The sequence below is a fragment of the Streptomyces sp. ADI96-02 genome (assembly GCF_003846185.1).
Classification (GTDB): Bacteria; Actinomycetota; Actinomycetes; order Streptomycetales; family Streptomycetaceae; genus Streptomyces.
This window is the reverse complement of the sequence record NZ_ML123034.1, coordinates 2,955,471-3,005,054: the sequence shown is the minus strand read 5'-3', so window position 1 is coordinate 3,005,054 and position 49,584 is coordinate 2,955,471. Positions and strand designations below refer to the sequence as shown.

General features: G+C 71.9%; 45 protein-coding genes and 1 tRNA gene. 22 read left to right on the top strand and 24 right to left on the bottom strand.

Annotated features, from left to right (window positions below; all coding sequences use genetic code 11):
- From EES43_RS31300 to EES43_RS13010, 5 genes are all read right to left on the bottom strand, one after another.
- Positions 1–374, bottom strand: a 374-nt coding sequence (locus tag EES43_RS31300) for a TetR/AcrR family transcriptional regulator (RefSeq protein ID WP_241192405.1), incomplete at its 3' end; no start/stop codon positions are given.
- A gap of 64 nt (positions 375–438) precedes the next feature.
- Positions 439–1,113 (bottom strand): MFS transporter, encoded by a 675-nt coding sequence (locus EES43_RS13025; protein WP_124268880.1) that lies wholly within the window; start codon positions 1,111–1,113, stop codon positions 439–441.
- Positions 1,114–1,190: 77 nt separating this feature from the next.
- Positions 1,191–2,930: a serine/threonine-protein kinase gene (locus EES43_RS13020; protein WP_124268879.1), complete on the bottom strand. Its 1,740-nt coding sequence runs from the start codon at positions 2,928–2,930 to the stop codon at positions 1,191–1,193.
- A gap of 271 nt (positions 2,931–3,201) precedes the next feature.
- The gene (locus EES43_RS13015; RefSeq protein WP_124268878.1) at positions 3,202–3,699 is read right to left on the bottom strand and encodes a MarR family winged helix-turn-helix transcriptional regulator; all 498 of its coding nucleotides are present in this window, start codon (positions 3,697–3,699) and stop codon (positions 3,202–3,204) included.
- Positions 3,696–4,334: a type 1 glutamine amidotransferase family protein gene (locus EES43_RS13010; RefSeq protein WP_124268877.1), complete on the bottom strand. Its 639-nt coding sequence runs from the start codon at positions 4,332–4,334 to the stop codon at positions 3,696–3,698. The genes EES43_RS13015 and EES43_RS13010 overlap by 4 nt, the downstream gene beginning before the upstream one ends.
- A 189-nt stretch (positions 4,335–4,523) precedes the next feature.
- On the opposite strand from EES43_RS13010, the gene EES43_RS13005 reads away from it, so the two are divergent.
- From EES43_RS13005 to EES43_RS12995, 3 genes are all read left to right on the top strand, one after another.
- Complete coding sequence (locus EES43_RS13005; RefSeq protein ID WP_124268876.1) at positions 4,524–5,897, top strand: aspartate aminotransferase family protein; 1,374 nt, start codon at positions 4,524–4,526, stop codon at positions 5,895–5,897.
- 115 nt (positions 5,898–6,012) lie between these two features.
- Positions 6,013–6,756, top strand: coding sequence for a GntR family transcriptional regulator (locus EES43_RS13000; RefSeq protein WP_124268875.1), 744 nt, complete (start codon positions 6,013–6,015; stop codon positions 6,754–6,756).
- 116 nt (positions 6,757–6,872) lie between these two features.
- A complete protein-coding gene (locus EES43_RS12995; RefSeq protein ID WP_124268874.1) occupies positions 6,873–7,523 on the top strand; it encodes a hypothetical protein in 651 nt (216 codons plus the stop codon).
- Positions 7,524–7,579: 56 nt separating this feature from the next.
- Here the strand turns inward: EES43_RS12995 and EES43_RS12990 are convergent, their stop codons facing one another.
- Positions 7,580–8,368 (bottom strand): SLATT domain-containing protein, encoded by a 789-nt coding sequence (locus tag EES43_RS12990; protein ID WP_124268873.1) that lies wholly within the window; start codon positions 8,366–8,368, stop codon positions 7,580–7,582.
- 368 nt (positions 8,369–8,736) lie between these two features.
- On the opposite strand from EES43_RS12990, the gene EES43_RS12985 reads away from it, so the two are divergent.
- The 8 genes from EES43_RS12985 (at position 8,737) to EES43_RS12950 (ending at position 17,217) form a co-directional block, all read left to right on the top strand.
- Positions 8,737–9,081, top strand: coding sequence for a YbaB/EbfC family nucleoid-associated protein (locus EES43_RS12985; RefSeq protein ID WP_124268872.1), 345 nt, complete (start codon positions 8,737–8,739; stop codon positions 9,079–9,081).
- Between the two features lie 131 nt (positions 9,082–9,212).
- Positions 9,213–9,812: a recombination mediator RecR gene (gene recR, locus EES43_RS12980; RefSeq protein ID WP_124268871.1), complete on the top strand. Its 600-nt coding sequence runs from the start codon at positions 9,213–9,215 to the stop codon at positions 9,810–9,812.
- A gap of 140 nt (positions 9,813–9,952) precedes the next feature.
- Positions 9,953–10,612, top strand: coding sequence for a DUF5063 domain-containing protein (locus tag EES43_RS12975; RefSeq protein ID WP_124268870.1), 660 nt, complete (start codon positions 9,953–9,955; stop codon positions 10,610–10,612).
- Between the two features lie 396 nt (positions 10,613–11,008).
- Positions 11,009–12,106 carry a hypothetical protein gene (locus EES43_RS12970; RefSeq protein WP_241192404.1) on the top strand — a complete coding sequence of 366 codons (1,098 nt, stop codon included), beginning with the start codon at positions 11,009–11,011 and terminating at the stop codon, positions 12,104–12,106.
- Between the two features lie 341 nt (positions 12,107–12,447).
- The gene (locus EES43_RS12965; RefSeq protein WP_124268869.1) at positions 12,448–13,719 is read left to right on the top strand and encodes an aspartate kinase; all 1,272 of its coding nucleotides are present in this window, start codon (positions 12,448–12,450) and stop codon (positions 13,717–13,719) included.
- Positions 13,716–14,885: an aspartate-semialdehyde dehydrogenase gene (locus EES43_RS12960; protein WP_124268868.1), complete on the top strand. Its 1,170-nt coding sequence runs from the start codon at positions 13,716–13,718 to the stop codon at positions 14,883–14,885. Before EES43_RS12965 ends, EES43_RS12960 begins: the two co-directional genes overlap by 4 nt.
- A 359-nt stretch (positions 14,886–15,244) precedes the next feature.
- A complete protein-coding gene (locus EES43_RS12955) occupies positions 15,245–15,820 on the top strand; it encodes a SigE family RNA polymerase sigma factor (protein WP_124271955.1) in 576 nt (191 codons plus the stop codon).
- Between the two features lie 113 nt (positions 15,821–15,933).
- Positions 15,934–17,217 (top strand): hypothetical protein, encoded by a 1,284-nt coding sequence (locus tag EES43_RS12950; protein WP_124268867.1) that lies wholly within the window; start codon positions 15,934–15,936, stop codon positions 17,215–17,217.
- 258 nt (positions 17,218–17,475) lie between these two features.
- Here EES43_RS12950 and EES43_RS12945 read toward each other — a convergent pair whose 3' ends face one another.
- Positions 17,476–18,333, bottom strand: coding sequence for an SURF1 family protein (locus tag EES43_RS12945; protein WP_124268866.1), 858 nt, complete (start codon positions 18,331–18,333; stop codon positions 17,476–17,478).
- 61 nt (positions 18,334–18,394) lie between these two features.
- Positions 18,395–20,335, bottom strand: coding sequence for a prolyl oligopeptidase family serine peptidase (locus tag EES43_RS12940; protein ID WP_124268865.1), 1,941 nt, complete (start codon positions 20,333–20,335; stop codon positions 18,395–18,397).
- Between the two features lie 124 nt (positions 20,336–20,459).
- Here EES43_RS12940 and EES43_RS12935 point away from each other — a divergent pair, with 124 nt between their 5' ends.
- The gene (locus tag EES43_RS12935) at positions 20,460–21,296 is read left to right on the top strand and encodes a class I SAM-dependent methyltransferase (RefSeq protein WP_124268864.1); all 837 of its coding nucleotides are present in this window, start codon (positions 20,460–20,462) and stop codon (positions 21,294–21,296) included.
- A gap of 180 nt (positions 21,297–21,476) precedes the next feature.
- Here the strand turns inward: EES43_RS12935 and EES43_RS12930 are convergent, their stop codons facing one another.
- From EES43_RS12930 to EES43_RS12915, 3 genes are all read right to left on the bottom strand, one after another.
- Positions 21,477–22,283, bottom strand: a complete 807-nt coding sequence (locus EES43_RS12930) for an SGNH/GDSL hydrolase family protein (protein ID WP_124268863.1) — start codon at positions 22,281–22,283, stop codon at positions 21,477–21,479.
- Positions 22,284–22,735: 452 nt separating this feature from the next.
- Positions 22,736–23,233 carry a molybdopterin-dependent oxidoreductase gene (locus EES43_RS12920; RefSeq protein ID WP_124271954.1) on the bottom strand — a complete coding sequence of 166 codons (498 nt, stop codon included), beginning with the start codon at positions 23,231–23,233 and terminating at the stop codon, positions 22,736–22,738.
- A gap of 366 nt (positions 23,234–23,599) precedes the next feature.
- Positions 23,600–24,619, bottom strand: coding sequence for a zinc-binding dehydrogenase (locus tag EES43_RS12915; protein ID WP_124268862.1), 1,020 nt, complete (start codon positions 24,617–24,619; stop codon positions 23,600–23,602).
- Positions 24,620–24,680: 61 nt separating this feature from the next.
- Between EES43_RS12915 and EES43_RS12910 the strand changes: the two genes are divergently transcribed.
- Entirely contained in the window at positions 24,681–24,989 is a 309-nt protein-coding gene (locus EES43_RS12910; protein ID WP_124268861.1) for an ArsR/SmtB family transcription factor, read from the top strand.
- Positions 24,990–25,285: 296 nt separating this feature from the next.
- Here the strand turns inward: EES43_RS12910 and EES43_RS12905 are convergent.
- From EES43_RS12905 to EES43_RS12895, 3 genes are all read right to left on the bottom strand, one after another.
- A tRNA-Pro gene (locus tag EES43_RS12905) sits at positions 25,286–25,359 on the bottom strand.
- Positions 25,360–25,387: 28 nt separating this feature from the next.
- A complete protein-coding gene (locus tag EES43_RS12900) occupies positions 25,388–26,158 on the bottom strand; it encodes a Pr6Pr family membrane protein (protein WP_124268860.1) in 771 nt (256 codons plus the stop codon).
- A 202-nt stretch (positions 26,159–26,360) separates the two neighbouring features.
- Positions 26,361–27,299 carry a metallophosphoesterase gene (locus EES43_RS12895; protein ID WP_124268859.1) on the bottom strand — a complete coding sequence of 313 codons (939 nt, stop codon included), beginning with the start codon at positions 27,297–27,299 and terminating at the stop codon, positions 26,361–26,363.
- Between the two features lie 79 nt (positions 27,300–27,378).
- On the opposite strand from EES43_RS12895, the gene EES43_RS12890 reads away from it, so the two are divergent.
- Positions 27,379–27,843, top strand: coding sequence for a GatB/YqeY domain-containing protein (locus EES43_RS12890; RefSeq protein ID WP_124268858.1), 465 nt, complete (start codon positions 27,379–27,381; stop codon positions 27,841–27,843).
- A 226-nt stretch (positions 27,844–28,069) separates the two neighbouring features.
- Here the strand turns inward: EES43_RS12890 and EES43_RS12885 are convergent, their stop codons facing one another.
- Positions 28,070–30,277 carry a transglycosylase domain-containing protein gene (locus EES43_RS12885; protein WP_124268857.1) on the bottom strand — a complete coding sequence of 736 codons (2,208 nt, stop codon included), beginning with the start codon at positions 30,275–30,277 and terminating at the stop codon, positions 28,070–28,072.
- 439 nt (positions 30,278–30,716) lie between these two features.
- On the opposite strand from EES43_RS12885, the gene EES43_RS12875 reads away from it, so the two are divergent.
- Positions 30,717–31,067, top strand: coding sequence for a WhiB family transcriptional regulator (locus EES43_RS12875; RefSeq protein WP_176727463.1), 351 nt, complete (start codon positions 30,717–30,719; stop codon positions 31,065–31,067).
- 77 nt (positions 31,068–31,144) lie between these two features.
- On the opposite strand, the gene EES43_RS12870 is transcribed toward EES43_RS12875, so the two are convergent.
- Both EES43_RS12870 and EES43_RS12865 read right to left on the bottom strand, forming a co-directional pair.
- Positions 31,145–32,677 carry an ArsA family ATPase gene (locus EES43_RS12870; RefSeq protein ID WP_241192403.1) on the bottom strand — a complete coding sequence of 511 codons (1,533 nt, stop codon included), beginning with the start codon at positions 32,675–32,677 and terminating at the stop codon, positions 31,145–31,147.
- A complete protein-coding gene (locus EES43_RS12865) occupies positions 32,674–33,648 on the bottom strand; it encodes an ArsA family ATPase (RefSeq protein WP_124268856.1) in 975 nt (324 codons plus the stop codon). Before EES43_RS12865 ends, EES43_RS12870 begins: the two co-directional genes overlap by 4 nt.
- A 72-nt stretch (positions 33,649–33,720) precedes the next feature.
- Between EES43_RS12865 and EES43_RS12860 the strand changes: the two genes are divergently transcribed.
- From EES43_RS12860 to EES43_RS12845, 4 genes are all read left to right on the top strand, one after another.
- Complete coding sequence (locus tag EES43_RS12860) at positions 33,721–33,879, top strand: DUF4177 domain-containing protein (RefSeq protein WP_003967454.1); 159 nt, start codon at positions 33,721–33,723, stop codon at positions 33,877–33,879.
- Positions 33,879–34,349 carry a RidA family protein gene (locus EES43_RS12855; protein ID WP_124268855.1) on the top strand — a complete coding sequence of 157 codons (471 nt, stop codon included), beginning with the start codon at positions 33,879–33,881 and terminating at the stop codon, positions 34,347–34,349. The genes EES43_RS12860 and EES43_RS12855 overlap by 1 nt, the downstream gene beginning before the upstream one ends.
- A gap of 250 nt (positions 34,350–34,599) precedes the next feature.
- Positions 34,600–35,592: an NUDIX hydrolase gene (locus EES43_RS12850; protein WP_241192402.1), complete on the top strand. Its 993-nt coding sequence runs from the start codon at positions 34,600–34,602 to the stop codon at positions 35,590–35,592.
- Positions 35,589–36,419: an MBL fold metallo-hydrolase gene (locus tag EES43_RS12845; protein WP_124268854.1), complete on the top strand. Its 831-nt coding sequence runs from the start codon at positions 35,589–35,591 to the stop codon at positions 36,417–36,419. The genes EES43_RS12850 and EES43_RS12845 overlap by 4 nt, the downstream gene beginning before the upstream one ends.
- Positions 36,420–36,507: 88 nt before the next feature.
- On the opposite strand, the gene EES43_RS12840 is transcribed toward EES43_RS12845, so the two are convergent.
- The gene (locus tag EES43_RS12840; RefSeq protein ID WP_003967450.1) at positions 36,508–37,182 is read right to left on the bottom strand and encodes a Crp/Fnr family transcriptional regulator; all 675 of its coding nucleotides are present in this window, start codon (positions 37,180–37,182) and stop codon (positions 36,508–36,510) included.
- 499 nt (positions 37,183–37,681) lie between these two features.
- On the opposite strand from EES43_RS12840, the gene nth reads away from it, so the two are divergent.
- The 3 genes from nth (at position 37,682) to EES43_RS12825 (ending at position 40,919) form a co-directional block, all read left to right on the top strand.
- Positions 37,682–38,563 (top strand): endonuclease III, encoded by an 882-nt coding sequence (gene nth, locus EES43_RS12835; protein WP_241192401.1) that lies wholly within the window; start codon positions 37,682–37,684, stop codon positions 38,561–38,563.
- 247 nt (positions 38,564–38,810) lie between these two features.
- A complete protein-coding gene (locus EES43_RS12830) occupies positions 38,811–39,623 on the top strand; it encodes an NUDIX hydrolase (RefSeq protein WP_241192400.1) in 813 nt (270 codons plus the stop codon).
- Between the two features lie 90 nt (positions 39,624–39,713).
- Complete coding sequence (locus EES43_RS12825; protein WP_124268853.1) at positions 39,714–40,919, top strand: MarP family serine protease; 1,206 nt, start codon at positions 39,714–39,716, stop codon at positions 40,917–40,919.
- A 165-nt stretch (positions 40,920–41,084) separates the two neighbouring features.
- On the opposite strand, the gene EES43_RS31295 is transcribed toward EES43_RS12825, so the two are convergent.
- The 6 genes from EES43_RS31295 to EES43_RS12795 all read right to left on the bottom strand — a co-directional run bounded on the left by EES43_RS31295 (position 41,085) and on the right by EES43_RS12795 (position 49,460).
- Positions 41,085–41,288: a hypothetical protein gene (locus EES43_RS31295; protein WP_124268852.1), complete on the bottom strand. Its 204-nt coding sequence runs from the start codon at positions 41,286–41,288 to the stop codon at positions 41,085–41,087.
- Positions 41,289–41,414: 126 nt separating this feature from the next.
- Positions 41,415–42,380 (bottom strand): alpha/beta fold hydrolase, encoded by a 966-nt coding sequence (locus EES43_RS12815; RefSeq protein WP_124268851.1) that lies wholly within the window; start codon positions 42,378–42,380, stop codon positions 41,415–41,417.
- The gene (locus EES43_RS12810; RefSeq protein ID WP_124268850.1) at positions 42,377–42,907 is read right to left on the bottom strand and encodes a phage holin family protein; all 531 of its coding nucleotides are present in this window, start codon (positions 42,905–42,907) and stop codon (positions 42,377–42,379) included. The genes EES43_RS12815 and EES43_RS12810 overlap by 4 nt, the downstream gene beginning before the upstream one ends.
- A gap of 39 nt (positions 42,908–42,946) precedes the next feature.
- Entirely contained in the window at positions 42,947–44,368 is a 1,422-nt protein-coding gene (gene nhaA / locus EES43_RS12805) for a Na+/H+ antiporter NhaA (RefSeq protein ID WP_124268849.1), read from the bottom strand.
- Positions 44,369–44,637: 269 nt separating this feature from the next.
- Positions 44,638–46,635: an acetate--CoA ligase gene (acs, locus tag EES43_RS12800; RefSeq protein ID WP_124268848.1), complete on the bottom strand. Its 1,998-nt coding sequence runs from the start codon at positions 46,633–46,635 to the stop codon at positions 44,638–44,640.
- Between the two features lie 203 nt (positions 46,636–46,838).
- On the bottom strand, positions 46,839–49,460 hold the full coding sequence (locus EES43_RS12795; protein ID WP_124268847.1) for a SulP family inorganic anion transporter: 2,622 nt from the start codon (positions 49,458–49,460) through the stop codon (positions 46,839–46,841).
- Positions 49,461–49,584 lie beyond the last annotated feature (124 nt).

Here is a 49,584-nt window from a genome sequence, read left to right as displayed (position 1 = left end):
CGGGTCAGTTCCCGGTAGGCCGGTTTCCGGGCGGCCAGGGTGTACAGCTCGTGGGTGAGGATCAGTTCGCGCTGGTTGCCGCCGGAGAGGTGGTGGACGAGGTCGGCCACCGCCGTGCGGGCCTCGTCGGGCGTGGTGGCCGCGCCGAGGCGATCCTCGAAGACGGCGATGATCGTGTTGGAGAACCGGGTGAACGCCTCCTGGAGCAGGTCGTCCATGCCGGCGAAGTGGTACGTCATGGAGCCGAGCGGGACTCCCGCGCGGGCCGCGACCTTCCGGTGAGACATGCCCGCGACGCCTTCGTCGACGATGAGGTCGAGTGCCGCGTCGATGATCCGGTCCCGCCGCTCGGGATCGGTGCGCCCTGTCGCCACCCGGAGCCTCCTCGGTCGGTCCGCTCGTCTCTTCCTCCGCAGCATAGGGCGGGCGCGGCCGGGGTCAGCCGACAAGGTCGCCGAGGCTGACGTAGAGCTGCACCCTTTTGCCGGTGGCCATGACTCCGGTGCACAGCGGGCGCCGGTCGAGCAGCCAGCCGTTCGGACGGCAGGTCTCGCGCGGGCGGTCCAGCCTGCGGACGATCTCGGCCTGCGAGAGGCCGTCCCGGCTGCCGACCGTCACGATGCGCGAGCAGATCGACGATCCGCAACCGCTCCCCTCGGAGAGCACCGTGAGGCCCGGTGGCAGGTCGGGCACCGCCCCGGCGGGAGGCACGGACGCGCCGGAGCCGGCCAGGAAGTAGAGGAAGGAGCCGGCCAGGGTCAGCGCGAACTGCGTCCCGAGCACGCCGACGGCCGTACCGCGGCGCGCGCTCCACTCCTCGGACGCCGGTCCCTCCTGCCCCTTCTCCAGCAGGACGCCGAACGTGACGAGGAGCGGGGCGGCGAGAGTGAACAGGAGATGGGCGTCGGCCCGTGGCACGGCGTCGACGCCCCCGTGCTGGACGGCGACGAGCAGGCCGCCCGCGCCCAGCAGGGCCGCGCCGACCGCGAGCCCCACGCCCTCGGTCCGGGCGACGCGGCTCCAGACGATGAGCGGCACGGCGGCGAAGAGCAGTCCCAGCAGGCTCCAGACGATGAAGCCGACGGGCGGTTCGGGCGACAGTACGGACCACATGGCGGGCTCCTCCGGGCCGGGGGCGCGGCGACAGCACCGGGGCGCTGCGACGGTACGCAGCCGGCATTGCCGTCCGCTCAGTCGGACTTGGTGTAGATCAGGCTCTGGCCCGCTCCCGTCGGCGACCGGCGCAGGGTGCCGTCCTGGAGGAGGGTCAGTTCCGTGGCCGTGCCGGGGGAGCAGGAGGAGGCGGGCTCGCCGGAGGACACCGTGGACGGGCCGATGCGGACCGTGCCGGCGGCGGTGGGGCGGGAGGCCAGCCGAGCGGTGAACTCGCAGCGGAACGTGTCGCCGGAGGCGAGCGGGCCCTTCACGGTGAGCGAGAGGACCTGGTCGCCGACACCGCCCTGGCGGATGGTCAGTTTCCGGGTGGGCGCTCCCGGGTCGGACCGTGTACCGGTCCAGGTGCCCAGGTAGTCGCCGGGTATGGCGTCCGGCTCGTTCGTGCCGCCGCCGTTCCCGCCGTTCCCGCCGTTCCCGCCCGCTGTCGCGCCGGAGGAACTGCTCGTGGTCCGGTCGCCGTTCATGAACGCGTACACGGAACCGCCCGCTCCGATCGCGACGGCCACGGCGACCGCGACGAGCGCGATCGTCCCCCCGGTGGAGCGGCGCTCGCGGTCGGGTACGGGGACGGGTGCGAAGTACGGCTGCTGCGGGTCCGGGCCGCTGAGCGGCGGGCCGTACGCCTCGTGAGGTGCGGGTGCGGGTGCGGGTGCGGGTGCGGGTGCGGCATCCGGTGCCGGAGCGGCGGCAGCGGCGGCAGCGGCGGCAGGGGTGGCAGGGGTGGCGGAGAAGGGAGGGGGAGTGGAGAAGGAGGGCGGGGTGGAGAAGGGAGGCGGGGCGGCCGTGTCGGGCCCGGCGTGGGCGTCCGGCGCTGCCGGTTCGGGGTCCTCCGCGTCAAGCAACTCGACGGCGTGGCGGCCCAGTTGGGCTATGAGGGTGGCGGGCAGCCACGGCTCGTCGGCCAGTGCCTCGCCCAGCCGCTCCAGGATCGCGCCCGTGCCGGGCCGGGCCGCCGGGTCCTTGGCCAGACAGTCGCGTACGACGTCGGCCAGCTCGGCCGGAACGCCGGTCAGGTCGGGATCGTCCTGAGCGATCCGGAACATCAGCGCGTGCACCCCGCCGCTCTCCGCCGAGCCGAAGGGCAGGCGGCCGGACGCCGCGTACGCGAGGACGGAGCCCAGGCAGAACACGTCACAGGCGGTCGTCACGCGCTCGCCGCGCACCTGCTCCGGCGCCATGAACCCGGGCGAGCCGATGAGCGCTCCGGTGCGGGTGAGATCGCCGTCGGACACGGACTCCAGAGCGCGGGCGATCCCGAAGTCGATCACCCGGGGCCCGTCTATCGTCATCAGCACGTTGGACGGCTTCAGGTCCCGGTGGATCAGCCCGGCCCCGTGGATGTGCTGGAGGGCGTGGGCGAGGCCGGAGCCGAGGAGCTGGACGGAACGTATCGGCAACGGTCCGTACGCGCCCGAAGCCGCGACGGGCAGCCCGGGGCGGCCGGAGACGATGCGCTGGAGGGAGGGCCCGGCGACGTAACCGGTGGCGACCCACGGGACGGGGGCCTCGGTGTCGGAGTCGAGGACCGGAGCGGTCCAGGCGCCGCCGACCCGGTGCGCGGCGCGGACCTCCTGGCGGAAGCGGGCGCGGAACTCCGGCCGTTCGGCCAGTTCGCGGCGGGCGAGCTTGAGGGCGACGGTGCGGCCCCGGTCGGAGCGGGCGAGGAAGACCTGGCCCATGCCGCCCTCGCCGAGGCGGCCCAGCAGGCGGTAGGCACCGATGCGGTGCGGGTCGTCGGCCCCGAGCTTTTCCATGGCAGTCCCTCCCGCGAGCAGCCCGCACGAGGATAGCGCCGTCGCCTGAGGAGTTCGCGGGCTCCCCGGGCGCTACACCGCTTTCGGGCACGCGAGTTACGCCGTCGACTGCCGGGCTGGCGGGGGCGCACTGGTTGTCCACTCAGGCGCCGGACGGGCCGTCAGGTCTGCCCGGACCGGTCAGGGGCTCCGCGCCCGTCAGACGGCCCCGCTCGCGCCGACCGGCTCTGCGCCCGCCAGGTCTCCCGCCTGCCAGGTCTCCCCGCGCCCGTCAGGCGTCCCCGGCTCCGTCAGGCGGCCCCACGTCCGCCAGCTTCTCCATCGCGGCCGACAGCCGTTCCAGCGCCCGCACCGTCTCCGCGAACTCCTCCGGGCCCAGCTCCGCCGACAGCCGGGCGGCGAACGCGGCGTGGACCGGGTCGATCCGGCTCACCGCCGCCCGTCCGGCGTCCGTCGGCCGGAGCAGCTTGGCGCGGCGGTGGGCCGGGTTCTCCGCGTACTCCGCGAGCCCCTTCGCCACCAGCAGGTCCGCGATCCGCTGCACGCTCTGCCGGGTGATCCCCATGGCCCGCGCGATCCCGGCCACCGGCAACGGCTCGGGCAGCACCGCGCCCAGGACCTGCCACCACGCCGCCGTCAGCCCGCCGGGCCGGGCCAACTCGTCGGCCACACCGAGGAACTGGCCGTTCAGCCGGAACACGGTGAGCGCCGTACGGCTGAGCGCGTCCCGCTCCGCCCGCCCGGCCGCGCCCCGGTCCACCGCGCTCATCCCTCCAGCACCGCGAACGCGCTCGCGTCCGAGTCGTGGAACAGCCGGAACCAGGCGTCCAGCTTCTCCGGCCCGTACACGCCGAGCAGCGTGAACACCTCCCGGGCGAACGCGACCGGCTCGGTGGGCCCGGCCGTCACCAGCCCGCCGTCCGAGACCGCGTCGGCCTCCACGTACCGCTCACCGCCCGCGTATCCGCTCGCCGCGAGGTAGAACGGGGCCGCGCTGGTGTGCGCCCGGTCGTCCAGCAGGCCCTCCCGGGCCAGCCCCGCCGTCGCCCCGCAGATCGCCGCGACCGGCACACCCGCGTCGAGGAACGCGCGGGCCGCGCGGCCGAAGGGGGCCAGATCGTCACCGGCGTCCCAGAGGGAGGCGCCCGGGAGGACGAGCAGCGCGCTGTCCTCGGGGCGCAGCTCCGCCAGTGCGAGGTCCGGCAGCACCCGCATGCCGCCCATGCTCGTCACGGCCTCCCGGGTCGGCCCGACCGTCCGCACGGTGAGGCCGTTCTGCGCGAGATGGGCGGTGGTGTGCCCGGTCTCCCAGTCGGCGAAGGTGTCGTACACGGCGAGATGAACGGTCCTGCCGGTCGCCGTGCTCGTCGCGCTGGTCGTGCTCGTCGCGTTCACCGTGCTCATCGCGATCTCCTCAACTCTTGACGCCTCGCGAAATCCCTTGATGACAGAAGGCTGTCATAACGACAGCATGCTGTCAAATGGCGGGATCTCGGGGACCGTCTCAGGGACCCGACACCTTGCCGATCCGCGCGCCCCATGCCGTACAACGTGGCCATGGAGTCGCCCTCCACCAGCACCTACGCTCGCCGCATGACCCCTCATGCCCCTCATGCCCCGTACGCCGACCCCGCGGCCGGTGCGGCCGTGAAGGCCGCGGACCGCGCGCACGTGTTCCACTCCTGGTCCGCCCAGGGCCTCATCGACCCGCTCGCCGTCGCCGGCGCCGAGGGGTCCTGCTTCTGGGACTACGACGGCAACCGCTATCTGGACTTCACCAGCGGCCTCGTCTTCACCAACATCGGCTACCAGCACCCGACCGTGGTCGCCGCGATCCAGGAACAGGCGGGGAAGCTCGCCACCTTCGCGCCCGCGTTCGCGATCGAGGCCCGCTCGGAGGCAGCCCGCCTCATCGCCGAACACACTCCGGGCGACCTGGACAAGATCTTCTTCACCAACGGCGGCGCCGAGGCCGTCGAGAACGCCGTCCGCATGGCCCGTCTGCACACCGGCCGTACGAAGGTGCTCTCCGCCTACCGCTCGTACCACGGAGCCACCTCCACGGCGATCAACCTCACCGGCGACCCGCGCCGCTGGGCCTCCGACAACGGTTCGGCGGGCGTCGTCCGCTTCTGGGCCCCGTTCCTCTACCGCTCCCCGTTCCACGCCGCGAACGAGAGCGAGGAGTGCGCCCGCGCGCTCCAGCACCTGGAGGACACCCTCGCCTTCGAGGGACCGGCCACCATCGCCGCGATCGTCCTGGAGACCATCCCGGGCACGGCGGGCATCATGCCGCCGCCGCCCGGCTACCTGGCCGGCGTCCGCGAGATCTGCGACCGGTACGGGATCGTCTTCGTGCTCGACGAGGTGATGGCCGGCTTCGGCCGCACCGGGGCCTGGTTCGCCGCCGACCACTTCGACGTCGTACCGGACCTGCTCACCTTCGCCAAGGGCGTCAACTCCGGTTACGTGCCGCTCGGCGGCGTCGCCATCAGTGCGGAGATCGCCGCCACCTTCGACAAGCGCCCCTACCCGGGCGGTCTCACCTACTCCGGCCACCCGCTGGCCTGCGCCGCCGCCGTCGCCACCATCGGCGTGATGGAGGACGAGAAGGTCGTCGAGCACGCCGCCCGCATCGGTGAGACGGTCCTCGGCCCCGGCCTGCGGGAACTCGCCGAACGCCACCCGTGCGTCGGCGAGGTCCGCGGCCTCGGCGCGTTCTGGGCGCTGGACCTGGTCCGCGACCGGGAGACCCGCGAACCGCTCGTCCCGTACAACGCCTCGGGCGAGGCCAACGCCCCGATGGCCGCCTTCGGCGCGGCGGCGAAGAAGCAGGGTCTGTGGCCGTTCGTCAACATGAACCGCACGCACGCCGTCCCCGCCTGCAACATCACCGAGGCGGAGGCGAAGGAAGGGCTCGCCGCCCTCGACATCGCCCTCTCCGTCGCCGACGAGTACACCGTGTAGCCGACCGGCCACGCCTCCGTACGCCGCACGCCCCCGCCGTGCCCGGAAACGGGCACGGCGCCTGGCTTAAGGTGACCCGAGCCGAATTACGGCTGACGAACGGGAGGGGGCCGTCATGTGCGCGAGCGGAGGTGTGACCCGCAGTACGCTGCGCCAGCAGATCGCCGACGCGCTGCGTGACGAGGTGCTGGCAGGACGCCTGCCACCGGGCCGGGAGTTCACCGTCAAGCAGATAGCCGAGCAGTACGGGGTGTCCGCCACCCCGGTCCGCGAGGCGCTGTTCGACCTCTCCGCCCAGGGGCTGCTCACCTCGGACCAGCACCGCGGCTTCCAGGTGCGCGAGTTCACCGTCGACGACTTCCGCGCCATGGTCGAAGCCCGCTCGCTCGTCGTCGAAGGCATCTTCCGCGCCCCGGCCGACCACGCCTCCGTCAAGGACGAGGCGCTCGCCTCGATCCGTCGCAGGGCCTCCGAGGCGGTCCGCGCCGCGAAGGGCGGCGACCTCGACGTACTGATCGGGTACGACCTGCGCTTCTGGCGGGAGCTGGGGGCGTTCGTCCTCAACCCGTACATTGCCGCTTTCCTCGCCAAGCTCCGCGTCCAGGCGTGGGTCTTCGCCGTGCACCGGCTGCGCGACGGCCGCACCGACGGGGACGTGCTGTGGTTCGGCCACGAGGACCTGGTCGAGGCCATCGCCCGGGGCGACAACGCCGAGGTCCAGGCGATGATGCGCTCGTACTACGGCCACTCCCTCGCCTGGGCCGACCGGCTCGCGGAGCAGGAGGCGGCCCGCAGGACCGGCGGCCCCGCCCCGGCTCCCTCAGGGCTGTCCCGCCAGGGATCGCGGGACAGCCCTTAGCCGCCGGACGGCCCTGAGCCGCCCCACCACCGCTCCGTCCGGCGCACTGTGCGCGGGGTGCGCCCCGCATTACGCTGTCCCGACGATCGCCCGAACCCGTTGGAGAGCGAGACTTCGTGGCCTGTGACCTGTGGCTGGTCCCCCTCGTCGACGTGCTGTGCCACAGCCCCGACAACCCCTTCGCCGAAGAGATCGCCGTCTACGACGCGGCGCTGAACGGCGCGGGACTGCCGTCCGTGCCCGTCTTCGCCTACATGCCGGGTCTCACCGGGGACGTCGCCCCCGTGGCCGGCTTCGACTACGACGCGCTGCACTTCCTGCGCCGCGCCTACCTGCTCCAGCTGAGCGGCCTCGCCGTCACGCCCGTCGCGGGCCTGGACGGGGAGTACGAGCGGTTGCTGGAGATGTTCGAACAGGCCGCGCAGCAGTCGCACCTGGTCTGGCACTACGACCACGCCGGGGCGTACGTCCCGGTCGACTTTCCGGCCCCGCTCTCCACCGACGCGCTCCTGGAGGGCGGCGGCCCGCTGGGCTCCGCCCACGGGCTGCTCCGCGAGCTGGAGTTCGTCGCCCCCGCCATCGGCATCGACCCGGCCAATCCGCCGGCCACCCCGCAGGCTCCCTCGGGCCCCACCGCCCTGGAGGAGCCGGCGAGCCCCGTTCCGTACGACGACGGTCCGTTCGCCCGCGAGCGCCACGTCTGGCTCGGCCTGCACGCGGCGGCGACCCGCAGCCTGGCCCAGGGCTCGATGATCATCTTCAGCTGACGGGGCGGAGACGCCTGGTTCCGGAGACGCCGGCCCGCCCGGCGTCTCCGACCGCCTCAGCGGGGCGACTCCGGCGGGCGCTGCCTCGGCATGTTCGGCCGGGCCGCGACCGACGGCATCGAGAACCGGCCGGGCGGCGTGCCCTGCTCCGTACGCCCTCCGGCGCTGCCGGTGACCAGGGCCTGCGTGCCCATGGGCGCGGGCCCCGCCCGGAACTCCACCATCCAGTCCGCCGTCTCCGAGCGCACCAGCTCCGTCACGTCCTCCGAGAACCGCCGCAGCACGCCGAGGCACCGCTCGGCGGCCTCGCTGGCCGTGCCCTCCGTCGGCCCGAGCATCTCCCGTACGCACTCCGAGGCCCAGTCGAACTGGAGCACCTGGAGCCGCCGCTGTACGGCCTGCGCCGTGGCGAGATCCCTTATCCAGCCGGACGTGAGACCGAAGTACCGGTCGCAGGCCATGCAGGCGGCTCCCAGCAGCAGCGACAGATAGCCCCACCCGGCGGATCCGCTCAGCGCGCCGGTCAGGTCGAGCAGCGGCAGTCCGGCCCCGGCGACCACACCGGCGGCGGTGCCGATCCGCAGCGCGCGGGCGGCCCGGCGTTTGCGGACGCGGTCGTCGAGGTACCAGTCGGCCGTGCGCAGGGCGTCCGACTCCACCCAGCGGTAGAGCTCGTCGAGCCGTTCGGCGGGTTCGGCCCAGTCGCCGAGGGGGAAGGGGCGTCCGGTCAGGTCGCGGGCTCCGGAACGGAGGACATAAGCGGAACGCTCAACTCCGTTTTCACCGGATCCCGCGTCGGTCTCCTTGCGGGGCGGCCCCTCGGGCTGCATCTCCGGCTGACTCACCGGGGCACTCCTCTGCGCTGTGACGGACGGGACGGGCTCGTACTGCTTTTCCGGGGCCGGCTCGGGAGGCGGTTGGTCCGCGCGCCCGAAGCGACCCCGCGAGAAGCCCAGGGGTGTAACTCTGCGTCACCGACGATGTGCGCACGCGTACCGGTGCGCATGCCCTTCCTACCGCCGAATGGTGGGCCGTGGAGTCGCAATCGCGGGAATCCCGCCTGAGCAGGGGCCCTGGTCAGGTATAGGAGCCTTCACGCCTGCGCCCCAATCTCACCCGAAAGAGTTGGTCCCGGGCGGGTGGAGCGCGGTGACCGGGGAGCACGTAGGCTCGGCGTACCGAAACATTTGTCGTCGAAATGCCAGGAGTGACCGTGATTCCCGGTGGTGGCCAGCCCAACATGCAGCAGTTGCTCCAGCAGGCCCAGAAGATGCAGCAGGATCTCGCGGCGGCTCAGGAGGAACTCGCCAGGACCGAGGTCGAAGGGCAGGCGGGCGGAGGTCTCGTACGAGCCACCGTCACCGGCTCCGGCGAGCTCCGCGCCCTGGTGATCGATCCGAAGGCGGTGGACCCGGAGGACACCGAGACGCTGGCCGACCTGGTGGTCGCGGCCGTCCAGGCGGCCAACGAGAACGCCACGGCGCTCCAGCAGCAGAAGCTCGGCCCGCTGGCGGAGGGCCTCGGCGGTGGCGGCTCCCTTCCCGGTCTGCCGTTCTGACGCTCCGACGCTGCGGCGTTCCGACGCTGTGACGTTCTGACGTTCTCAACCGGCCGGTCGTGGACTGAGCCCTACTGGTACCGACCCGTACCCACTACGGTACGGAGCAGGAAGCGAAGAGAGGCGTTCCGTTGTACGAAGGCGTGGTTCAGGACCTCATCGACGAGCTGGGCAGACTGCCCGGCGTCGGTCCCAAGAGCGCGCAGCGGATCGCCTTTCACGTCCTCCAGGCCGAACCCACCGACGTACGCCGCCTCGCCCACGCCCTCCTGGAGGTCAAGGACAAGGTCCGGTTCTGCGCCGTGTGCGGCAACGTCGCCCAGCAGGAGCAGTGCGGGATCTGCCGTGATCCGCGCCGGGATCTGAGCGTCATCTGCGTCGTCGAGGAGCCCAAGGACGTCGTCGCGATCGAGCGGACGCGCGAGTTCCGAGGCCGGTACCACGTCCTGGGCGGGGCGATCAGCCCCATCGAGGGCGTCGGACCGGACGATCTGCGCATCCGCGAGCTGCTGGCCCGGCTGGCGGACGGCTCCATCACGGAGCTGATCCTCGCGACCGACCCCAACCTGGAGGGCGAGGCCACCGCGACGTACCTGGCGCGGATGGTCAAGCCCATGGGGCTGCGCGTGACCCGCCTGGCCAGTGGCCTGCCCGTGGGCGGCGACCTCGAATACGCGGACGAGGTCACCCTCGGCCGCGCCTTCGAAGGAAGGCGGCTGCTCGATGTCTGACGCCGCTGCCGCCGTGCCGTTCCGGCCTTTCTCACTGGCCGGGCCCCTTGTCCTGTCCGGGCCCCTTGCGCTGCCTGAGCCCCTTGCGCCGTCCGAGCCCCACGCGCCGTCCGCGACCCCGCCCACGGGAGGTCACCTCGATGTCTGACGCCACGCTGAACTCCGTCACGCAGGACCCGGACGACTTCGCCGTCCAGATCGCGGACCAGATCAAGACGTTCATCGTCGCGGTCACCGAGGTGTCCAAGGTCGAGGAGCCGGAGGAAGCGGTTCCGGTGCTCCTCCTCCAGGTCTCGCAGCTCCTGCTCGCGGGCGGCCGGCTCGGCGCGTACGAGGACGTCCTGCCGGACGAGCGGTACGAGCCCGACCTCGGCGCGGAACCGGACGCGGACGGCCTGCGCGAGCGGTTCGCGGCGCTCCTGGAGCCGATCGACGTCTACTCCGAGGTCTTCGACCCGTACGAGCCGCGCAAGGCGCCCGTCCCGCACCGCATCTCCGACGACCTCGCCGACCTGGTCACCGACCTCTCCCACGGCCTCGCCCACTACGAGGCGGACCGCGCGGCCGAGGCGCTGTGGTGGTGGCAGTTCTCGTACTTCTCCAACTGGGGCACCACCGCCTCCGCCGCGCTGCGCGCCCTCCAGTCCCTGGTGGCCCACATCCGGCTGGGTCAGCCGCTGGCGGAGCTGGACGGCCTGGACATCGACCAGGACCCGGGCGAGGAGAACCTGGCCGAGGAGGCGGGCCGCGTCATGCTCCAGGAGATCGCGGGACCGCTGGGGCTGCGCCCGGTGAAGTAGCGGGTCCCTCCGTGCCCTACGTGCCCTACGCGCATGTGCGTAGGGCACGTGTTCGCGTTCGCGCAGGTCGCCCCGAGGCTTGAGCTCCGAGTTCCGAGTTCCGAGCCTCGTGCTCCGAGCCCTTTTCTGAAGGAATGGGTGGTCGGGTTCAACCCACCCACCCTCCCTCCCCGCACGCCTCCCCGCACGCCTCTCCTGGCGTGCCAAGTCCTGCCCGGACCTGCACGGATGAGGCGTTACGTGACCGTCGGTGATCAGGTTGCACCGGAGCGTGTGCACGCTCTAAGTTCGCGGTGAGCTACCCACAATCCGAAAACGGACGACCCCGGCGGTGCCGCAAACACCAACCGGGGTCTGTCCACTCGGATCGAACGAAGTGAAGGAACTTCGATCCACATGGCTGCTGCCAACATTAGTGCCGTCCTGAGTCCGCCCGCCCACCCCATGGCCGCATCCGGCTACGGAAAGCGCCACGCGCCCGACCAGGCCCCGCCCCGGGCCGCCGACTTCGCGGGGCTGGAGCCGCGCGAGGCGGCCATCGCCGCGTACATCGACCGGCTTCCCGAGGGCGCGGCGATCGGCTACAAGGTCCTCGCCGAGGAACTGCCGGAGTACGGGCAGCAGGCGTGCCGCAGCGCGTTGGACCGGCTGACCCGCGCTGGGCACCTGCGGCGCATCCGGGTGCACGTCACGGTTCCCGCCGGCGGGAAGCGCTGGGTGACGCGCACGTACTTCTCCCGGACCGTGCGCGACGCGGACTGGTGGGCGCGGTTCGTGCGCTTCGTCCGGGGCCTGGACGCACCGGGCCAGCCGCCCGCACCTGCACCCGCGCCCGCTTCGGGTTCCCCTGCCGCTTCGGCTTCCGCGCCCGCGCCGGCCCTGGACGCGGTCCCGGCAACCGGCGGTCCTTCTCCGGACGGCACGCCGGGCGAACCGGAGCCGGAGCCCGGCGTTCCCGCCGCCCGCTCGGAGGCGTACCGCGTGCTCGCCGGTCTCGGCGCGCGCGAGCCCCGGCTCCAGCTCTCCGAGGGCGAGTGCGTGGCGCTGGAACACCTGGTCGGGGAGTGGCTGACGCGCGGCGTCGGACGCGAACGGATCACCCAGACCCTGACCGCGGGTCTGCCTCCGGCCGTGCACGCGGCCGGGCCCTTCCTCCGCACACGACTGGAGAACAAGATGCCTCCCGCCCCCGCCCCGCAGCAGCCGTACGACTCCGAGGGCGCCGGTTCCGCCGGGCCGGGGGAACAGGTGCTGGACTGCGTCATGGTGTGCCTCTTCTGCGACGAGGACGAGACGACGGCGAACCTGGAACACGGCGTCTGCCCCGCCTGCCGCGCCGACATCGACCGCGACGAGGCGAACGGCATGACCGGCGACGTACCGGACACGTTCCTGGCCCGCCCGCGCGGCGAGGTCGACGTCGCCGCCCGGATGGCCGAGCTCCGCTCCGCGACGGCACGCCCGGTCCTCCCCGCGCCCAGGCCGCGCCGATGAGCGTGCGGTCCATCCGGGCCGGGGCGCCATGGAGGCGAGGAGGCGACGCCATGGACCGGCTCCGGCAGGATCGAATCCGGGCCGGAAGGGGTTCGGCCGGGTGCCGGGGGGTTCATCCGGGTGACCCGTCCCGGCTCGCGCATTCCTCGTCGCGGGTGTGGGCTGGAACACAAACGGGAGTGCTCGCGGGCTGGACGGGCAGCAGCCCCGTACGAGCAGTTCGGGACGACACGCCGTACCGGGTGATGGGCGGGACATCTCACCATCTGGTAGGGGCGGGTCGATTCCGGGCTGCTCGTTAGACTGAGCCGACCGCAGTAATGACTGAGCGAGGAGCGCACGTGGGCCTTGTCGTGCAGAAGTACGGAGGCTCCTCCGTAGCCGATGCCGAGGGCATCAAGCGGGTCGCCAAGCGAGTCGTCGACGCCAAGAGGAACGGCAACCAGGTGGTTGTCGTGGTGTCCGCGATGGGCGACACGACGGACGAGCTGATAGATCTCGCCGAGCAGGTGTCTCCGATGCCTTCCGGCCGTGAGTTCGACATGCTGCTGACCGCGGGTGAGCGGATCTCCATGGCCCTGCTGGCGATGGCGATCAAGAACCTGGGCCACGAGGCCCAGTCGTTCACGGGCAGTCAGGCCGGTGTCATCACCGACTCGGTCCACAACAAGGCGCGCATCATCGACGTCACTCCGGGCCGCATCCGGACCTCGATCGACGAGGGCAACATCGCCATCGTCGCCGGGTTCCAGGGCGTGAGCCAGGAGGGCAAGAACATCACCACCCTCGGCCGCGGCGGGTCCGACACGACCGCCGTCGCCCTGGCCGCCGCGCTCGACGCCGAGGTCTGCGAGATCTACACCGACGTCGACGGCGTCTTCACCGCCGACCCCCGTGTGGTGAAGAAGGCGAAGAAGATCGACTGGATCTCCTTCGAGGACATGCTGGAGCTGGCCGCGTCCGGCTCCAAGGTGCTGCTGCACCGCTGCGTCGAGTACGCACGCCGTTACAACATTCCGATCCACGTCCGCTCGTCCTTCTCGGGACTGCGCGGAACCTGGGTCAGCAACGAGCCGCAAGGGGACCAGAAGGTGGAGCACGCGATCATCTCCGGAGTCGCCCACGACGTCTCGGAGGCCAAGGTCACCGTCGTCGGCGTCCCGGACAAGCCCGGTGAGGCGGCGGCGATCTTCCGCGCCATCGCGAACGCCGAGGTCAACATCGACATGGTGGTGCAGAACGTCTCCGCCGCGTCGACCGGCCTGACGGACATCTCCTTCACCCTGCCCAAGGCGGAGGGCCGCAAGGCCATCGACGCCCTGGAGCGGACCAAGGGGGCCATCGGCTTCGAATCGCTCCGCTACGACGACCAGATCGCCAAGATCTCCCTGGTCGGCGCGGGCATGAAGACCAACCCGGGCGTCACCGCCGGCTTCTTCGAGGCGCTGTCCGACGCGGGTGTGAACATCGAGCTGATCTCGACGTCCGAGATCCGCATCTCGGTGGTCACCCGCGCCGACGACGTCAACGAGGCCGTCCGCGCCGTGCACACCGCCTTCGGACTCGACAGCGACTCCGACGAGGCCGTCGTCTACGGAGGCACCGGCCGATGACCGCACGCCGCCCTTCGCTCGCGGTCGTCGGTGCGACCGGGGCGATCGGCGGTGTCATGCTCCGGATCATCTCGCAGCACGCGGACGTCTGGGGCGAGATCAGACTCGTCGCCTCGCCGCGCTCGGTCGGCCGCAAGCTGGTCGTCCGCGGCGAGGAGAGCGAGGTCCTCGCCCTCGCCGAGGACGTGTTCGACGGCGTCGACGTGGCGCTCTTCCTGGTGCCGGACGAGGTGTCCGCCCGCTGGGCCCCGATCGCCGCGTCCAAGGGCGTCGTCGTCATCGACGACTCGGCCGCGTTCCGGCTCGACGACGACGTGCCGCTGGTCGTCCCGGAGATCAACCCCCATGCCGTGCGGCTCCGACCGCGCGGCATCGTCGCGTCTCCCGACTGCACCACGCTGTCGCTGATCGTCGCGGTCGGCGCGCTGCACGCCGAGTTCGGGCTGCGCGAGCTGATCGTCTCCTCCTACCAGGCGGTCAGCGGCGCGGGCCGCGACGGCGTCGCCGCCCTGCGCGACCAACTGTCGCTGGTGGCCGGTACGGAGCTGGGCACCCAGCCGGGCGACGTGCGCCGCGCTCTCGGCGACGGCGCGGGAGGCGGAACGGGCGACGCGTTCGACACCGGCGGAACGGGCGGCGCGGGGCGCGCGGCGCGCGGCGGCGTCCGGGGCGGCGGGGGCGCCGGAGGCCGGGCAGGGCGGAGCCCGTTCGCCGCGCCCGTCGCGCTGAACGTCGTACCGTGGGCCGGGACCGACGCCGGGGACGGCTGGTCCACCGAGGAGCTGGCGATCCGTCAGGAATGCCGCAAGGTGCTGGGCCTGCCCGATCTGCGGACCACGGCGACCTGCGTCTACGTACCGGTCCTCACGACGCACTCGATGTCCGTCCACGCACGCTTCGAGAGCGAGGTCACCGTCGACCGGGCCCACGAGATCCTGGCGACCGCACCCGGCGTCGTGCTCTTCGACGACCCCGCGGCCGGCGACTTCCCCACACCGTCCGACGTGGTCGGCACGGATCCGACCTGGGTCGGCCGGGTACGGCGCTCGATGGACGATCCACGCGCCCTGGAGATGTTCCTGTGCGGGGACAATCTCCGAAAAGGGGCGGCCCTGAACGTGGCTCAGATCGCCGAATCCGTCGCCGCCGAATTTCCCCGCGACTGATCGAACCTGTTTTGTAGGATCAGTGAACGTCCTGAGCGGGATTACCTGGTCTGAACCCCTTGAGCTGGGACGTTGTCGTATCCGACGATGATCTACCGGCCCCCTGCAACCATGCGGCGGCCGGACAGCGTCTACGCCGTCGCTTCTGACATGGCGGAATGCGTTTACGGGGCATTTGGGGAAGAGCAGGTACGTATGAGGGTATGTCGCACTGCGCCGAACAGGGCGTTGTCCGCGTACAACCCTGGCGGGGGGAAGCGTGTCCAACAGGCGTGGCAGAGGTTCTCGACATCACAGTGGTGGGCCCGTTGCGAGGCGCGTCGACGCGTCCGCTGCGGCGGCCCCGCGCGCCCGGCGGCATGCCGGTGATCGCGCCCATGCCCGCCGCGCGCCCGACCCGGCTGCCCTCGCAGCGCGGGGGTGCTGACGAGTCCGTGGCAGCAGGAACGACGGTCGACCACCTGACCGAGACCTATCGCGCCCACTACCGTTCACTGCTCGGCCTCGCGGCCCTGCTGCTGGACGACACCGCGTCCTGCGAGGACGTGGTGCAGGAGGCGTTCATCCGCGTGCACTCGGCACGCAACCGGGTCCGTGAGCCCGAGAAGACCCTCGCCTACCTCCGGCAGACCGTCGTCAACCTCTCCCGCTCCGCCCTGCGCCGCCGCATCCTCGGACTGAAGCTGCTGTCCAAGCCGATGCCGGACATGGCGAGCGCGGAGGAGGGCGCGTACGACCAGCTGGAGCGGGACGCGCTGATCAAGGCGATGAAGGGACTCCAGCGCCGCCAGCGGGAAGTGCTGGTCCTGCGTTACTTCGCGGACATGACGGAGGTTCAGGTCGCGGAGACGCTGGGGATCTCGCTGGGCTCGGTCAAGGCGTACGGCTCCCGCGGCATAGCGGCGCTGCGCGTCGTGATGGAGGCCCAGGCATGAGCGGGCCCCGGCAACCGCGTGAGCCCCGGCAACCGCGTGAGCCCCGGCAACCGCACGAGCCCCGGCAACCGCACGAGCACAGGCACGAGAATGATCCGACGGGAAACGGAATTGTGAGCCACGGGCCGGAGACGACTCCGAACACCGATCCTGACCGCCCGCACGACGAGAGCGACGCACCTGCGGGCGGTGACGACACCCTCACCGCCACGCTGACCGACCTCTTCGCGTCCGGCCGCGGCGGCGGTACGGGGGGCGGCGGTTCGGGGGACGGCGGTTCCGGCGGTACGGGGGGCGGCGGTTCCGGCCCCGGCGGTACGGGCTTCGGCGGGCCGGGCCTCGGCGGTTCGGGCTTCGGCGGGCCGGGCCCCGGCGGGCGGGGCGGGGACGGGCCGGACGGGGACGGGCTCGACGAGGCGGCGCTGCGCCGGATGCTCCAGGGCGCGGTGGGCGGGCTCGAACCGTCCGAAGGAACGCTGGACCACCTGCACCGCGCTGTTCCCGCCCGGCGGGCCCGCCGACGCCAGGCCGTTGTGGGAGCCGCCGCCGCGGCCCTGCTCATCGGCACCGCGGTCCCCGCCTTCGTACACGTGGCCGGTTCGGACGACTCGTCGGACGCCCGGCCGGCCATCGCCGGACACGGCGAGCAGGCCCAGGGCGGCAACGGGACCGAGCCCGGCCCCGAGGACCGGATCGACCCGACCGCCGAGCCCACCACACGGAAGAGCGGTGAGGACGCCGGAAAGCCGGATCCCTCGCACAGCCCGTCGTCGGGCCCCGGCACGGACGAGGAGGGCGGTTCGAGCGGCGGGGCCTCCGACCTCCCGCGCATGGACTTCGCGGCCCTGCCGGTCTGCGACCCCAGCCAGCTCGGCGTCGCCTCCGCCGGTACGAGCGCACCGGGTGCCGACGGCACGGTGTACGGCACGTTCCGCATCGCCAACGTGTCCGGCCCGGAGTGCACGGTCAGCAGCAACGGCACCGTCGGCTTCACGGCCCTCGGTGCGGCCGACCCGCTCAAGATCGACGTGGTCCAGCACACCGCGGGCGACGCGGCGCCGGGCCTGCCCGACCCTTCGCTGGAACCGGGCGTGGTGGCGCTGAAGCCGTCCATGGCGTACGAGGTCCGGTTCGCCTGGGTGCCGGACGAGACCTGCCCGACCGTGGGCACCACGCCCAGCCCGACCCCGACATCCGAGGGGGCGGCGGGCACGGTCGGCGAGGGGACCTCCTCGGAGGGTGCGGTGCCGCAGTCGCTGGGCGAGGACGGCGGGACGGCGGAAGGCAGCGTGGCCGTGACGCACACGCCGGAGACGGGCGCACCCACCGCCGAGACGAAGATCCCCAACGCCTGCTCGGGCACCATCTACCGCACCGGCGTCCTCCCCACCCCGTAGTCCCGCCGTAGTCCCGCCTCACACCGGCCGCATCCGCACGCGCACCGGCCGCATCGGGAGCGGGAGCCGCATCGAGGGTCGGGGCCGCAGCCGTGTCCAGGTCCGGGGCGGCCGCATCCGGGGCGTATCCGGAGCGGGAGCCGTATCCGGGGTCGGGGCCGCAGCCGGAGCGGGAGCCGGTCGGGAGCCGGTCAGCAGCCCGTCAGGGCGCGGTCAGGGGACGGCCGTCGGGCACACCGGCCCCTGGACCGGACGGGCCTACCGCCCCGCGACGGCTCGCGTGTCCTCGGCCCCCGTGTCCTCGGCCCGCGTCGCCTCGGGCGAGGCCCCGGCGCTCGCCGGCTCGTCCGGGATCAGGCCGAGCGCGACATCGCGCATCGTCTCCGCCTCACGGCGGACCAGCCGGAACCACATGAAGAGCACGAAGGCGGCGAAGACGAACCACTCGCCCGTGTATCCGAGGTTCTGGAATGCCTTGAGGTCGAGGCCGCTTCCCTGCGGAGCCGCCGCCGGAACGGGCTTCATCGCGCCACCGGCGCCACCCGCCTCGGCCTCGGGAAGCGTCACCCACGCGTTGTACACGTCGTAGTCGACGAGGTTCAGCAGGGACGCGGCGCTGATGATGCCGACCTGGCCCTCGGGCAGGCCGCCCCGGGCGTTCGCGCCGTCGCTGTTCATGTTCTCGGACGCCTGGAGGTCGCCGGTGACCGTGACCTTGCCCTGGGGCGCGGGCGGGGCTTCGGCGCTGCTCGCGGAGCCGGGCAGCCAGCCGCGGACCACGGGCAGGGCCTTGCCGGTGTCGGTGCGGAGCATGTTCAGGACGTAGAAGCCCTGGCGGTCGTCCAGTTCACGGCCGGGGACCAGGAACTGGTCGGCGTACGTCCCGGTCGCGATGGCCGGACGTCCGGAGGTCACCTTGTCGACCGGCAGCAGCTCGTCCAGCGGTTTCGCGGCCCGAGTGCTCGGATCGGGCTGCTTCTCCGCCTGTTCGTGCGACTGCACGCGGTCTTCGAAGCGGCCGAGCTGCCAGGTGCCCATGAACACGCAGAACGGGATGGCCAGCACAACGAAGAGGTTGATCCCCCACCATCGCGGGGTCAGCAGGAACCGGTACACCCCCCCACCGTACGGTCCCCGCTCCGGCCGCCCGGAGCGGGGTGCGCCATTTATCCGCCGCTTACGCCCGTCGGGCCCCCTCCGTACCGTCCGGCGCACCGCCCGAACCGGGTGCCAGATGACGCAGGGCGAAGTCCAGCTCCAGCCTGACCTGCTTGACGCGTTCCTCCACGACGAGCGAGCCGTGCCCGGCGTCGTACCGGTAGACCTCGTGCACCGCGCCGCGCGCCGCCAACCGGTCCACGTAGTTCTCCACCTGACGGATGGGGCACCGCGGGTCGTTGACGCCCGCCGAGATGTAGACGGGCGCGCGCACCGCGTCGACGTACGTCAGCGGGGAGGACGCCTCGAAGCGCTCGGGGACCTCCTCCGGCGTTCCGCCCAGCAGCGTGCGGTCCATCGCCTTCAGGGCCTCCATCTCGTCGTGGTAGGCCGTGACGTAGTCCGCGACGGGCACCGCGGCCAGGCCGAGCGCCCAGGCGTCGGGCTGGGTGCCGAGCCCGAGCAGCGTCAGATAGCCGCCCCACGAACCCCCGGCCAGGACCAGGCGCGCCGGATCGGCGAGGCCCGACTTCACCGACCACTCGCGCACGGCGGCGATGTCCTCCAGCTCGATCAGCCCGACCCGGTGCTTGAGGGCGTCCGTCCAGGCGCGGCCGTACCCGGTGGAGCCGCGGTAGTTGACCCGCACGACGGCGAAGCCGTGGTCCACCCAGGCGGCCGGGCCGGAGGCGAAGGCGTCGCTGTCGTGCCAGGTCGGGCCGCCGTGGATCTCGAAGATCGTGGGGAAGGGGCCGTCACCGGCGGCGGGCTTCTGCACCAGGGCGTGGATACGGCCTCCCGGCCCGTCCACCCAGACGTCCTCCACCGGCACCGACGCCGGGGCCTTGGCACCGGGCGGATCCAGCACCACGGCACCGCTCGTCGAGCGCACCACGGGCGGCTGCGCGGCCGAGGACCACAGATACTCCACCGTGCCGTCCGGGCGGGCCGTGGCCCCGGACACCGTGCCCGGCGGGGTGTCCACGCGGACCGGCTCCGCCGCTCCGGGCTCGTACCTCCACAGCTCGCTGCGGGCCTCGAAGCCGTGCTCGATGAGGAGCGCCGAACCGTCCGGATACCACTCGGCGCCCACATCGCCGGGCAGGTCGACAGGGAGGGCGGTCTCGGTCCCCGCGACCGGGTCCCAGATCATCGGCTCCCACCGGCCCCGCCGCTGGTGGCCGACGAGCAGCCGGCTGTCGCCCGCCACCGGCGCGAAACCGAGCACGGCCAGCCCCAGCTCCTTCGTACCTCCCTCGGTGTCGTCCAGCTCGGCCACCGTCGAACCGTCCGGACGCACCACCCGCAGCGCCGAGTGCATCGCGTCGCCGTGCTCGGTGTGCTCCAGGGCAATCAGCTTCCCGTCGTGCGAGAGGTCGCCGACCCCCGCCGACTCGCGGTGCCGGTAGATCTCGACGGGCTCGACTGGCTGGACGGCCTCAGCGCCATTCGCACCGCCCGGACCGCCCGGACCGCCGGCCTCCGCCGCGACGGACGCCCCGACGGACGCCGCGACAGACGCCGCGACGAGGTGGATCGTGGTGCCGTCCTCGTCGGTCGAGCGGCCGATCACCGCCGTACCGTCCCGGCCGATGGCCAGCCCGGCCGGATACGAGGGCGCCAGGCCGGGGGCGGCGGGCTCGTCCTCGCCACCGCCGAACGGCTGGCGCATCCACACCCCGAACTCGTCCCCGTCGGTGTCGTTGAACCACCAGATGGCCGAACCGTCCGGGGTCAGCACGCCGTCGGTCGTCCCGTTGGGCCGGTCGGTCACCTGGCGCTGGTGCCCGCTCGCCCGGTCCCAGGCGTACAGCTCGTAGGTCCCCGTGGCGTTCGAGACGAACAGAGAGCGGTCAGGCGCGTCCTCGGCCCAGTCGGGCAGGGACACCCGGGGCGCGCGGAACCGCTGCTCCCACTCCGGCGTGGTCGAGACGTTCTGTGATTCGCTCATGTCCTCCATCCAACCCGATCGGCGGCCCGCCCGGGGGAGCCTGTGGACAACCGGTCCGCGAACCCCGCCGACGCTCCGACTGCCTGTGGATAACCGCTCGCGCCCCTTCCGGTCCGTGGGTAGTTTTCCGGGTATGTACTCCGCGACTCCGGACGACTGGCACGCGGCCAACCGCGCGCGCTGGGACGAACGCGTATCGATCCACGCCGCGAGCGACTTCTACGACCTGGAGGCGTTCCGGGCGGGCAAGGAGGCGCTGCGGGCGTTCGAGATCGCCGAGGTCGGCGATGTCACGGGCCGGACCCTGCTCCACCTCCAGTGCCACATCGGGCTGGACACCCTGTCCTGGTCGCGGCACGGGGCCGCGCAGGTCGTGGGCCTCGACTTCTCCGAGCCCGCCGTCGAGACCGCGCGCGGCCTGGCCCGGTCGATGGGCCTGGGGCCGGACAGGGCGGCGTTCGTCGCAGCGGACGTGTACGACGCGGCCTCCGCCGTGCCCGACTCCTCGTACGACATCGTGTACACCGGCACGGGCGCTCTGAACTGGCTGCCGGACGTGGAGCGCTGGGCCGAGATCGCCGGTTCGCTGGTCGCGCCCGGCGGCTTCCTCTACCTCGCCGAGTTCCATCCCCTGGCCGACGTCCTGGACGACGCGACCGGTTCGGTGGTCACCCACGACTACTTCAGCCGTGAGGCGTGGGTGGACGAGACGCCGGGGACCTACGCGGACTTCGACGCGCCGACCGTGCACAACCGCGGCGTCGAATGGCAGCACCCGGTCGGCGACGTGGTGTCCGCGCTCGCGGCGGCGGGCCTGCGGATCGAGTTCCTCCACGAGCACGATGCCTCGCTGTTCCCGCGCTTCGGAACGCTGGAGCGACAGGCGGACGGCCGGTACCGCTTCCCGTCCGACCGGCCGCGGATCCCGCTGATGTACTCGGTCAGGGCCTCGCGCCCAGCGAACGGATAAGTGCGTCGGGCGCGGGTCGGCGCTTTCGACGGCGCGGAGCTGATCACCCGCGTGACGGACTTCCGCGGGGAGTGCGCGCGGAACGGCGGTCCACCGGTCGATCGTCCGGTGAACCGCCGTGCGGCGCGGTGCCCCTCGTACGTCCTGGACCGCTCCTGGACCGCTCCTGGACCGTGCCGCCTACACCGCCGAGCGGAAGGCGGGCAGATAACCGCCCGACTGCCCCGCCGCCTTGGGATGGTAGGAGTTGTACACGGGGACGGTGACGCTGTGGAGCCAGGCGTCGCCCGAGCAGAGCTCGTGGCCGGTGAACTCGTCGACCACGCTGGAGAAGGTGAAGCCGGCGTCGGCGGCACGCTTGGCGATGACGCCGTTCAGCACGTCCGACGCGTTGTTGATGGCCGATCGCTCGGTCTCGGTGAGCCCGGCGACACAGCTGCCGGACAGCTGGTAGAAGCGCGGGTAGCCGAGGACGACGACGCGGGCGGAGGGGGCCCCGGCGCGGATGCCGTCGTAGAGCGCGTCGAGACCGGCGGGCAGGGTGTCGTTCATCTGCGCGACGGCCGCGTCGACGCTGCTGACGCAGGTGGCTTCGCCGGCGAGCACGCAGTCCTGCATGACGTCCGCGAACCCGACGTCGTTGCCGCCCGCCGTGACGCTGACCAGTTCCGTCGACGCGCTGAGCGCACCGAGTTGGCTGCCGGCGACGGAGGAGGTGGTGGCCCCGGAGCAGGCGACGAAGGCGAACGAGGCGGGGGAGTTCGCCGCCGCCCACAGCTGCGGGTAGGCGTTGGGGCTGCGGCGGCAGTCGCCGCTGTCGGGCAGGTAGTCGCCCGCGCCGACACCCGAGGAGTAGGAGTCGCCGAGGGCGACGTATCCGCCGGCCGCGGACGAGCCCGCGGCGGAGGCCGGGCCGGCCACGCCGAGAGCGGCTGTGGCGGCGAGGGCGAGAGTGGAGACGGACGCCCAGATTCTTCGTACGGACATGGCTGCCGACCCTTCGGAGTGTGGGGGAGTGGGGGTTGAAGGGGCGAAGCAGTTTCTAGCAGCTCGCGGTACCCACGGGTAATGCCCGCGCGAGAAGTCATCCGATATGCCCGGATGGTTGTTCGGGGAGGCGTGCTCCGCGCGTAGATAAACCCGCAACTGCGTGACCATGCAGGCAAGTTCGAGGTAATTCCGTGGAGCCCGGAGAGGCCGGGCGGGTGGCGACCTGGCCCTGTTGAGGGGGGAGTCGACGGTGAGGGAGGCGGCAGGTTCATCCGAACGGCGCAACACGGAGCCGCCCTCGGGCGCGTGCTCGGAGCAACGCCGTTACTCCGGCGGACGGGGGCGCGGTCAGAGGGCGGGGGCGTGGTCGGAGGGCGGGGGGCGCGGCCGGTCCCGGTCCCGGTCCCGGTCCCGGTCCCGGTCCCCGTCCCGGTCCCGGCCTCAGGCTCTCAGGCGGAATGCGCGAACGGCGACGCGCCCACCCACACCCGGGCGATCGCGCTGACGTAACGCGCCCCGCAGCGGTCCGACGGCACGACCAGTTGGCTGCCTTCCGGCTCCAGCGGGCGACCGTCCATCCAGGTGGCGAGCAGCACGGGCACGTTCGCGAAGTCCGCGTCGATCTCGGCCCACGACAGCACGGCGCAGTGCCCGTCGCCGCCGGTCACGGCCAGCAGGAAGCGCGACCGGTCCTTGCGCTTGCGGGCGTCGAAGGCCGGCCCCGCGTCCGCGACGACCTCGCGCAGCAACGGCCCCTCGAAGACGTGGCGCTGAGGGCCGTTGGCCGCGCAGTCGAAGGTGACGGCCGCGCGGTGCTGCCGCCAGCCGTTCCGCAGGTCCGTCACCGTCAGCAGCGCGGGCCGGCGCACCTCCCCCGCCAGGGCGAAGCGCGGCACCGGCGGCGGAGCCTGCGCCGGGGCCGGGCCGGGTCTGCCACCGGCCCGCATCTCCACCTCACGGCGAGCGGCGGCGGCCCGGTCTCCCGGCCCGCCGCCCTGCCCGACACGCGACCCGACGCCCGGCCCGTCTCCGGCGCCCCGTACGCGTACTCCGAGCCCGTCGTCCACCGGCATCGGCTGCCCCCCGAGAGCGATCCGCGACGATCCGCGTCCTGTGTGCCGTACGACCTCGTCCGCTGTGCCGCTGTGCCGCTGTACGTCTGTGCCGCTGTACGTCATACGTGATGCCCGAAGCCCGCGCCGGGGAACCTCAAAAGCCAGCAGGTATCTGCTATTTGCCTGGCAACGAGCAACCGTGAACGGCATTCCTCGTCGCATCTGTGTCGGACCTCCGGGCCAGGACGACTGAGTCGCTCAAGGCGACGGCGTCGCCCGGTGCGGTGGCTCGTCCAGGGGGTGCACGGCGACGGCGATCTTGCCGCGCGGTCGTCTGCGGCCCTCGCCGGCAGAGCCGCCTTCCAACAGGGTGTGCGCCTGTGCGATGTCGGCCAGCGGCAGCACGGCACCGATCACCGGCCGAAGTCTGCCCTGGTCGACCAGCCGGCCGAGGGCCGCGAGCTTCGCCCGGCCGGGGCTGACGAAGACGAAGTGGTAGGTCGCGTTCACGCCCCACGCGGCGAGCAGGTTCTGAGGTTCGGGGATGTCCACGATGGACACCACGCGGCCTCGGTCGGCGAGGATCTCCGGACTGCGGGCGAGGGTGTCCCCGCCCACCGTGTCCAGCACGACGTCCACCCCGCCCAGCGCACGGACCTGCGGCACGTAGTCACCGGCCGAGAAGTCGATCGCGATGTCGGCTCCCAGTCCGGTGACGAACTCGTGATCCCTGGCCCGCGCGGTGGTCACCACCTCGGCTCCCAGCGCCCTGGCGACCTGGATGGCGGCCGAGCCGACCCCGCCCGCTCCGCCGTGCACCAGGACCCGTTCCCCGACCCGGACCCCGGCGCGTTCCACCAGCGCCTCCCACACCGTCACGCCCACGAGCGCGAGTCCGGCGGCCTCGACGTGCGACAACCGTGCGGGCTTGGGGGCGACCAAGGCTTGGTCGACCACGTGGAACTCGGCGTACGTTCCCTGCCCGGCGAACACCGGCGCCAGGTACCAGACCTCGTCGCCCGGCTGGAAGTCGCCTGCCCCGGGACCGGTCTCGACCACCACACCGGACACGTCGTTGCCGATCACCGCGGGCAGCGCTACCTGGTCGCGATAGTCGCCGCGTCGGGTCTGCAGGTCGAGAGGGTTCACGGACGTGGCCATCACGCGCACCAGCACCTGGCCGGGTCCGGGGACGGGCCTTGGCAGCTCTCGGAGGGCGAACGCGGCTTCCGCGTCACCGAAGCGGACGAGTTCCACCACTTGCATCGAAGTCGACATGCGGCGATCGTAGATCGAGATATCGCGAATCGTCAATATGTACGTGCGTTACGATCGCCGCATGTTCTCGGAGGCGGAGTTGCTGGCTGTGTTCCGGGCCCTGTCCAACCCGGCCCGCCGTCAGATGCTGGTCTGGCTCAAGGAACCGATGAGTTTCCCCGGCCAGGAGCCCGAGGACGTCGAGATCGGTGTCTGCGTGACCGACATCCAGCAGCGCACGGGTCTGGGGCAGTCAACCACCTCGCAGTACCTCGCGATGCTGCGGCAAGCAGGGCTGGTGATCGCCACCCGGCGAGGCAAGTGGACCTACTACCGCCGAGACGAGGCGAACATCGCCCGCCTCCTGGAGACCTTGCGCGACGTGTTCTAGATCCACTGCCGTTCGGCTCGGTCCTGCCGCGCTGGGCCCGTCACGCGAGCTCGACCCCCGAGGCTGACGCCCGGAGTGCTGGCTCCGCGGCGAACGCGTGGTCAGCCGCGAGCCAACACGGCCGTCCCGCCACAACCGGAACCAGACCCGCCGGTGATCCAGACCCGCGCTGCACCCATGGACGGCATCGTCGGCACTCCAGCGCCTCCCGAGCGGTAGTCACGCAGATGGACACGCACAAAAGCAGAGGGCCGGTACTGAAATCAGTACCGGCCCTCTGACCTGCTGCTTAGCTGTCGGGGTGGCGGGATTTGAACCCACGACCTCTTCGTCCCGAACGAAGCGCGCTGCCAAGCTGCGCTACACCCCGATGTCCACCGGTCTCCCGGCGACATCGATTACTTTAGCCCACCGGCGGCCGGAGGCGAAATCCGGTTTCTGCGGTGCTGGGGCCGCCTCGCCGGGTTCGGCCGGACGTGGTCCACCGCGGTGATCAGCGCGCCCAGACAGGCGAAGAGCAGGCCGAGGGCCAGGGCCTGTGCGAGGGCGCCCGTGTAACCGTACGTACCGACGTCGAGGAACAGGTACGGGTAGCGGTCCCCGCTCGCGGGGGAGAGCAGGGCCCCGCGGGTCAGGATGAAGCCCAGGTGCGCGAGGGGCGGCAGCAGCCAGAGCGGGATCTGGGTCGCGCGCAGCGTCTTGGGTGCGGTCAGCAGCAGCCAGTCCAGCGCCACGGCCGCCGGCGTCACCGTGTGCAGGAGCAGGTTCGCCGTCGTCGTCCAGCCAGGGGTGTGAAGGGCGCCCGGGGCCGCTGTCGGAGTCAGGCCGGTGCCGCTGTTGACCAGTACCAGGTGGTACATCAGCGCGGTGATCGCGGCGAGCAGGAGTACTGCTCCGGACAGCCTCGGGGAAAGGGGTGGTCCGCCCGCGAGAGCGCGGGCCGCCGACCAGGCGAGGACCGCCGCCACCAGCAGGTTCGCCTGGACGGTGAACAGGCTCAGGACCAGCGTGGGACTGCCGGCCAGCGCGGCGACGACCGGGCCGGTCGCCGCCGTCGCGCACACCAGGGCCCGGAAGGCGGCGGCCCCGGGGCGGGATGTCCCGCGGCTCTTCGCGGGTACCGCTTCCACCCGGGGGCGGGGGAGTCGGTAGGTCCTGGGCGCGGTCATGGTGTGAACGTAAGCGGGACGGGAAGACCCCGCTATTCGTCGTCCGCCCGTCGGGGGAGCCGCAGCCCCTCCCGGCGTCCCTCCGTCGGACCTTCTCTCGGCACCGGCACCGGCACCGGCACCCGCCCCCGGGCTGGGCAGGCCAAGCGGACCGGGGTGTACCGGTCAGGCGGCCCGGCCGTGAGGCCCGCCGCCCTGGGTGTCAGGCCCTCGGGGCCAGCGTCAGCAAGGTGGCCTCGGGCGGGCAGGCGAAGCGGACCGGGGTGTACCGGTTCGTTCCGCAGCCTGCCGAGACGTGGAGGTAGGCGCGCCGGCCGTCGACCGTGTGGCTGGACAGGCCCTTGACCCGGTCCGTGTCCAGGTCGCAGTTGGTGACCAGGGCACCGTAGAAGGGGATGCACAGCTGACCGCCGTGCGTGTGACCCGCCAGGATCAGCGGGTAGCCATCGGCCGTGAAGGCGTCCAGGGAACGCAGGTACGGTGCGTGCACCACGCCGATGGAGAGGTCCGCCCCCGCCTCGGGGCCGCCCTGGACCTCCGCGTAACGGTCCCGCTTGATGTGCGGGTCGTCCAGTCCGGTGAACGCGATCTCCAGGCCGTCCAGCTTCAGCCGGCCGCGGGTGTTGGTCAGGTTCAGCCAGCCCGCCTCGTCGAACGCGTCGCGCATCGGCTCCCACGGGTTGTGGACGGCGCCCACCGCCGGGGCGTTGCCGTTGAGGCCGTGCTTGCCCCGGGCCTTCTCCAGGAGGTAGCGGGCCGGGTTGCGCAGCTTCGGGCCGTAGTAGTCGTTGGAGCCGAAGACGTACACCCCGGGGAACTCCATCAGCGGGCCCAGCGCGTCGAGCAGCTCCGGCACCGCCTCCGGGTCCGAGAGGTTGTCGCCCGTGTTCACGACGAAGTCGGGGCGCAGCCCGGCCAGCGACTGGAGCCAGGCGCGCTTCTTGCGCTGGCCGCCCACCATGTGGATGTCGGAGACCTGGAGCACGCGCAACGGGCGCGCCCCGTGCGGGAGTACGGGAACGGTGACCCGGCGCAGCCGGAACGAGCGGGCCTCGAATCCGGCGGCGTAGGCGAGGCCGGCGACGCCGACCGCCGCGCCGACTGCCGTGACTTTCAGGGGTACTCCGTAGCGTGCGCGCATGTGTCCATCGTCGCAGACAGGAGGCGGCGAGCGGAAAACCGGAGGGCGGCCGACGCCGCGGACCTGTCACAATCGCGGCATGACCACGCTCAAGTCCAAGCTCAAGGAAGACCTCCACACGGCCATGAAGGCGCGTGACGAGCTGACCTCGTCCACCCTTCGGCTCACCCTGACCGCGATCACGAAGGAAGAGGTCAGCGGCACGTCGGCGCGCGAGCTCTCCGACGACGAGGTGCAGAAGGTGATCGCCAAGGAGGCGAAGAAGCGCCGCGAGGCGGCCGAGGCCTTCGCCCAGGGCGGCCGGACCGAGCAGGCGGAGCGGGAGAAGGCGGAGGGCGAGCTGCTGGACGGCTACCTGCCCAAGCAGCTCAGCGACGACGAACTGGACGCGATCGTGGCCTCCGCCGTCCAGGAGGCGAAGGCGGCCGGCGCCGAGGGGCCCCGCGCGATGGGAGCCGTCATGAAGATCGTCAGCCCGAAGGTGGCCGGTCTGGCGGAGGGCGGTCGGGTCGCCGCCTCGGTGAAGAGGCTCCTCGCGGGCTGATCCGGGCAAGAGCCGGACTGTGCCGGACTGTGCCGGAGTGAGCCGGACTGTGCCGGTGTGATCCGGACCGAGCCGGACCGAGCCGGACCGAGCCGGACCGAGCCGGCCCTGGTCCGGCGCCGGGGGACCGGCTGGAGAGACGAAAGCGGGGCGGTTCCCGTCGACCGGGAACCGCCCCGCCTCCGTGCGGCCCTGGAGCCTCATGGCGCCCAGGGGCCCGTCCCCGTCAGGGACCGTCGGGCCCGGGCGGGAACTGGATGTCGGGGAACGGGCCGTCGCCGCCCGGCTTGTCGTCCCCGCCGCGCTGGGTGCCGCGGTCGCGGTCGCCGCCGCGGCCCTCCTCGTCCTTCTCCCCCTTCTCCCTGCCCCGCGGCACGGAGACGGTGTTGAACCCGGGGGTCTCGGAGGCGTCGAGCGCGCCCGTCATGGCGATCCGCCAGATCGGTCCGGGCAGGCAGCCGCCGCAGACCTTGTCGTAGAACTGGCCGCCGATGGTGACGTTGAACATCGAGCTCTTCTCGCCGACGTCGTCGCCGACCCACACCGCGGTGGAGAGGTTGGGCGTGTACCCGACGAACCAGGCGTCCTTGCGGTCGTTCGTCGTACCGGTCTTGCCCGCGTTGTCCCGGTCGTTGAGTCCGGCCTGCGTACCGGTGCCGTCCTCGACCACGCCCTTGAGCATCTGGTTGATGGTGTCCGCGGTCTTCTCGCTCATCGCCCGCGAGCACTGCGTCTTCGGGACCTTGAGCTTCTTGCCGTTCGGGTCGGTGATCGACTCGATGGCGACCGGGGTGCAGTACGTGCCCCGGTTGGCGAACGCGGCGTACGCGCCGGCCATGGAGAGCGGGGTGCTCACCTCGCCGCCGAGGGTGATCGACGGGTACTCGCCGATCTTCTTGCCGTCACCGCGCTCGTAGCCGACCTTCTTCGCCATCTCCACGGTCTCGCAGAGGCCGGCCTTCTGCTCCAGGAGCGCGAAGTAGGTGTTGATGGACTTGCCGAGCGCGCTCGTCATGTCCCAGGAGCCCTTCTCCGACTCCAGCTCGTTCTGCAACTGCCAGGGGGCCTGGCCGGCCGGGGCGCCGGAGCAGTTGCGGAAGTCCCGCTCCTGGAGCGTCATCTTCCAGTCCGTCGAGAACGACGTCGCCGGGGTGATGCCCTTCTCCAGCGCCGCCGCCGCGGTGAACGGCTTGAACGTCGAGCCGACCTGGAAGCCGTACGTGCTGCCGCCCATCTTGTTGCTGACGGCGAGGTTGAGCACGGTCTCGTTCTGCTTCTGGTCCAGGCCGTACGGGCGGGACTGGCCCATCGAGAGGATCTTGCCGCTGCCCGGCTGGACCTGCACCACGGACGCCGCGAACTTGTCCGCCTTGGTGACCTTCGCGGTGGCGGCCTCGTTGGCGGCCTGCTGCGCGCGCGGGTCCAGCGTGGTCCGGATGGTCAGCCCGCCGAGGTTCCAGAGCTTCGCGCGCTCCTCGTCGGTCTCGCCGAAGGCCGGGTCGGTCAGGATCGTCTTGCGCACGTAGTCGCAGAAGAACCCGGATCCGCTGACGGCGGTGATGCAGCCGTTCTTCGGCCTGCTCACCTTCAGCTTGATCGGGGTGCGCATGGCTTCGTCGGCCTCGCGCTGCGAGATGCTGCGGACGGCGGCCATGCGCGTGAGCACGATGTTGCGGCGCTTGGTCGCCTCCTCCGTGTCGTTGACCGGGTCGTACCGGCTGGGCGACTGGACGATGCCGGCGAGCAGCGCGGCCTCCTCCAGCTTGAGGTCCTTGGCGCGCTTGGAGAAGTAGCGCTGGGAGGCGGCCTCGACGCCGTACGCCTGCTGTCCGAAGAACGTGATGTTGAGGTAGTTCTCCAGGATCTTCTTCTTGCCGAGCTCTTCCTCCACCTGGATCGCGTACTTCAGCTCGCGGACCTTGCGGCCGAGCGTCTGCTGGGTGGCCTGGGCGACCTTCTCCGGGTCGTCGCCCGCCTCCTCGACGAAGACGTTCTTCACGTACTGCTGGGTGAGCGTCGAGGCGCCCTGCGCCGTACCGCCCGCCTGGACGTTGCGGTTCATCGCGCGCAGGATGCCCTTGAGGTCGACCGCCCCGTGCTCGTAGAAGCGGGAGTCCTCGATCGCGATGATCGCGTCCTGCATGTACGGGGAGATGGCCTGGAGCGGGACGACGGTCCGGTCGCGCGAGTAGACGGTCGCGATCGCGCCGCCGTCCCGGTCCAGGATCGTGGTCCGCTGGCTGAGCGGCGGCGTCTTGAGATTGGAGGGGATCTCGTCGAATCCTTCGACCGTCCCCTTGGCGGCGAGTCCCAGCGCTCCGGCTGCCGGCAGCGCGATGCCTGCCAGCACAGCTCCGGAAAGCGCGGCGACACCGAGGAACTTGGCGGCCTGCTGGGTCGTCGTGAGACCCCCGCCCGAGCGCTTCTTTGGCATGGGGGCAGCCTACGTTCTCATTCGCCGGACAGGCGTACAGGCCTTGGCCTAAGCTGCTCTCAACTGTCACAGCAGTCCGGTCACGTATCAAGTCCCCTGCAGCCCCATGCACCTCTTCTGGTCATTCTTCCTCCAGGCCGACACGCAGGTGTATCGCACGCATCGCACAGAGTGGCGCTCCCGAAAACGCCGCGTGTGTCACGGATCGTCCGTTGCCATTCGGGTGTACTGTCCCGATTTCGCGGAGATAGTCACGCATGTCTCCGCATCACTCCCCTGGGTGATCTGCCGCATACGCATAGTCCGTTCGGACCATTCAAGATTGGGCCCGAAGGGGGTGTTGTGCTGTCCCTACCTTCCGTAACGTCCTCAACTGGCAGCGGTGAATATGCCGCTACCGCCGTGGGGGAGCCTCGATTCGGGAGAGGACGGCGCCGGCATGGGCTGGGTAACCGACTGGAGTGCGCAGGCAGCCTGCCGCACTACCGATCCGGATGAACTGTTCGTACAAGGGGCAGCGCAGAACAGGGCCAAGGCGGTGTGCACCGGATGCCCGGTGCGGACCGAGTGCCTGGCCGACGCGCTGGACAACCGCGTCGAGTTCGGCGTGTGGGGTGGCATGACGGAGCGGGAGCGCCGCGCGTTACTGCGTCGTCGGCCCACCGTCACGTCGTGGCGTCGCCTGCTGGAGACCGCGCGCAGCGAGTACGAGCGGTCCACCGGCATGCTGCCCGCGGTGATCGGGCTGGAGGACGACGAACTGCACGAGACGTACGCCGCCGTGGGATAGCCGGCCGCGGACGCCGTGCGGCGTCCACGCCGCGCAGCGCCGCGTCTGCACCGTGCCGCGTCTGCACCGCGCCGCGTCTACGCCGCTCCGGCCGGAGTCGGTACGGAACCGGTCGCGAGGCGGTCGCCGATGGCGCGCAGTCCGTCCAGGTCGTGCACATCACCCGGCAGCGCGGCCACCGCCGTCACCGGCACCTCGGGGTGCAGGGCGGTGAAGCGGTCGCGTGTGCGCTGCTCGCGGGCGACGACCTGCATGCGCTCGGCGTGCAGGCGCAGCAGACCGGCCGTCAGCTGATCGACGTCGACCGGGGCCTCCGCCTCGGGAGCCCTGTCGGAACTGTCCTCGCTGCTCGGCTCGTGCTCGGCCACGCTCGTCGGTTTGTCCATGCTCGTCGGCTCGGTCGCGCTCGTCGGCTCGGATTCACTCGGCTCGGTCTGGCTCGGGTGCGCCGGCGGATTCAGGGTGTCGGGCGTCCGTGCGGGATCGGCCGCGTTCGTGCGGGAGGGCTCGGGGGAGAGCTGCGGCTCGGGGCGTTCGGAAGAGGTGACCGCCAGGTCGGGGGCCTCCGGGTCACCAAAGCCAGCCTTCCCGGCCGCTTGATCCACAATGCGGGCGTCATCAAGATTTTCCGCGGCGGCGAGCGCGTGCTCGGCGGAGAGCCGGGAGGCGTCGCTGCCGTGCACCCGGTTCAGGACGAGACCGGCCAGCGGCATGTCCTCAGCGGCCAGCCGCTCCACGAAGTACGCGGCCTCGCGCAGCGCGTCCCGCTCCGGCGTCGCGACCACGAGGAAGGCCGTGCCGGGAGCCTGGAGCAGCCGGTACGTGGCGTCCGCCCGGCTGCGGAAGCCGCCGAACATGGTGTCCATGGCGGCGACGAACGTCTGCACGTCCCGCAGGAACTGGCCGCCGAGCAGCTTGCCCAACGTCCCGGTCATCATCGACATGCCGACATTCAGGAACTTCATCCCGGCCCGGCCGCCCACCTTCGCCGGAGCCATCAGCAACCGGATGAACTTCCCGTCCAGGAACGAGCCGAGCCGCTTCGGTGCGTCCAGGAAGTCCAGCGCGGACCGCGAGGGCGGGGTGTCGACGACGATCAGGTCCCACTCGTCGCGGGCCCGCAGCTGCCCGAGCTTCTCCATCGCCATGTACTCCTGCGTACCGGCGAAACCGGCCGACAGGGACTGGTAGAACGGGTTCTCCAGGATGGCGCGGGCCCGCTCCGCGTCCGCGTGCGCCTCGACCGTCTCGTCGAAGGTCCGCTTCATGTCGAGCATCATGGCGTGCAGTTCGCCGTCGCCCGCGATGCCGTCGACCCGGCGCGGCACGTTGTCCAGCTGGTCGATGCCCATGGACTGGGCGAGCCGGCGGGCCGGGTCGATGGTGAGGACGACGACCTTGCGGCCCCGCTCGGCAGCCCGTACGCCGAGGGCTGCGGCGGTCGTGGTCTTGCCGACCCCGCCGGAGCCGCAGCAGACGACGATCCGGATGCCCGGGTCCGCCAGCAGCGCGTCCGTGTCCAGACCTGCCGACGCGTCCGGCCGGTCCGGTCCCGCGGCCTCGTCCCGCCCGGCGCCGTGCGTGTTCTGCGTCGTGTCCGGCGTAGTCATGCGTCCACCTCTCCCCCCGCGCCCTGTTTGCTGAGCTCGGTGGCCAGCTCGTGCAGTGCCACGAGGTCCACGCCGTCGCCGATCAGCGGCAGCTCGGCCGTCGGCAGGCCCAGGCCGGCCAGCACGTCCCGCTGCTCCCGCTCCAGTCCGACCCGCTCGGCGTGCTCGGCCGCCTGCTCGATCAGCGGCCGTACGAGGGCGGCGGAGCCGGTCACCCCGGCGCGGGTCAGCGACTTGGCGATCTCCCCCCGGCGACCGCCCGACGCGGCGCGCAGCGCCTCCTCGTCCAGGAGGTGCGGGCGGACCATGTTGACGATGACGCGGCCCACCGGCAGCTCGGCGGCGCGCAGCTCGGCGATGCCGTCCGCCGTCTCCTGGACCGGCATCTCCTCCAGCAGCGTCACCAGGTGCACGGCGGTCTGCGGCGACTTCAGGACCCGCATGACGGCCTGGGCCTGGTTGTGTATCGGACCGATCCGGGCCAGCCCGGCGACCTCGTCGTTCACGTTCAGGAAGCGGGTGATGCGGCCGGTCGGCGGGGCGTCCATGATCACGTGGTCGTAGACGAACCGGCCCTGCTTGTCCTTGCGGCGGACCGCCTCGCACGCCTTGCCGGTCAGCAGGACGTCGCGGACGCCGGGCGCGATGGTGGTGGCGAAGTCGATCGCGCCGAGCTTCTTGAGCGCCCGCCCGGCGCTGCCGAGCTTGTAGAACATCTGGAGGTAGTCGAGGAGCGCGCGTTCGGCGTCGATGGCCAGCGCGTACACCTCGCCGCCGCCGGACGAGACGGCGATCTTGCGCTCCTCGTAGGGCAGCGCGTCGGAATCGAAGAGCTGGGCGATGCCCTGTCTGCCCTCGACCTCGACCAGGAGGGTGCGCCTGCCCTCGGTCGCGAGGGCGAGCGCGAGGGCGGCGGCGACCGTGGTCTTACCGGTACCGCCCTTGCCGCTGACGACCTGGAACCTGCTCACGTATTCGAGCCTAACCAGTCAGGCCCCGGGCTACGCACGGGACCGTACGTGCCAGGTATTACAGTCGGGCCCATGACCAAGTGGGAATACGCGACCGTGCCCCTTCTCGTGCACGCGACCAAGCAGATTCTGGACACCTGGGGCGAGGACGGCTGGGAGCTGGTCCAGGTCGTTCCCGGCCCGAACAACCCCGAGCAGCTCGTGGCCTACCTGAAGCGGGAGAAGGCGTAGTGGCGGGCTCCGTCGAGGCGCGGCTGGCCGAGCTCGGCCTGACCCTGCCCGCCGTCGTGCCGCCGCTGGCCTCGTACCAGCCGGCCGTGCGGTCCGGGGTGTACGTGTACACCTCGGGCCAGTTGCCGATCGTGGACGGCAAGCTCGCCGTCACCGGCAAGGTCGGCGGAGAGGTGACGCCGGACGAGGCGAAGGAGCTCGCGAAGACCTGCGCGCTCAACGCCCTGGCCGCCGTGAAGTCGGTCGCCGGTGACCTGGACCGCATCAAGCGCGTGGTGAAGGTCGTGGGCTTCGTCGCCTCCGCCTCCGACTTCACCGGGCAGCCCGCCGTGATCAACGGTGCGAGCGAACTGCTGGGCGCGGTCCTGGGCGACAGGGGCGTGCACGCGCGCAGCGCCGTGGGCGTGGCCGTGCTGCCGCTGGACGCACCGGTCGAGGTGGAGGTCCAGGTCGAGCTCGTCGAGGCCTGAGTCGTCCTGGCCGCCTGAGCCGTCCGAACCGACCGCCTGAGCGGAGCCGCCTGAGCCGAGCCGTCCGAGCCGAGTGTTTTCGAGCCGAATCGGTCGTCCGGGCCGTCCCGCACCATCACGACACGATCCCGTCCGGTCTCCGCGACCGGGCGGGATCGCGTGCGTACGGGCCGGTTCGCGGAGGGTGCCGTTCGGCTCGAAGATCATGGCACCTCTCGAACATCGGCGCGGTTCCGGATAGCCTCCGGCCATGTCCCGTGCTCAGTGGTACCCCCCGGAATGGCCCGACCGGATTCGGGCCCTGGCGGCAGGTGAGCTGACGGCCGTGACGCCCCGGCGGGCCGCCACGGTGATGCTGCTCCGCGACCCGGGCGTCGCGGGGGCGGCTGCCGGAGCGGCGACCGCCGGGGCGGCAGGGGCCGCAGAGGTCGGCGGGCCCGTCGTGCACATGCTGCGGCGACGGACGTCCATGGCCTTCGCCGGGGGCGCGTACGCCTATCCGGGTGGCGGAGTGGACCCCCGTGACGACGACCGGCTCATCGGCTGGGCCGGCCCGTCGTTGGAGCACTGGGCCGCCCGGCTCGGCGTGGCGACGGCCGCCGAGGCGCAGGCCGTGGTGTGCGCGGCGGTGCGCGAGACGTTCGAGGAGGCCGGCGTCCTGCTCGCCGGGCCGACCGCGCGGACCGTGGTCAGCGACACAACCGGGGAGGACTGGGAGGCCGACCGCGAGGCACTGGTGGCCCGCGATCTGTCCTTCGCGGAGTTCCTGGACCGGCGCGGACTCGTGCTGCGCTCGGACCTGCTGGGCGCGTGGGCGCGCTGGATCACCCCGGAGTTCGAACCGAGGCGGTACGACACCTGGTTCTTCGTCGCCGCCCTCCCCGAGGGGCAGCGCACCCGTGACGTCTCCACGGAGGCCGATCGCACGGTGTGGATCGCGCCCGCGGAGGCCGCCGGCGGCTACGACCGGGGCGAACTGCTGATGATGCCGCCCACCGTGTCGACGCTGCGGACGCTCCTTCCGTACCGGACCGCCGCCGAGGCCCTGGCGGCGGCGGACGACCAGGACCTGACGCCCGTACTCGCGCGGGCCCGGCTGGAGGGCGGCGAGCTGGTGCTGAGCTGGCCGGGGCACGACGAGTTCACCAAGCACGTACCGACGGCTCCGGACACCTCGGCGGCGGCAGACCTGCCGACGGCCGCACCCGCCCCGACCGCGGCCGAGGGCGGTGACGTCCGATGAGCGACGCAGCCGCCCTCCCGGGGCAGCCGCGCGGAGCGGTCACCTCCGGTCCCGCCACCACCCGTACGGTCAACGTCCTCGCGCCCAACCCGTCCGCGATGACGCTCGACGGCACGAACACCTGGATCGTCGCCGAGCCGGGCTCCGGCCTCGCGGTCGTCATCGATCCCGGCCCCCTGGACGACGCGCATCTGCGGGCCGTCGTCGACGCGGTCGAGCGGACCGGGCGCCGGGTGGGCCTCACACTGCTCACGCACGGACACCCCGACCACGCGGAGGGCGCGGGCCGGTTCGCCGAGCTGACCGGTACGAAGGTGCGGGCGCTGGACGCGGCGCTGCGGCTCGGCGACGAGGGGCTGTCGGCGGGTGACGTGATCACCACCGGCGGGCTGGAGCTGCGGGTGGTCCCGACGCCGGGGCACACCGCCGACTCGCTCTCGTTCCACCTGCCCGCCGACCGGGCGGTCCTGACGGGCGACACGATCCTGGGCCGCGGTACGACGCTGGTGGCGCACCCGGACGGACGGCTCGGCGACTACCTGGACTCGCTGCGGCGGCTGCGGTCCCTCACGGTCGACGACGGGGTGCACACCGTGCTGCCGGGCCACGGGCCGGTGCTGGAGGACGCGCAGGGGGCCGTGGAGTTCTATCTGGCCCACCGCGCCCACCGGCTGGCCCAGGTGGAGACGGCGGTGGAGGCGGGGCACCGTACGCCGGCGGCCGTGGTGGCCCGGGTCTACGCGGACGTGGACCGGTCCCTGTGGCCGGCCGCCGAGCTGTCGGTGCGGGCGCAGCTGGAGTACCTCGCGGAGCACGGCCTCATCTGACGGCTCTGGCGGGCGCTGTCCGGCAGGTCCCCGCCGACGGGTCGTACTCCGGTCGGCGGGGACCCGCGCGGCGGGTCACATCACCGGGTCAGCGCGAGCGCTTCGCCAGGCGCTCCACGTCCAGCAGGATCACCGCGCGGGCCTCCAGCCGCAGCCAGCCGCGGCCGGCGAAGTCCGCGAGCGCCTTGTTGACCGTCTCGCGGGAGGCGCCGACCAGCTGGGCCAGCTCCTCCTGGGTGAGGTCGTGCACCACGTGGATGCCTTCCTCGGACTGGACGCCGAAGCGGCGCGACAGGTCCAGGAGCGCGCGGGCGACCCGGCCGGGCACGTCGGAGAAGACCAGGTCGGACATCTGGTCGTTGGTCTTGCGGAGCCGCCGGGCGACCGCGCGCAGCAGCGCCGTGGCCACCTCGGGCCGGGCGTTCAGCCAGGGCTGGAGGTCGCCGTGGCCGAGGCCGAGGAGCTTCACCTCGGTCAGGGCGGAGGCCGTCGCCGTACGCGGGCCCGGGTCGAACAGCGACAGTTCGCCGATCAGCTCGCCGGGGCCGAGCACGGCCAGCATGTTCTCGCGCCCGTCGGGCGAGGTGCGGTGGAGCTTCACCTTGCCCTCGGTGACCACGTACAGGCGGTCACCCTGGTCGCCCTCGTGAAACAGCGCGTCGCCGCGCGCGAGGGTCACCTCACTCATCGAGGCGCGGAGCTCCGCGGCCTGCTCGTCATCGAGCGCCGCGAAAAGCGGGGCGCGCCGCAGAACGTCGTCCACGAGTTCTCTCCTTGTCGGCCTGCTCAGGGAACCGTGGTCCCCATCATGCCGGACGGTAAAACAGTGCGATCAATCACAAACCAGTTTGACGCACGGACGTGCCCGAACCTACGGCAGGGGGCCGATCGGGGGTGGATACGCGGTGACCGGGGCGGTTGTCGGTGGCTGGCTCTAGGCTGGCCGGGTGTCCAGAACGCCGGGGAGAGTGCGGGCCGAGGGGGTCGGCGGGCTGCCCGGGAGGCGCGATTCCGCTCTGGGCGAACACCTGCGCTCGCATGCGGAGAATGCCGCTAATGGCTCCCCCGGAGAAGCCGTCCGGGAGACCGCAGCGCCGGTCCGAAAGCCATGGGAGCCGGCCCGAAAGCCGGCCAGGAGGTCAGCAGTGACAGCGTCAACGGCCGGAGCGACGTCGGGAGCCACGCCGGGGAAACCCGCACGCGGGGCGGCGGCGGATGCGCCGGCAGCACGGGAGAAGACGGCAGCACGGGAGAAGACGGCGGTGCCGAGGAAGACGGCGGCACCGAAGCAGGCAGCGGGACCGAAGAGGACGGCGGTAGCAGCGGAGAAGACGACGGCGGCGAAGGCGACGGTGAAGGAAGCGCGCAAGGCGGCGAAGCCCGAGTCGCACCTCGCGATGGTGCGCCGCGCCCGCCGGATCAACCGTGAGCTCGCGGAGGTCTATCCGTACGCCCATCCGGAGCTGGACTTCCGCAATCCGTTCGAGCTGCTCGTCGCCACGGTGCTGTCCGCCCAGACCACGGACCTGAGGGTCAACCAGACCACGCCCGCGCTGTTCGCCGCCTATCCCACACCCGAGGACATGGCGGCGGCCGTGCCGGAGGAGATGGAGGAGCTCATCCGGCCCACCGGGTTCTTCCGGGCCAAGACGAAGTCCCTGCTGGGCCTCTCCGCCGCCATCCGGGACGACTTCGGCGGCGAGGTCCCGGGCCGGCTGGAAGACCTCGTCTCCCTGCCGGGCGTCGGACGCAAGACCGCGAACGTGGTGCTGGGCAACGCCTTCGGGGTGCCGGGCATCACGGTGGACACGCACTTCGGCCGCCTGGTCCGGCGGTGGAAGTGGACCGACGAGGAGGACCCGGTCAAGGTCGAGGCGGTGGTCGCCGACATCTTCCCCAAGAGCGAGTGGACGATGCTCTCGCACCGGGTGGTCTTCCACGGCCGTCGGATCTGCCACGCCCGCAAGCCCGCCTGCGGCGCCTGCCCCATCGCCCCGCTCTGCCCCTCGTACGGAGAGGGCGAGACGGACCCGGAGAAGGCCAGGAAGCTCCTGAAATACGAGATGGGCGGCTATCCCGGACAGCGGCTCAGCCCGCCGCCGGACTACCCGGGCAAGCCCGCTCCCGCGCTGGGAGCCGCGTGAGCGCCCCTCCGGGGGGACCGCATGAGCACCGCCTGCGAAAGCGGCATGAGGCCCTTGCCGGAGCCACAGGAGCCACGGGAGCGACAGGAGCCGTAGGAGCCGTCGGAGTCGAGGCAGGCGCGAGAGCCGCTGGGGGCGCACGGGCCGCAAGGGCTTCAGAACTGCCGGAGCCGTGGCCGACCCGCGCTTGGGCACCCGCGAGGAAGCCGCCCCTCCGCCCCTCCCCGACGAGAAGACTCGGAACGAAATGGCCGACGACAGGCGTTGTGAATCTCCGGGGGTGCCCATGACGCACACGCACACACACGGCACGGCGCACAACGGCGGACAGGCGTACGGGCGCGGGCCGGTGGCCGACCGCAGGCCCGCCCGCGCCCCCTTCGTCCCGGAAGCGGCGATCGACGTGACCACCGACGGACTGCCCGACTGGCTGGATCCGGTCGCCAGCGCCGCCCGCAGCGTCCAGCCGCACCAGCTCAGCCGCTTCCTGCCGCCCGCGAGCGGGGCCGGCCGGCAGTCCGCCGTCCTGATCCTGTTCGGGGACGGCGAGCGGGGGCCGGAGCTGCTGCTCATGGAGCGCTCCGGGACGCTGCGCTCCCATGCCGGGCAGCCGTCCTTCCCCGGTGGGGCCCTCGACCCCGAGGACGGCGACCAGGCCACCACGGGGCCGCTGCGCGCCGCGCTGCGCGAGGCCGAGGAGGAGACCGGGCTCGACCCCCGGGGCGTCCAGCTCTTCGGCGTACTGCCCCGGCTGTACATCCCGGTGAGCAGCTTCGTCGTGACGCCCGTCCTGGGCTGGTGGCGCGCGCCCAGCCCGGTCGGGGTGGTCGATCCGGCCGAGACGGCCCGGGTCTTCACCGTTCCCGTGGCGGATCTCACGGACCCGGCCAATCGCGCCACGGCCATGCATCCGAGCGGGCACAGCGGCCCGGCATTTCTGGTCGAATCGGCTCTGGTCTGGGGTTTCACGGCCGGAGTGATCGACCGGATTCTGCACTACGCCGGGTGGGAACGCCCCTGGGACAGGGCCAGACAGGTGCCGCTCGACTGGCGCGCATGACACGCTGGCTGCCCTGATGCGCTGTTCCGGGCCCGCCCCGGACCCCGTCACCACCGACGGGCAGGTGACGAAACTGCGAGGCTACAGACGGTGAACGTGCTGGACATCCTGCTGCTGGTCGGCGCCGTGTGGTTCGCGGTCATCGGCTACCGCCAGGGTTTCGTCGTCGGCATCCTGTCGGTGATCGGCTTCCTGGGGGGCGGCCTCGTCGCCGTCTACCTGCTGCCGATCATCTGGGACCGGGTGACCGACGGCTCCGAGGTCTCCACCACGGCCGCCATCGTCGCGGTCGTCATCGTGATCGTCTGCGCCTCGGTCGGCCAGGCGTTCACCACGCACCTGGGCAACCGACTCCGCAGACACATCACCTGGTCGCCGGCCCGCGCGCTGGACGCCACCGGAGGCGCCTTGGTGAACGTGGTGGCGATGCTGCTCGTCGCCTGGCTGATCGGATCCGCCCTGGCCGGTACGTCGTTGCCGACCCTGGGCAAGGAGGTCCGCAGTTCCTCGGTCCTGCTCGGGGTGTCCCGGGTGATGCCCCAACAGGCGTCGACGTGGTTCACCGACTTCTCCTCCGTGCTGGCGCAGAACGGCTTCCCGCAGGTCTTCAGCCCCTTCGCCAACGAGCCGATCACCGAGGTCAAGGCGCCTGATCCGGCGCTGGTGGGCAGTCCGGTCGCGGCCCGCGCCAAGCAGTCGATCGTCAAGGTCGTCGGTACGGCCCCGAGCTGCGGCAAGGTCCTCGAAGGCACCGGCTTCGTCTTCTCCGACCGCCGGGTGATGACCAACGCCCACGTCGTCGGCGGCGTCGAGGAGCCGACCGTCCAGATCGGCGGCGAGGGCCGCCTGTACGACGCGAAGGTCGTCCTCTACGACTGGCAGCGCGACATCGCGGTCCTGGACGTGCCCGATCTGAACGCCCGGCCGCTGGAGTTCACCGGCTCCGACGGCGACGCGGAGACCGGCGACAGCGCGATCGTCGCGGGCTTCCCGGAGAACGGCGCCTATGACGTACGTTCCGCGCGCGTCCGCGCCCGCATCGACGCCAACGGCCCGGACATCTACCGCCGGGACACCGTCCGACGCGACGTGTACTCGCTGTACGCGACGGTGCGTCAGGGCAACTCGGGCGGACCGCTGCTCACCCCGGACGGGAAGGTGTACGGAGTGGTGTTCGCCAAGTCGCTCGACGACCCGGACACCGGCTACGCGCTGACTGCGGACGAGATCCGCGAGGACATCAGGATCGGCCGCGAGGCCAACCAGCAGGTCGACAGCCAGGGATGCGCCCTCTGACACCGGTGAGGGCGGCGCCCTCGGAGCCCGGTGAGGAGGGCGCGGCCTCGGCGCACGGCACCGGACCCGCGAAACGGCGGGTCCGGCGTCCGGTCTGCGGCCGGTGCGCGCCGCCCAGAGGCTGGGCGCGGCGCTCCGCTGATCAGTTGCGCGGCGCTCCGCTGATCAGTTGCGAGGATGGCGAAGCCGCGCCGAGACCCAGCGGGCCCGACGTCGGAGGATGCGCGGAATACCGAGCCGGGGATGGCGAAGGTGCGGCACTTCGTGCACCCGGCCCCGGGGGCCGCCCCCCTCGTGCGTGCTCACACCGGCTGACGCGGTGGAGCGGCGGTTGCGTGCTTCGTCGGTGAAGTCGTGCGTCCAGCCCATACCCCGACGTCTGCCCGTGACCCAAGGTCGGTAATCGTGCGCGAGTCAGCCAATTGGCCTATGCGACAGGCAATTGGCTGTCCGACGTACACGCGCGCGCCCGGCGCGGGTTCCGGGCGGCGGTCCTCAGCGGTCGGGCTCGGGGTCCTTGAGCCAGTTGACGAGTTCGGTGGAGAAGCCGATTGGGTCCTCCTCGTGCGGGAAGTGCCCGAGACCGTCGAAAAGCCGCCACCGGTAGGGCGCCTCGACGTACTCGCCGGACCCCGCCGAACTGCGGGTGCGTACCGCCGGATCGAGCGAGCCGTGCAGGTGCAGGGTGGGCACCCGGACCGGCCGCTTCATCCGCCGGTTGAACTGCACGCCGTCCGGCCGGGCCATCGAGCGGACCATCCACCGGTACGGCTCGATCGAGCAGTGCGCCGTGGAGGGGATGCCCATCGCGCGCCGATAGGTGTGCAGGCTCTCGTCGTCGGGGAACTCCGGGGTCCGGGGCCCGGCCCAGTCCTGGATCAGAGAGCCCACCAGCGCCGCGTCGTCCGCGACGAGCCGGCGCTCAGGAAGCCACGGCCGCTGGAAGCCCCAGATGTACGAACCCGCCCTCGACTGGGCGAAGTCGGACAGCATCGAGGAGCGCCAGCGGCGCGGGTGCGGCATGGAGGAGACGACGAGCCGGCGCACCAGCTTGGGCCGCATCACGGCGGCCGTCCACGCGAGGTAGCCGCCGAGGTCGTGGCCGACCAGGGCCGCGTCCGGTTCGCCGAGGGAGCGGATCACGCCGGTGACGTCGAGCGCCAGGTTGGCCGGGTCGTAACCGCGCGGCGTACGGTCGCTGCCGCCCACTCCGCGCAGGTCCATCGCCACCGCGCGGAACCCGGCTTCGGCGAGCGCGGGCAACTGGTGGCGCCAGGTCCACCAGAACTGCGGGAACCCGTGCAGGAGCAGCACCAGCGGCCCCTCGCCCATCTCGGCGATGTGGAACCGTGCCCCGTTGGCCGCTACGTCGCGATGGGTCCAGGGGCCGTCGAGGCGTACGGGTCCCCCGGCGCCTGCCGGGTTCGCCGGGCCGAATGCGCTGGAATCGGGAACCGTCATGTGGACGAGCGTGCCACAGCGGTGGCCTTGTCCTGACCGGCGCCGCTCTCCAGAGCCTTGTCCGAGCGGGAACTGCCGGAGCGGCGGAGGATCGCTTCGGCGGTCACCGCGGGGCGCGGGTGCGGCTTGGCGTTCTGCAGGACGGCGGCGGTCTGCTTGGCCGAGGCGATGGTCTTCTCCGGCGGCTTGACCTTCTTGAACTTGGCGATGCCGAAGAGCGCCAGCAGAACGCCCAGCAGGATGAACGCACCGCCCACGATCAGGAACGACCAGGCGAGGCCGAGTCCCAGATTGTGAATTCCGTACGCCGCCGCGAAGCTCAGCATCGGGATCGCGAACAGCAGCAGCGCCCCCATGACGATGAACGCCACGCTGCCGACCACGCCCCGCTTGACGTCCTCCCGGACCTCGGCCTTGGCCAGAGCGATCTCGTCGTGCACCAGCGCGGACAGCTCGGCCGTCGCCGAGGCGACCAGCTGTCCGATACTGCGGTCGGTGCTGCCCGCGTAGTTGCCGGGGTCGCTCATCCTGACTCCCTCTCCGTCTTCGACACATCCGATGTCAGATCATGCCGGACTGTCCCGGTTGTTGCGCGCTGCCCCCGCCCGTTCGGCGAGACGGCGATGCTCGGCCGCCTTCCGTTCGTGGATGGCGGCCATCCGAAGGTGGTACTCCGGATCGTCCTGCTCGTAGACGTCGGGTACGCCGGACGCGTCGTCGTCCCGCTCCTCCGCCTCGTACAGCGCTCGGTACGTCCGTACCCGGAGTTTGAGCAGTACACCGGCGAGGACGGCCGCTATCAGGGATCCGAGCAGAACGGCGGCCTTGATCTCGTTGACCATCGCGGGGTCACCCTCGAAGGCGAGCTCGCCGATGAGCAGCGAGACGGTGAACCCGATGCCGGCGAGCGAGGCGACCGCGAAGACGTCCGCCCAGGCCAGGTCCTTGTTCAGCTCCGCCTTGGTGAAGCGCGCCGCGAGGTACGTGCCGCCGAAGATGCCGACGGCCTTGCCGAGGACGAGTCCGAGGACGACGCCGAGCGTCTCGGGCCGGGTGAAGACGCCCGCCAGCGCTTCGCCCTTCAGGGAGACTCCGGCGGAGAACAGGGCGAACAGCGGGACGGCGACGCCGGCGGACAGCGGGCGCACCAGGTGCTCGATGCGTTCGCCCGGCGAGTGTGCCTCGCCCTCGCGCCGGGTGCAGCGCAGCATCAGTCCCATGGCGACGCCGGCGATGGTGGCGTGGACGCCGCTGTTGTACATCAGGCCCCAGACGACCAGGGCGAGCGGGACGTACACGTACCAGCCCCGGACCTCGAACCGCAGGAGCAGGAAGAAGACGACCAGGCCCAGAGCTGCCCCGCCCAGGGCCAGGAAGTCGAGGTCGTCGGTGAAGAACACCGCGATGATCAGGATGGCGAACAGGTCGTCCACGACGGCCAGGGTGAGCAGGAAGGCCCGCAGTGCGGAGGGCAGCGACGTGCCGATCACCGCCAGGACCGCGAGCGCGAAGGCGATGTCGGTGGCCGTCGGCACGGCCCAGCCGTCGAGGGAGCCGCCGCCCACGGTCGCGGTGAACGCGTAGACGAGCGCCGGTACGGCCATGCCGCACAGCGCCGCCACGACCGGCAGCGCGGCGGCTCTGGGGTCGCGGAGATCGCCCGCGACCAGTTCTCGTTTGAGTTCGACGCCCGCGACGAAGAAGAAGACCGCCAGGAGCCCGTCCGCCGCCCAGTGCGCCACCGACAGGTCCAGGCCGAGTGCGGCGGGGCCGAAGTGGAAGTCGCCGGCGGACGCGTAACCGGCGGGGAAGGTGTTCGCCCAGACCAGTGCCGCCACGGCCGCCACGAGCAGGATCACGCCGCCGACCGTCTCGGTGCGCAGCGCTTCGGCCAGGTAGGTGCGCTCGGGGAGCGAGAGCCGGCCGAGCAGGGACCGGCGCGGCGGGGGCGGCGTGGGGGAGGGCGGTGCGGGGGTGGGCGTGTCCACGAGAAGGGGACCTCCGGGTCGGGACGGCAGGACGGCATGGCTGATGCTCGTGCCGACCAGACTTCCCGGCGCCCCTGTGGAGATGTCTCCGCCGATGCGGATGGCGATGCGGATGGCGGTGTGGATGCCGATGCGGATGAAGTGTCCACCCTACCGGGGGCGGCGGGGCCCGGAGCGGGACCGCAGCCGGTGATGCTCATCCTGACCGCTCGTCGGGCGCCCGGCGCGTCGCCGCCGGGCGGCCGACAGGGCCGTACAGGTGGTGCCGCTCAGTCCTCGGACGAGGAGGACGGGAGCTGGGTGGTGATCAGGTCCATCACCGACGAATCGGTGAGCGTCGTGACGTCGCCCAGCTTCCGGTTCTCGGCCACATCGCGCAGCAGCCGCCGCATGATCTTTCCGGACCGGGTCTTGGGCAGCTCGGCGACCGGGAGCACCCGCTTGGGCTTGGCGATCGGGCCGAGCGTCGCACCGACGTGGTTGCGCAGATCGACGACCAGTTCGTCGGAGGCGGTCGCGGTGCCGCGCAGGATCACGAACGCCACGATGGCCTGGCCGGTCGTCTCGTCGGCCGCTCCGACCACGGCCGCCTCGGCGACGGACGGATGCGAGACGAGCGCCGACTCGACCTCCGTGGTCGAGATGTTGTGACCGGACACGAGCATCACGTCGTCGACCCGTCCGAGCAGCCAGATGTCGCCGTCCTCGTCCTTCTTCGCGCCGTCGCCCGCGAAGTACTTGCTCTCGAAGCGCGACCAGTAGGTGTCGATGAAGCGCTGGTCGTCGCCCCAGATGGTGCGGAGCATCGACGGCCACGGCTCGGTCAGGACGAGGTAGCCGCCCCCGCCGTCGGGCACCTCCCTCGCCTCGTCGTCCACGACGGTGGCGGAGATGCCCGGCAGCGCGCGCTGGGCGCTTCCCGGCTTGGTCTCCGTGACGCCCGGGAGCGGCGAGATCATCATCGCGCCGGTCTCGGTCTGCCACCAGGTGTCCACGATCGGGCAGCGGTCGGCGCCGATGTTCTTCCGGTACCACATCCACGCCTCGGGGTTGATCGGCTCACCGACCGAGCCGAGGACGCGCAGCGAGGACAGGTCGAACTTAGCGGGGATGTCGTCGCCCCACTTCATGAACGTACGGATCGCCGTCGGCGCCGTGTAGAGGATCGTGACGCCGTACTTCTGCACGATCTCCCAGAAGCGCCCCTGGTGCGGGGTGTCGGGCGTTCCCTCGTACATGACCTGGGTCGCGCCGTTGGCCAGCGGCCCGTAGACGATGTACGAGTGTCCGGTCACCCAGCCGACGTCGGCGGTGCACCAGTAGACGTCGGTCTCCGGCTTGAGGTCGAAGACCGCGTTGTGGGTGTAGGCCGCCTGGGTGAGGTAGCCGCCGGAGGTGTGCAGGATGCCCTTCGGCTTCCCCGTGGTGCCCGAGGTGTAGAGGATGAAGAGCGGCTGTTCCGCCTCGAAGGCCTCGGGGGTGTGCTCGGCGGACTGCCGGGCGGTGATCTCGTGCCACCAGACGTCGCGCCCCTCGGTCCACGCGGTGTCCTGGCCGGTGCGGCGGACCACCAGGACGTGTTCCACGCCGTCGATGCGCGAGACCGCGTCGTCGACCGCCGGCTTCAGCGCGGACGGCTTGCCCCGCCGGTAGCCGCCGTCGGCCGTGATGACGACCTTGGCGTCCGCGTCCTGGATGCGGGCCGCGATGGCGTCGGCCGAGAAGCCGCCGAAGACCACCGAGTGCGCGGCGCCGATGCGGGCGCAGGCCAGCATCGCGACGGCGGCCTCGGGGATCATCGGCAGGTAGACGGCGACCCGGTCGCCCGTGCCGACCCCGAGTTCGGTGAGGGCGTTGGCGGCGCGGGAGACCTCGTCCTTCAGCTCCGCGTAGGTGATGGCGCGGCTGTCGCCGGGCTCGCCCTCGAAGTGGATGGCTACGCGGTCGCCGTTGCCCGCCTCGACGTGGCGGTCCACGCAGTTGTACGCGACGTTCAGCTTGCCGTCGGCGAACCACTTCGCGAAGGGCGGGTTGCTCCAGTCGAGGGTCTCGGTCGGCTCGGTGGCCCACGTCAGGCGGCGGGCCTGCTCGGCCCAGAAGCCCAGCCGGTCCGCCTCGGCCTGCTCGTACGCCTCTGCGGTGACGTTGGCGTTGGCGGCCAGCTCGGCAGGCGGAGCGAACTTCCGCTCTTCCCGAAGCAGGTTGGCCAGGCTCTCGTTGCTCACGACTTCTCCCAGTCCCAGGGTGTCCGTTGTGTCCCGGGGCATAGCTCATCAGGCGCGGGGCCGGGTGACAAGTGTCTGCCGGGAATTGGTTTAGACCTGTGTCTTCGTGTATGGAGACATGATCCCGCTCCGCTGCTCAGGGCGGTTGCGCGACGCGTGCGCGGAACCGCCCCCGACCGCTGCCGGGGCCGCCGAACGCGGCGGAACGGGGTCATCAGGTCTCACGTGCCCGGGGCCTTCGAGGTTCAGACGCAGCTGGGCTCCCGCTCTCCCGGGCCGACCCGGTCGAAGACCTCGGCGGTCCCCGTTCCGGAGAGGGCGTCATCGGCCAGCAGATACGCCTGCGCCTCGCCGACGTGGAAGTACAGGCCGTGGAGTTGGAGGGTGCCGTCCGCCAGACGACGGGCCACCGATTCGTGCGCCCGCAGATGCTCCAACTGCTGTACCACGTTGGTGAGGCACAGCTGCTCGACCTCGTCGGCGGGCAGCCGCCCGGAGATCCGCGCCCAGGAGTGCCGGCGCGACGCCATCCGCTCCAGGCTGGGGAGCCCGTGGCGCAGCCACCGCCACAGCGGCGTCCTCGGCCGGCCCGGTTGCCCCGGTTGCCCCGGCTCCCCGGGAGTGGGCGCGGGTTCGCCGCTGAGCAGCGCCTGCATGGCCCCGCAGCCGGAGTGGCCGCAGACGGTGATGGACTCGACCCGCAGGACGTCCACCGCGTACTCGATCGCCGCCGCCACCGAATCGTCGCCGCTACCGGCCGACCCGGTGTCCGGCGGGGGCACCAGGTTGCCCACGTTGCGCACGGTGAAGAGGTCGCCCGGTCCACTGGACGTGATCATGCTGGTGACCAGGCGGGAGTCCGCGCAGGTGATGAACAGGTGCGAGGGGCGCTGGCCCTCGGCGGCCAGCCGTGCCAGCTCTTCGCGCACCAGCGGGGCGGTGTTGCGCTGGAACGAACTCAGACCGCCCAGCAGCCGACGGCCCCCGCGCGAGAGGGTCGAAGGCGAGAGAGTCGAAGGGGTGCTGTTCCAGCCATCGTTGGCATCGCTGCCGTGGGTTCCGGTTCCGGCAGGGGCATGGGGCGCGTCCGCTTCGCTGCCGGCGCTACTGCCGGTGCTGCTGTCCGTGGAAGCGCCGGGGTCGGCGGTGCCGGGGTCGGTGCGGGTGCCGGCATCGGATTCTCTGGTGGTCCCGGCACCGGAATCGGCGCTGGTCTCGGTGGAGGGTACGGGTCCAGCGTCGTGCGCCGGGTCGGTCGGGGTGGGTGCCTGGGGTGTGCCGTCGTGGCAGTGGTGGTTGCGCCACGGCGTCCAGGGGCGGCAGCAGGAGTGAGCGGCGGCGGCCGGTTCGCCGATACGGCTGCCGGACCGGCCGATGAAAAGGATTCGGCCACCCTGGGCCAGTTGAGCGACGTGCCATTCCTGGATCGCCTCGTAGGCGGCGTGGTCCATGAAGAACCCATCCAGCTCCACCGTCGCATCGATCCCCGGCGGCAGTTGGCCAAGGGCCCGGGTGAGCCGCGGTACGGCGAGGAAGGTGAGCGGGCCGTGCACCGTCACCAGATGCCGCCCGTCCCGCTCGGCCACCGTGATCCTCGTACGCCCCGTCCGGTGCAGGGCGATGATCACCGCCACGGCCACACCGAGGGCCACGCCCGTCAGCGCGCCGAAGGCGACGACCCCGGCCACCGTCGCCCCGTAGACGACGAACTCCCGGTGCCTTCGCACCTTGCGGAGGTGCGCGAGGCTCACCATCTTGATCCCGACCATCATCACCAGCGCGGCCAAGGCGGCCACCGGGATCCACGCGAAGACGGAGACGAGCAGCCCCGCCGCGAGGAGCACCCAGATCCCGTGGAGCACGGTGGAGGCCCGACCCGTCGCTCCCGCACGCACGTTGGCCGAACCGCGCACCGCGCCCCCGGCCACCGGCAGGCCGCCCAGCAGACCGGCCACCACGTTGGCGATGCCCTGACCGCGCAGCTCGCGATCGAGATCGGAACGCGGCGGCGCGAGGGTGGGACGCGTCACCGGAGCGTTCAGCGGCCGAACATCCCCTGCGGAGATCGTCGGGCCGCCCGGCGGCGGGGCTGGGCGTGACGGGTCGCCGGCGCGCTCTGCCGTCAGTTTGTCCACGGCGACCGCGGAGATCAGCGACTCCAGACCGGCCACGAGCATGACGGTGAACACGGCGGTGGCCAGGGCGAGAACAGGTCCCTCGGGCAGCTCCGGCAGCGCGTGCGTACGCCAGGACGGCAGATTGACCCGGGAGATGTGGGGCGCCGAGACGGCCGCGACCGCTGTAGCGATTACCACCGAGGCGAGCGCGGCCGGGACGGGCCGTACGATCCGGCCGACGCGCCCCGGCAGCCGGGGCCACAGAACGAGAACAGCGACGGTCAGCGCCCCGATGAGCGGAGCGGCCGGACTGATGCCCGCCAACTGACGTGGCAAGGCGAGCACGTTGGCCACGGCGGAACTCTGCGGGGCTCCACCGAGCACGATGTGCAGTTGGGCGAGCGCGATGGCCGCACCGATACCCGTGAGCGTGCCGTGCACGATCGCCGGGCTGACGGCGAGCGCGTTGCGCGCGACTCGCAGCGTGCCGAGGAGGAGTTGGAGGAGCCCGGCGCCGACGGTGATGGCGCACGTGGTGCGCCAGCCGTAGACCTGGATCAACTCGGCTGTGACGACGGTGAGTCCGGCGGAAGGGCCGCTGACCTGGAGCGGTGAGCCGCCCACCAGCCCGGCGACGATGCCGCCGACGGCAGCGGCGACCAGACCGGCCTCCAGCGGTGCCCCGACGGCGAGTGCCAGGCCGAGCGACATCGGCACGGCGATGAGGAAGACGGTGATGGACGCGGACACGTCCGCGCCCGCGATGCGAAAGCGTCGCCGGTCGGGTGGCGGGCTGTGCCGGTTCTTCTTCTCGGCAGCGGCGCGGCTGGGCCGCGAACTGCGGGGGGTGTGGTCATGGCGCGTAGGGACGCAG

Coding starts and splice junctions, on each gene's coding strand:
- EES43_RS13025 (WP_124268880.1), bottom strand. CDS start 1,113: ATGTGGTCCGTACTGTCGCCCGAACCGCCCGTCGGCTTCATCGTCTGG.
- EES43_RS13020 (WP_124268879.1), bottom strand. CDS start 2,930: ATGGAAAAGCTCGGGGCCGACGACCCGCACCGCATCGGTGCCTACCGC.
- EES43_RS13015 (WP_124268878.1), bottom strand. CDS start 3,699: ATGAGCGCGGTGGACCGGGGCGCGGCCGGGCGGGCGGAGCGGGACGCG.
- EES43_RS13010 (WP_124268877.1), bottom strand. CDS start 4,334: ATGAGCACGGTGAACGCGACGAGCACGACCAGCGCGACGAGCACGGCG.
- EES43_RS13005 (WP_124268876.1), top strand. CDS start 4,524: ATGACCCCTCATGCCCCTCATGCCCCGTACGCCGACCCCGCGGCCGGT.
- EES43_RS13000 (WP_124268875.1), top strand. CDS start 6,013: ATGTGCGCGAGCGGAGGTGTGACCCGCAGTACGCTGCGCCAGCAGATC.
- EES43_RS12975 (WP_124268870.1), top strand. CDS start 9,953: ATGTCTGACGCCACGCTGAACTCCGTCACGCAGGACCCGGACGACTTC.
- EES43_RS12970 (WP_241192404.1), top strand. CDS start 11,009: ATGGCTGCTGCCAACATTAGTGCCGTCCTGAGTCCGCCCGCCCACCCC.
- EES43_RS12960 (WP_124268868.1), top strand. CDS start 13,716: ATGACCGCACGCCGCCCTTCGCTCGCGGTCGTCGGTGCGACCGGGGCG.
- EES43_RS12955 (WP_124271955.1), top strand. CDS start 15,245: ATGCCGGTGATCGCGCCCATGCCCGCCGCGCGCCCGACCCGGCTGCCC.
- EES43_RS12940 (WP_124268865.1), bottom strand. CDS start 20,335: ATGGAGGACATGAGCGAATCACAGAACGTCTCGACCACGCCGGAGTGG.
- EES43_RS12935 (WP_124268864.1), top strand. CDS start 20,460: ATGTACTCCGCGACTCCGGACGACTGGCACGCGGCCAACCGCGCGCGC.
- EES43_RS12930 (WP_124268863.1), bottom strand. CDS start 22,283: ATGTCCGTACGAAGAATCTGGGCGTCCGTCTCCACTCTCGCCCTCGCC.
- EES43_RS12920 (WP_124271954.1), bottom strand. CDS start 23,233: ATGCGGGCCGGTGGCAGACCCGGCCCGGCCCCGGCGCAGGCTCCGCCG.
- EES43_RS12915 (WP_124268862.1), bottom strand. CDS start 24,619: ATGTCGACTTCGATGCAAGTGGTGGAACTCGTCCGCTTCGGTGACGCG.
- EES43_RS12910 (WP_124268861.1), top strand. CDS start 24,681: ATGTTCTCGGAGGCGGAGTTGCTGGCTGTGTTCCGGGCCCTGTCCAAC.
- EES43_RS12900 (WP_124268860.1), bottom strand. CDS start 26,158: ATGACCGCGCCCAGGACCTACCGACTCCCCCGCCCCCGGGTGGAAGCG.
- EES43_RS12895 (WP_124268859.1), bottom strand. CDS start 27,299: ATGCGCGCACGCTACGGAGTACCCCTGAAAGTCACGGCAGTCGGCGCG.
- EES43_RS12890 (WP_124268858.1), top strand. CDS start 27,379: ATGACCACGCTCAAGTCCAAGCTCAAGGAAGACCTCCACACGGCCATG.
- EES43_RS12885 (WP_124268857.1), bottom strand. CDS start 30,277: ATGCCAAAGAAGCGCTCGGGCGGGGGTCTCACGACGACCCAGCAGGCC.
- EES43_RS12875 (WP_176727463.1), top strand. CDS start 30,717: ATGGGCTGGGTAACCGACTGGAGTGCGCAGGCAGCCTGCCGCACTACC.
- EES43_RS12870 (WP_241192403.1), bottom strand. CDS start 32,677: ATGACTACGCCGGACACGACGCAGAACACGCACGGCGCCGGGCGGGAC.
- EES43_RS12860 (WP_003967454.1), top strand. CDS start 33,721: ATGACCAAGTGGGAATACGCGACCGTGCCCCTTCTCGTGCACGCGACC.
- EES43_RS12850 (WP_241192402.1), top strand. CDS start 34,600: ATGTCCCGTGCTCAGTGGTACCCCCCGGAATGGCCCGACCGGATTCGG.
- EES43_RS12845 (WP_124268854.1), top strand. CDS start 35,589: ATGAGCGACGCAGCCGCCCTCCCGGGGCAGCCGCGCGGAGCGGTCACC.
- EES43_RS12830 (WP_241192400.1), top strand. CDS start 38,811: ATGGCCGACGACAGGCGTTGTGAATCTCCGGGGGTGCCCATGACGCAC.
- EES43_RS31295 (WP_124268852.1), bottom strand. CDS start 41,288: ATGGGCTGGACGCACGACTTCACCGACGAAGCACGCAACCGCCGCTCC.
- EES43_RS12815 (WP_124268851.1), bottom strand. CDS start 42,380: ATGACGGTTCCCGATTCCAGCGCATTCGGCCCGGCGAACCCGGCAGGC.
- EES43_RS12810 (WP_124268850.1), bottom strand. CDS start 42,907: ATGAGCGACCCCGGCAACTACGCGGGCAGCACCGACCGCAGTATCGGA.
- acs (WP_124268848.1), bottom strand. CDS start 46,635: ATGCCCCGGGACACAACGGACACCCTGGGACTGGGAGAAGTCGTGAGC.